Annotated in this window: 49 protein-coding genes and 1 riboswitch (2 of these 50 only partly in view); of the genes, 33 read left to right on the top strand and 16 right to left on the bottom strand. The window is 45.7% G+C overall.

Going from position 1 to position 57671, the window contains the following annotated elements:
* The 5 genes from mrcB to L5M51_RS04440 all read left to right on the top strand — a co-directional run.
* Positions 1–953 carry the final stretch of a penicillin-binding protein 1B gene (mrcB, locus tag L5M51_RS04460; RefSeq protein WP_168827694.1) on the top strand. Its footprint begins 1366 nt before the window's first position, so 953 of the gene's 2319 nt are visible here — the last part of the coding sequence; the start codon falls outside the window, past its left edge; the stop codon is at positions 951–953.
* Positions 954–1112: 159 nt separating this feature from the next.
* A complete protein-coding gene (locus L5M51_RS04455; RefSeq protein WP_006084190.1) occupies positions 1113–1391 on the top strand; it encodes a peptidylprolyl isomerase in 279 nt (92 codons plus the stop codon).
* A 79-nt stretch (positions 1392–1470) separates the two neighbouring features.
* Entirely contained in the window at positions 1471–1866 is a 396-nt protein-coding gene (locus tag L5M51_RS04450) for a DUF2391 family protein (protein WP_105250257.1), read from the top strand.
* A 159-nt stretch (positions 1867–2025) separates the two neighbouring features.
* Positions 2026–2256: a hypothetical protein gene (locus L5M51_RS04445; protein ID WP_113939132.1), complete on the top strand. Its 231-nt coding sequence runs from the start codon at positions 2026–2028 to the stop codon at positions 2254–2256.
* 424 nt (positions 2257–2680) lie between these two features.
* Positions 2681–3382 carry a DUF3581 domain-containing protein gene (locus tag L5M51_RS04440; RefSeq protein WP_263171770.1) on the top strand — a complete coding sequence of 234 codons (702 nt, stop codon included), beginning with the start codon at positions 2681–2683 and terminating at the stop codon, positions 3380–3382.
* 83 nt (positions 3383–3465) lie between these two features.
* On the opposite strand, the gene L5M51_RS22790 is transcribed toward L5M51_RS04440, so the two are convergent.
* The 4 genes from L5M51_RS22790 to dsrO form a co-directional block, all read right to left on the bottom strand.
* On the bottom strand, positions 3466–4770 hold the full coding sequence (locus tag L5M51_RS22790) for a PAS domain-containing methyl-accepting chemotaxis protein (RefSeq protein ID WP_317629923.1): 1305 nt from the start codon (positions 4768–4770) through the stop codon (positions 3466–3468).
* A 302-nt stretch (positions 4771–5072) separates the two neighbouring features.
* Complete coding sequence (locus L5M51_RS04425; RefSeq protein ID WP_263171768.1) at positions 5073–8180, bottom strand: tetrathionate reductase subunit A; 3108 nt, start codon at positions 8178–8180, stop codon at positions 5073–5075.
* Positions 8181–8215: 35 nt separating this feature from the next.
* Positions 8216–9298, bottom strand: coding sequence for an NrfD/PsrC family molybdoenzyme membrane anchor subunit (gene nrfD / locus L5M51_RS04420; RefSeq protein ID WP_263171766.1), 1083 nt, complete (start codon positions 9296–9298; stop codon positions 8216–8218).
* Positions 9288–10070: a sulfate reduction electron transfer complex DsrMKJOP subunit DsrO gene (dsrO, locus tag L5M51_RS04415; protein WP_011790755.1), complete on the bottom strand. Its 783-nt coding sequence runs from the start codon at positions 10068–10070 to the stop codon at positions 9288–9290. The genes nrfD and dsrO overlap by 11 nt, the downstream gene beginning before the upstream one ends.
* 281 nt (positions 10071–10351) lie before the next feature.
* Here dsrO and L5M51_RS04410 point away from each other — a divergent pair, with 281 nt between their 5' ends.
* The 7 genes from L5M51_RS04410 to L5M51_RS04380 all read left to right on the top strand — a co-directional run bounded on the left by L5M51_RS04410 (position 10352) and on the right by L5M51_RS04380 (position 21457).
* On the top strand, positions 10352–12364 hold the full coding sequence (locus tag L5M51_RS04410) for a sensor histidine kinase (RefSeq protein WP_263171764.1): 2013 nt from the start codon (positions 10352–10354) through the stop codon (positions 12362–12364).
* Positions 12364–12975: a response regulator transcription factor gene (locus L5M51_RS04405; protein ID WP_263171763.1), complete on the top strand. Its 612-nt coding sequence runs from the start codon at positions 12364–12366 to the stop codon at positions 12973–12975. Before L5M51_RS04410 ends, L5M51_RS04405 begins: the two co-directional genes overlap by 1 nt.
* Before the next feature lie 369 nt (positions 12976–13344).
* The gene (locus L5M51_RS04400; RefSeq protein ID WP_263171761.1) at positions 13345–17019 is read left to right on the top strand and encodes an ATP-binding protein; all 3675 of its coding nucleotides are present in this window, start codon (positions 13345–13347) and stop codon (positions 17017–17019) included.
* Positions 17019–17672 carry a hypothetical protein gene (locus L5M51_RS04395; protein ID WP_011790751.1) on the top strand — a complete coding sequence of 218 codons (654 nt, stop codon included), beginning with the start codon at positions 17019–17021 and terminating at the stop codon, positions 17670–17672. Before L5M51_RS04400 ends, L5M51_RS04395 begins: the two co-directional genes overlap by 1 nt.
* A 48-nt stretch (positions 17673–17720) precedes the next feature.
* The gene (locus tag L5M51_RS04390; protein WP_131525493.1) at positions 17721–18941 is read left to right on the top strand and encodes a phosphoenolpyruvate carboxylase; all 1221 of its coding nucleotides are present in this window, start codon (positions 17721–17723) and stop codon (positions 18939–18941) included.
* Complete coding sequence (locus L5M51_RS04385) at positions 18929–19801, top strand: hypothetical protein (protein ID WP_263171760.1); 873 nt, start codon at positions 18929–18931, stop codon at positions 19799–19801. Before L5M51_RS04390 ends, L5M51_RS04385 begins: the two co-directional genes overlap by 13 nt.
* Before the next feature lie 411 nt (positions 19802–20212).
* Positions 20213–21457, top strand: a complete 1245-nt coding sequence (locus tag L5M51_RS04380; protein ID WP_263145575.1) for a dicarboxylate/amino acid:cation symporter — start codon at positions 20213–20215, stop codon at positions 21455–21457.
* Between the two features lie 180 nt (positions 21458–21637).
* Here the strand turns inward: L5M51_RS04380 and L5M51_RS04375 are convergent, their stop codons facing one another.
* A complete protein-coding gene (locus L5M51_RS04375; protein ID WP_105250244.1) occupies positions 21638–22129 on the bottom strand; it encodes a TIGR00645 family protein in 492 nt (163 codons plus the stop codon).
* A gap of 396 nt (positions 22130–22525) precedes the next feature.
* Between L5M51_RS04375 and L5M51_RS04370 the strand changes: the two genes are divergently transcribed.
* The 3 genes from L5M51_RS04370 to L5M51_RS04360 all read left to right on the top strand — a co-directional run bounded on the left by L5M51_RS04370 (position 22526) and on the right by L5M51_RS04360 (position 26193).
* Entirely contained in the window at positions 22526–23095 is a 570-nt protein-coding gene (locus L5M51_RS04370) for a DUF7010 family protein (protein ID WP_263171759.1), read from the top strand.
* Positions 23096–23312: 217 nt separating this feature from the next.
* Positions 23313–23660 (top strand): BON domain-containing protein, encoded by a 348-nt coding sequence (locus tag L5M51_RS04365; protein WP_105250242.1) that lies wholly within the window; start codon positions 23313–23315, stop codon positions 23658–23660.
* Between the two features lie 922 nt (positions 23661–24582).
* Positions 24583–26193: a hypothetical protein gene (locus L5M51_RS04360; RefSeq protein ID WP_263171758.1), complete on the top strand. Its 1611-nt coding sequence runs from the start codon at positions 24583–24585 to the stop codon at positions 26191–26193.
* Positions 26194–26698: 505 nt separating this feature from the next.
* Here the strand turns inward: L5M51_RS04360 and L5M51_RS04355 are convergent.
* Positions 26699–27691: a class 1 fructose-bisphosphatase gene (locus tag L5M51_RS04355; RefSeq protein ID WP_263171757.1), complete on the bottom strand. Its 993-nt coding sequence runs from the start codon at positions 27689–27691 to the stop codon at positions 26699–26701.
* 266 nt (positions 27692–27957) lie between these two features.
* On the opposite strand from L5M51_RS04355, the gene L5M51_RS04350 reads away from it, so the two are divergent.
* The gene (locus tag L5M51_RS04350) at positions 27958–30270 is read left to right on the top strand and encodes a S9 family peptidase (protein ID WP_263171756.1); all 2313 of its coding nucleotides are present in this window, start codon (positions 27958–27960) and stop codon (positions 30268–30270) included.
* A gap of 87 nt (positions 30271–30357) precedes the next feature.
* Here the strand turns inward: L5M51_RS04350 and arcA are convergent, their stop codons facing one another.
* Positions 30358–31074 carry a two-component system response regulator ArcA gene (gene arcA / locus L5M51_RS04345; RefSeq protein ID WP_006080127.1) on the bottom strand — a complete coding sequence of 239 codons (717 nt, stop codon included), beginning with the start codon at positions 31072–31074 and terminating at the stop codon, positions 30358–30360.
* A 587-nt stretch (positions 31075–31661) separates the two neighbouring features.
* On the opposite strand from arcA, the gene L5M51_RS04340 reads away from it, so the two are divergent.
* The 3 genes from L5M51_RS04340 (at position 31662) to L5M51_RS04330 (ending at position 35000) form a co-directional block, all read left to right on the top strand.
* Positions 31662–32096 (top strand): DUF3293 domain-containing protein, encoded by a 435-nt coding sequence (locus L5M51_RS04340; RefSeq protein ID WP_263171755.1) that lies wholly within the window; start codon positions 31662–31664, stop codon positions 32094–32096.
* A gap of 100 nt (positions 32097–32196) precedes the next feature.
* Positions 32197–32371: riboswitch (Lysine riboswitch) on the top strand.
* A 150-nt stretch (positions 32372–32521) separates the two neighbouring features.
* The gene (lysC, locus tag L5M51_RS04335) at positions 32522–33877 is read left to right on the top strand and encodes a lysine-sensitive aspartokinase 3 (RefSeq protein WP_263171753.1); all 1356 of its coding nucleotides are present in this window, start codon (positions 32522–32524) and stop codon (positions 33875–33877) included.
* 1 nt (position 33878) lies between these two features.
* The gene (locus L5M51_RS04330; RefSeq protein ID WP_263171752.1) at positions 33879–35000 is read left to right on the top strand and encodes a succinylglutamate desuccinylase/aspartoacylase family protein; all 1122 of its coding nucleotides are present in this window, start codon (positions 33879–33881) and stop codon (positions 34998–35000) included.
* Between the two features lie 102 nt (positions 35001–35102).
* On the opposite strand, the gene L5M51_RS04325 is transcribed toward L5M51_RS04330, so the two are convergent.
* Entirely contained in the window at positions 35103–36068 is a 966-nt protein-coding gene (locus tag L5M51_RS04325) for a zinc transporter ZntB (protein WP_131525184.1), read from the bottom strand.
* Positions 36069–36264: 196 nt separating this feature from the next.
* Between L5M51_RS04325 and L5M51_RS04320 the strand changes: the two genes are divergently transcribed.
* Positions 36265–36639 (top strand): YacL family protein, encoded by a 375-nt coding sequence (locus L5M51_RS04320; protein WP_263139714.1) that lies wholly within the window; start codon positions 36265–36267, stop codon positions 36637–36639.
* A 91-nt stretch (positions 36640–36730) separates the two neighbouring features.
* Here L5M51_RS04320 and L5M51_RS04315 read toward each other — a convergent pair whose 3' ends face one another.
* Both L5M51_RS04315 and narQ read right to left on the bottom strand, forming a co-directional pair.
* Complete coding sequence (locus L5M51_RS04315; RefSeq protein WP_105250232.1) at positions 36731–37360, bottom strand: response regulator; 630 nt, start codon at positions 37358–37360, stop codon at positions 36731–36733.
* Entirely contained in the window at positions 37353–39188 is a 1836-nt protein-coding gene (narQ, locus tag L5M51_RS04310; protein WP_263139712.1) for a nitrate/nitrite two-component system sensor histidine kinase NarQ, read from the bottom strand. Before narQ ends, L5M51_RS04315 begins: the two co-directional genes overlap by 8 nt.
* Positions 39189–39413: 225 nt before the next feature.
* Between narQ and nrfA the strand changes: the two genes are divergently transcribed.
* The gene (gene nrfA, locus L5M51_RS04305) at positions 39414–40817 is read left to right on the top strand and encodes an ammonia-forming nitrite reductase cytochrome c552 subunit (RefSeq protein ID WP_263145600.1); all 1404 of its coding nucleotides are present in this window, start codon (positions 39414–39416) and stop codon (positions 40815–40817) included.
* Positions 40818–40974: 157 nt separating this feature from the next.
* Here the strand turns inward: nrfA and L5M51_RS04300 are convergent, their stop codons facing one another.
* On the bottom strand, positions 40975–41517 hold the full coding sequence (locus tag L5M51_RS04300) for a hydrolase (protein ID WP_263171751.1): 543 nt from the start codon (positions 41515–41517) through the stop codon (positions 40975–40977).
* Between the two features lie 344 nt (positions 41518–41861).
* Here L5M51_RS04300 and L5M51_RS04295 point away from each other — a divergent pair, with 344 nt between their 5' ends.
* The 5 genes from L5M51_RS04295 to aroG all read left to right on the top strand — a co-directional run bounded on the left by L5M51_RS04295 (position 41862) and on the right by aroG (position 46705).
* Positions 41862–42200 carry a P-II family nitrogen regulator gene (locus L5M51_RS04295; protein ID WP_028761800.1) on the top strand — a complete coding sequence of 113 codons (339 nt, stop codon included), beginning with the start codon at positions 41862–41864 and terminating at the stop codon, positions 42198–42200.
* A 10-nt stretch (positions 42201–42210) separates the two neighbouring features.
* Complete coding sequence (locus L5M51_RS04290) at positions 42211–43461, top strand: ammonium transporter (protein WP_028761801.1); 1251 nt, start codon at positions 42211–42213, stop codon at positions 43459–43461.
* 178 nt (positions 43462–43639) lie between these two features.
* Complete coding sequence (locus tag L5M51_RS04285; RefSeq protein WP_168824642.1) at positions 43640–43978, top strand: hypothetical protein; 339 nt, start codon at positions 43640–43642, stop codon at positions 43976–43978.
* A gap of 127 nt (positions 43979–44105) precedes the next feature.
* Positions 44106–45299: a tetratricopeptide repeat protein gene (locus L5M51_RS04280; RefSeq protein WP_212599672.1), complete on the top strand. Its 1194-nt coding sequence runs from the start codon at positions 44106–44108 to the stop codon at positions 45297–45299.
* Positions 45300–45649: 350 nt separating this feature from the next.
* Positions 45650–46705 (top strand): 3-deoxy-7-phosphoheptulonate synthase AroG, encoded by a 1056-nt coding sequence (gene aroG, locus L5M51_RS04275; RefSeq protein WP_131525191.1) that lies wholly within the window; start codon positions 45650–45652, stop codon positions 46703–46705.
* Positions 46706–46808: 103 nt separating this feature from the next.
* Here the strand turns inward: aroG and L5M51_RS04270 are convergent, their stop codons facing one another.
* Positions 46809–46985 (bottom strand): hypothetical protein, encoded by a 177-nt coding sequence (locus tag L5M51_RS04270; protein ID WP_105250227.1) that lies wholly within the window; start codon positions 46983–46985, stop codon positions 46809–46811.
* A 472-nt stretch (positions 46986–47457) separates the two neighbouring features.
* Between L5M51_RS04270 and L5M51_RS04265 the strand changes: the two genes are divergently transcribed.
* Together L5M51_RS04265 and L5M51_RS04260 are read left to right on the top strand one after the other, a co-directional pair.
* The gene (locus tag L5M51_RS04265; RefSeq protein WP_263145607.1) at positions 47458–49254 is read left to right on the top strand and encodes an ABCB family ABC transporter ATP-binding protein/permease; all 1797 of its coding nucleotides are present in this window, start codon (positions 47458–47460) and stop codon (positions 49252–49254) included.
* 79 nt (positions 49255–49333) lie between these two features.
* Positions 49334–49591: a hypothetical protein gene (locus L5M51_RS04260; protein WP_105250225.1), complete on the top strand. Its 258-nt coding sequence runs from the start codon at positions 49334–49336 to the stop codon at positions 49589–49591.
* Between the two features lie 108 nt (positions 49592–49699).
* Here the strand turns inward: L5M51_RS04260 and L5M51_RS04255 are convergent, their stop codons facing one another.
* From L5M51_RS04255 to L5M51_RS04245, 3 genes are all read right to left on the bottom strand, one after another.
* Entirely contained in the window at positions 49700–49909 is a 210-nt protein-coding gene (locus tag L5M51_RS04255) for a hypothetical protein (protein WP_105250224.1), read from the bottom strand.
* Positions 49910–50060: 151 nt separating this feature from the next.
* Positions 50061–51551, bottom strand: coding sequence for an FMN-binding glutamate synthase family protein (locus L5M51_RS04250; protein ID WP_105250223.1), 1491 nt, complete (start codon positions 51549–51551; stop codon positions 50061–50063).
* Between the two features lie 11 nt (positions 51552–51562).
* Positions 51563–52180 carry a SixA phosphatase family protein gene (locus L5M51_RS04245; protein WP_028761805.1) on the bottom strand — a complete coding sequence of 206 codons (618 nt, stop codon included), beginning with the start codon at positions 52178–52180 and terminating at the stop codon, positions 51563–51565.
* Between the two features lie 226 nt (positions 52181–52406).
* Between L5M51_RS04245 and L5M51_RS04240 the strand changes: the two genes are divergently transcribed.
* From L5M51_RS04240 to L5M51_RS04230, 3 genes are all read left to right on the top strand, one after another.
* Positions 52407–53021, top strand: coding sequence for a DUF5610 domain-containing protein (locus L5M51_RS04240; RefSeq protein WP_263145610.1), 615 nt, complete (start codon positions 52407–52409; stop codon positions 53019–53021).
* Positions 53022–53157: 136 nt separating this feature from the next.
* On the top strand, positions 53158–53907 hold the full coding sequence (locus L5M51_RS04235) for a ferredoxin--NADP reductase (RefSeq protein WP_263145611.1): 750 nt from the start codon (positions 53158–53160) through the stop codon (positions 53905–53907).
* Positions 53908–53999: 92 nt separating this feature from the next.
* Positions 54000–54596: a glutathione S-transferase N-terminal domain-containing protein gene (locus tag L5M51_RS04230; RefSeq protein WP_131525196.1), complete on the top strand. Its 597-nt coding sequence runs from the start codon at positions 54000–54002 to the stop codon at positions 54594–54596.
* Positions 54597–54610: 14 nt separating this feature from the next.
* Here L5M51_RS04230 and L5M51_RS04225 read toward each other — a convergent pair whose 3' ends face one another.
* Positions 54611–55012, bottom strand: coding sequence for a hypothetical protein (locus L5M51_RS04225; RefSeq protein ID WP_263171750.1), 402 nt, complete (start codon positions 55010–55012; stop codon positions 54611–54613).
* A gap of 220 nt (positions 55013–55232) precedes the next feature.
* Here L5M51_RS04225 and L5M51_RS04220 point away from each other — a divergent pair, with 220 nt between their 5' ends.
* Both L5M51_RS04220 and L5M51_RS04215 read left to right on the top strand, forming a co-directional pair.
* Positions 55233–56240, top strand: a complete 1008-nt coding sequence (locus L5M51_RS04220) for a Fe(3+) ABC transporter substrate-binding protein (protein WP_113939101.1) — start codon at positions 55233–55235, stop codon at positions 56238–56240.
* A 76-nt stretch (positions 56241–56316) separates the two neighbouring features.
* Positions 56317–57671 carry the 5' portion of an ABC transporter permease gene (locus tag L5M51_RS04215; protein WP_131525199.1) on the top strand. Its footprint extends 277 nt past the window's final position, so only the first 1355 of its 1632 coding nucleotides appear in the window; it begins with the start codon at positions 56317–56319; its stop codon lies beyond the right edge, outside the window.

Here is a 57671-nt window from a genome sequence, read left to right as displayed (position 1 = left end):
AAACCCCGGGATTTGATGGCTTTAACCGCGCGGTTGAAATTCGTCGTCCTATTGGCTCGTTAATTAAGCCTTTTGTGTATGCTACGGCTCTGGCACCTAATAGCCAATTTACCTTAGCGACACCTCTTAAAGATCAACCTATTACCTTAAAAAGCGAGCAAGGTAAGACATGGTCACCACAAAACTTTGATAAGAAGTTCAGTGGTCAGGTGCCTTTGTTAACGGCATTGAAAAAGTCGATGAACGTACCGACGGTAAACCTTGGGATTGCTGTGGGTGTGGATGCGGTTGCAACAACATTGGCTAAATCGGGTTGGCAGGAGCCGTTAAACGAGTATCCCTCCATGTTACTCGGCGCCGTCAATGGCTCGCCATTAATGGTAGCGCAAGTGTACCAAACCTTAGCTGATAGCGGTGTTTATCGTAAGTTAACCACAGTGACCGCTGTGCTAGATTCTGATAAGAACCCATTACCAGTGACGCGATTGCCTAAAGAGCAAGCTATAGCACCTGAGACAGATTTCTTAATTCAATTTGCTATGCAGCAAGTAGTGAATACGGGAACGGCGACGCGTTTAGGTAATGCTTTCCCTGGCGTTGGACTGGCGGGTAAGACTGGCACCAGTAACGACAGTCGCGACTCTTGGTTTGCGGGCTTTGATGAGCGTAACGTCGCCGCCATTTGGGTTGGTCGTGACGATAACGGCAAAACCAGTTTGTATGGTAGCAGTGGCGCCATGGCCGTGTATCTTGCCTTCTTAAAGGAACGTCCACCTATTAGTCTGCGCTCAATCCCTGTGAACGGCGTAGTGAAGGGCTTTTTTGACCGAGATACAGGTGTGGCTAAGGAATCCACTTGCAGCAATGTTGATGCGCTTCCGGCATTAGCTGCGACCTATCGTCCTGTGAATAACTGCGGCGACCCTTTGCAGTGGTGGCAGAAAATTTTCTAGGTTAATAGGGTCAATAATGGGCCAATAACGCACTTATGCGTTGGATCTAAAACCTTTTAGTCAGTAGAACCTGCGCCGATGGAAGTGGTGTGATTGAGGACAAACTCGGGGCGCCAATCTTCCCTTTGCACGGGACGTTAATCCAAAGTGAGAAATGACATGTTTAAAACCGCTGCCGCTGTGCATATTTTAGTTAAACACAAAGAACAGGCTGAGGATATTGTTAAGCAGCTGAATAATGGTGCTAATTTTGCTGTGCTCGCTAAGCGTTTTTCCTCTTGCCCCTCGGCCAAAAAAGGTGGCGATTTAGGCGAGTTCAAAAAAGGCCAAATGGTGCCACAGTTCGATAAGGTTGCATTTTCAGGTGAATTACTGGTGCCACATATAGTGAAAACCAAGTTTGGCTGGCATGTGGTTAAAGTGCTGTATCGCACTTAATACCCCAGTAATAAGCGCATCTTCACCGAACGTTATTTTCGACTAATCAAATAGATTGGAAGATTAGGGAGCGATCAGCATGAAATTTAGTTTTAACACCGAAGATGCGAGTCAAGTTTGCGTAGGGGCTTTTGCCCTTGCGGTTCCCGTTGCATTTTCTGAGGAAGCGTGGCATCTCGGTGAGACTTTACCTTTATTGAATATCGGTATGCTTTTTAGTTTATCGCTGCTCTTTCTTGGGGTATTCACCTATCACAGCGTGTTCCAACAGAATATTGCTTCCCGCGTTCCTGTGTTTATTTTTCGTATCGTGGTGGCGTATTTGCTCACAGCCCTCGTGGTTTTCCTCGTGCTGCTTTGCCTCGATAAAGTGCCATTTTTTGAGGACCCACTAACCTCTATAAAACGGATCATAGTGATCACTATGCCAGCCTCTATGGGCGCTATTGTTGTGGATAGTTTTGATAAGGAATGACACTTTTTCGCTAAATCTCATGACTTTTGTCACTGGTTGATTGCGTTTGTCTTGCGCATACTTATTTCCATGTTCTGACTTTGACATTGATTAAGCGTCATAAGCAGATCTAAATGTTGAGCTTGATAACGATAACGCCAATAGATAAAGGAAATGACTATGAACACTGGTGCCCTCGCTTTACTTATCCCAATACTCGCAATTGTTGGTGGATATGTGGTCGCTATAATGAAAATCCGCAACAAACAAGGTGTGTCGACGCGTGAGCAAGTGGCCGAAAACCAAGCTTTTCAGACCGAGTTAGCCATCCTTCGTCAGCGTATCGAAGTGCTAGAGCAGTTAGCCACTGACGATGGTTTTCAGTTAAAGCGTGAATTTAAAAAGGTCTAACGATTTATTCCTTGGCTTATCGGTGGCTAGGCAATACTTACGTTTTAGATGTTATTTGTTCTGACAAGGTATTGCTCGCCAAACGATAAATGATGTTGAGTTATTTTAAATGAATCACGAGTGATGAAAACGGCCTTATTTAGCTAACATTTCTGCGGCATTATCGGCTGTTATATGTCGCGTCATCACGCCATAAAGGCTCTATCTTGCATAAAATTCCGCCTAATATCTGCAGAATAAACCTGAAACGTCAACAGATCCTGATACCCCTGTCATTTGTTTGGCTTTACAAATGTGGGCAGGGTGTTACTTTGTACGCCTTACGTGGGTCAAGTCATCGGGTGAGTTAAATACCTAATTTAAGGTAGACTCGTGATAATTTTGTTATCCATCCCTGTATTGAGTTATTACAAATAGAGTTTATATGTTTCTAGCGCCTTATTTTTCTAAGCAAAATCAAGCTATTTCCGTTTCAGCACAACAAGCCAGTGACTTCGCGAAGAAAATTGCGCAGGACTTTAATCCTATCCACGATGTGGGGGCAAAACGCTTTTGTGTACCGGGAGATTTACTGTTTGCCCTAGTATTGACTCAATATGGTTTGAGCCAGAGCATGAAGTTTAGCTTTGCGGGTATGGTGGGTGATAGCGTCGAACTACAATTCCCTGAACAAGTGAGCGAGAGTTTTTCGATTCGCGATAGTCGTGAAAAAACCTATCTTAATGTTAGCCGTCATGGCGATGTGAGTTGTTGCGATGCGCAGACCGAATCCTTTATTCGTCAATATGTTGCTTTCTCTGGGCATAACTCTATCGATATTCTGATCCCTTTGATGAAACAACATCAAGTGATGATCAACCCAGAACGGCCTTTAGTGATTTACGAAAGTATGTCGTTTGACTTAACCACCCTCGATTTTGTACAAGTGGCCTTATCACTCGTTGGTCAAGATTTAAAAATCGACGGTAAACGTGGCGATGTGACATTGCACTTTGAATTACACAGTGGCGACACTTTAGTTGGCACAGGTATCAAAACCTTAGTGATGAGTGGATTACGTGCTTACGATGAGGTTCTTGTACAGCAAATGCGCGCCACTTATGAAGGTCGTAAAACTGATTATTGATTGACGTAAAAGCAATAGGTTGGCGTTTTGTCTTTTAGATAAAGCGCCATGCAATCCCTGATAGCGCGATTAAATGTTAGCAATTAATTGTTATTGACTGATAGCTGCGACACGATTGCTGAGACGTTTTCCGCGCCGCTACGTATTTCTCCCATCACCAATGTTACCTCCGCTAGCTGTTGTTTTCCTTCCAGTGCAATACCTTCAACTTCGTTCATCATGCTAGTTGCACTTGTGGTGAGTTGTGTATTTTTAGTGACGACGGTGGCAATCTCACTGGTTGATTTACTGGTTCTGGAAGCAAGCTGCCTTACTTCATCGGCGACAACGGCAAAACCTCGGCCTTGTTCCCCCGCTCGTGCGGCCTCAATTGCGGCATTTAATGCCAGTAAATTAGTTTGATCGGCAATCGAGCTAATGGTCGCGACTATCGCTTGAATACTTTGAGATTGTTCATTGAGTTGAGTTATCGCCAAGGTCGCTTTATGGGTTTGCTCGGCAATAGCATTAGAGGTATTTACGGTCGCATTGAGTAAATGTACACCTTGTTCTGCTTGCTCGACGGTACGTTGTGACGTGGTCAGTGCAATATTGGCGGCTTCACGTACAGCGTGGCTTTGCTCGATCCGCTTGCTGATATCGCTCGCAAATTTAATCACTTTAACCACTTTACCTTGCTCATCCATAATAGGATTGTATGCCGCTTCTAACCAAATCGAATCGCCATAAGCATTTTTACGTTCAAAGAGACCGCTGCTATATCGACCTTGCTTTAGATCGTCCCAAAAGTGTGGATTTTGTCGATAAAACTCATCAAAACAGAAAATACGATGGTGTTTACCAATAATCTGCTCTTTGCTAAAGCCCATTGTCTTTAAGAAGTTAGTATTGGCTTTCAAAATCGTGCCATCGGTAGTGAATTCAATAATGGCTTGCGAGCGATTCAAGGCATTAAAAATGGCCGCTTGGTCGTCAAGTTGGTGCTTATCTTGGGTGATATCAGCGGCTGTTTTCATTATTTTAACGACTTTACCTGCCTGTTTGATGGGGAAGTAAGTGGCTCTAAGCCAGATCTCTTGGCCATTTTTATTCACTCGTGCAAAATTGCCTTCCTGTGGATGACCTGCTTTTAGATTGCTCCAAAATTGCTGGTAGGTAGCAGAATTACCATAAGCCGCTGAGCAAAATAGTTTGTGATGTTGGCCTACGACTTCATTAAGTGAATAACCTACCGTTTTTAAAAACAACGTATTAGCATCGAGAATTATCCCATCAGGCGTAAATTCTACTGTGGCAATACTGTGCTTAATCGAGTCGATGATCGACTCCGCCTCTTGGCGTTTACTTTCGCTCACTTCTAGGCTTTTACGTAATGAAGAGTTGAACACTGAGATACTCCTGATGAGTCTAACTGACTCAAAAACTGCAGTTCTTTATTGAAAGCTCGATATTTCGAGCTAGATATACTGATAAATATAGCTGTGATTTTAATATGTGGTTTATTTCTATGAAACGCGTGATCGGGATCTATATACCTAAATTGAGTAAAAAAGATCACTATTCCTCGGTTTATTCACGAATAGGCATAGCTAGAAACATTAATGAGGCAATTAGGCTTAATCAGATTGAATTAAGGCCATAGAAAAAGCTGCCAAAGGGCAGCTTCTTAAGTGTCATCTATGCTCGGCGGTTAGCTTAGTTTTTCAATCTTAGCTGGCAGCCCTTGTCTGGTCGAAGCGCCACTTGCCCAATCCACCAGCGGGTAGCGGCCGTGGCGACTCGGATCAAACAGATTCAAGTCGTTCATATTGATGCCGACTCGGATCAGCGGATTGGCGGCGATTTTAAGATTGTCGATCACTACGTCCCGCGCGCCGAGTTCCTTATGGCCATAACCGTGTTCGATAGCGATGCAGTCAGGGTGCACTCCGGCAACACATTCCACTAAGGCAATCACGCTGCCGTTGGGCGTGCTGATCTTGACCGTGTCACCTGTGCTGATCCCAAGTCGACTGGCGGTCTTCTCGTTCAGTCGTACTGGATTATTAGGGTGCACTTGGCGCAAACGATCCGAGCCAATACTCATAGAGCTCATGGTGTGGGATTTGTAACTACTGATCAGCAAAGGCCATTGTGATTTATTAAACACCTTATCGAGCGGTGTGCCATTGGCTAAGGCGGGTTGATATAAGCGCGGACAGCCACTCATAAATTCCCCTGTGAGACTGTTACGGCGACTGCCCACTTCGGGATTCCACAGCATCATAGGTTTTGGCCAAACCTTGGTTGGATTCCCCACTTCATCCCGTGCACCGCTCATATTCTCAAAGCGGCCGCCGCGGGCAAATAAGTAGCTGACTTTTTTGACTTCATCTGGCTTGAGTCTGGCGTTGAGCTCACTTTGGATACGACTCACACCGCTAAGATACATGTCCTCAGCGTTGATATCGGCGACGGCTTTACCCAAATAGGCCACGTTAGCGGCGCCGTAAAGTGAGTAATCCGCTGCGCGCGTTAACGGATGTAAGCTGCCATCGGCGGCTTTAACGGCATTTTCGCCAAAGCCGGGTAGTTGCAGTTTTATCGCCACTTGGCTCAAGAAAGACTCCATGCACACCACATCGCCACTGGCCATTTTTGTGACCCTTGGTTCGACAATCGGCCAGCGACCTGTTGTTTCCTTTGTCAGAGTCCCATGCCACGAAGGGCTCCAACCCCATGACTCGTAAGTTAATGTGTCGGGCACGATATAATCCGATAGCGCCGAGGTTTCGTTAATAAAGCTGTCGATACTGATAAACAGTGGCAGCACTTTGGGATCTTTCAGTTGTTCACCAATGGCTTCACCTAGGCCCGCTTGACCATAAATCGGATTGCCCATGTGGTTTATCCATGCTTTGAGTCGATAGGGATAACCGTGCACCGCCGCCGTTAAATGTTCGCCAAGCAAGGGCGATGAAATCGGAAACCAAGGCTCCTTTGCAGGATAAGGCGATTCGCCCGCTTCGACTTTACGGCGATACTCTGAGGTTTTCTCGTAGGGGAATTTAGATCGCGATAGGAATACGCCCTTAGGCTCGACTATGCCGTCAAACTCCTGCAGATTATACCTTGGGCCTTTACCAAAGGCGGGAAAGGAACCGCCGGAAGCTAATGCGCCACCTTTTAAATTAATATTACCTATCATGGCGTTGAGCATCATGATTGCCCACGCGCTATAAAAACCATTAGCGCTCATTGTACCGCCGTGGGAGATCACCGCAGCCTTAGTGCCATGGCTGGTAAATTTATCCGCGAGGGCGATAATTTGCGCCTCGCTGATATCGCACTCCTTGGCATAGTGTGCCATCTCGAAGCTCTGCGCCGCTTCACTTAACAGTTGGAAACTAGATTTAACCGCAATCGCCCCCTTAGGTGTGTCGACGCTTTGGTCAACGTTGAGCTTAGCTTTCTGGCTTTGGCTCGCCAAAACTATCTTGCCACTCGCGGCATCGACAACCAACTGCGAGTCTTGCTCGCCGTAGGCTTTGCCGTCGAAAGGTAAGCCAAGATCGCTGGCAAAGAGATATTGGCCATATCTTGGATGGGTCGATTCGCTGACGATCAAGAAGCCTGCGTTACTAAAACCACGGTAACCTGATGCTTTTGCGGCATCGACATTGGGCGCACTCAAAAACGCGGCGGCGTAGCGCTGGTTATCAATAATCCAGCGCAACATGCCCATAGCGAGTGCCGAGTCGGTGGCGGGGCGGATCGGCAGCCAAGTATTGTTACCCGCGCAAGGTTGATTCGAGGTATTGGGCAGCATGGGCGACACCACCACATAACTAAAATTGGTGTTATTCACCCGCGCGTTAGCTAATTGTCTTGCTTGGCGTTTAAAGGGATTGCCCGATTGCTGCGGTGAAGTGCCGATAAAGAGTAAAAATTCGCTATGGTCCCAATCGGGTTTCAAGTGGGCGTATTTTTTCAAATCATCCAATAAAGCGCCTGCTCCGGCGCGGTAGGTAAATCCACAGTAAGCACCGTGGTTGGCAAAGTTTCGGGTGCCAAAGCTGTTGAAGGTGAAGCGTTTGATAATGGCATCGCGGCCTTCATCTGATGCGTTTGAGACCAGTAACTGATTAGCTTTAGGGCCGTATTCTGGATTATTGGTATCGAGTGGCGTGGTGATATCACGAATCGCTCTTAAGCCTTCGACTTGGCCCTCACCAAATAAATCACCGCCTTCGACGACTTCATTCAGCAATTGCTCAAAGCTAATGCTCTGCCATTGGCCGCTGCCGCGCTTACCCACGCGTTTAAGACATTGGGTAACGCGATGTGGGCTATCTAATTGTTCTAGCATGGCATTACCGCGGGCGCAGGCGGTGGAACGTCCTTGTAGCCCCTGTTCTTGAAAGGCGCTAAGCCCAACAAAGGCGGTTTTTATTGGCGTATCGAAATCGATATGTTCCCGCGATGACAACGGATGATAAGGATTACCGCTGATACGGATGATTTTATCGGTTTTTTGATCGATACGAGCGCGCACGCCGCATTTGGTCCAGCAACCTAAGCACATAGTATTGGCGATGCGTTGATCGTCATTGCTGATTAACTGACCTGACTGTAAATCGACTTTGTATTCAGGTGCTAAGGAATTGCCATGCAGCGGATCTTGGGTTGGTTTTCCTGAGGTACCATTGACGACACCTTTACCTATTTGCGCTAATGTATGGCTATAACCCGCAGCAAATAATCCCACACCACCCGTTACAGCGGCCCCTTTGATAAAACGACGTTTACTCTTATCCATGATGGACTCCTTAATTCTGTAAACTAATTGGGTGCTCAGCGAGCAAGTTTTGCCGCAGGCGTGTGGCGAATAAGTTCTGAGACCAGCGCCATTAATGCTAACCAGAGGCCGAAAGTCCCAGCTATGCCTAATAGCCCTTCGGGTCCCCAAGGCAGTTGATAGAGATAAGTCCCCGCGCCGTATTTAGGATCGGTTTGCGCTTGAATTAACACTATCCAGCGAAATCCCCACGCAAGGTGAATGGCCGTGAGGCTGACGATTAGCATTGCAATATTGGGTAAGTGACGAATGGCGAGCATCAGTGCTAGCACGGCGAGTGTGACCAGTACCCAAATTGCAGCAAGTTGCCAGCTTGGGCTGGTTTCAAGCAATAATGCGGCTTCGGGGGCCGAGCCCTTATCGAATAACGCCCAGCCGATAAGGCATAGGGCGAATAGACCAAAACTCGCTCTTACCCAGAGTAATAGGCTGTCTTGGGTGCGCTGTTGGTAGCCCTTTAATAGTCGATTCAGTATCACCAAAGTGCCGCAGGCGGCGAGCAGTGCGCTCATTGCCATCAAAGGTGGCAGCCAATAGGTATGCCATAGTGGCCGCGCCTCAATGGCCATGGTTTCCATGCCAGTGTAGAGGGCGATACTGCAGGCACTCAGGGCCGTGATCAGTGCGATCGGCTTGATGAATTTGTCACTGTTCCAATCACCGAATCTCAATAATTGGCTTATTTTATTCACCCAATCTGAGTCTTGATTCGTGGTGTGCTTAGGCAGATATTGACGCAGTAGCAGCCAAGCAAACACTGCGCTGGTGCCCGAGAATACGGGCAGTAAAAAGGCGCCATACCACATCCAAGAATCAGGGCGAACTTGCGCATAAAAATGCCAAGCCCGCAGCGGTTGGTGTAAATCGGCGAGTAAGGCGATAGGGGCGACTATGCCTGCGGTTAACATTAAACAGGCGCAGAGCTTCAGCAATCTGTCATCGGGTTTGGGTTGGCTAAACAAATGTATTGTCGCTACCCATACGCTGGCGTAGGCGAGCCCCATCATAAAAAAGTATTGTACTGCCCAAGGTAGCCAAGTAATGGCGATATCTGGGGTAAAGATTTCTTTAATGACCATGGTGGATCTCCTCGCCAGTATCGGTAAGTAAGGTTCTAACGGGGGCTTGGCCGCTAATCTTGTCCTCAAAAGCGCTGCTCATGCCGATGTAGAACACCCGTGGCGCAGTGTTGGCCGTCGGTTTGAGCACCTTGATATCGGTTTTGTTGGCGGCGAGCAGTTGGCTTATCTGGCTGTTGGGATTATTCAGATCGCCAATCACACGGGCTTCTCCTACGCAGGTTTCGACACAGGCAGGCAGTAATCCTGCATCTAACCTATGGGCGCAGAAGGTACATTTGTCGGCGGTATTGGTGTCGTGGTTGATAAAGCGCGCATCATAGGGGCAGGCTTGCACGCAATAGCCACAACCAACACACCATTCATTGTTGACGACCACTATGCCGTCCTTGCGCTGGAAGGTCGCGCCCGTAGGACAAACGGGGATGCAGGGCGGGTTTTCGCAGTGATTACAAAGTCTTGGTAGCATTAAAAACGCAGGCGGAGTGGTATCTTCCTGCTGCGAGACTTCATACTGCTGCACTGTGGTGCGAAATTGCCCGAGGGGCGGTTGATTCTCGATAGTGCAAGCGACGGTACAGGCTTGGCAGCCCACACAGCGGCGTAGATCGATCACCATACCGTAACGTTTACCCACTTGGCCTTCGCTGGCACTGTGCATTTGAGGGCTGCGCTTATCATCCTGTGCATACACTTGCACGACAGGTATGAGTGCGGCGCCAACACTGACGCTGGCCATTTTGCCGAGAAACTGACGTTTACTCTTGTCCATACAGATTTCCTTCACTACTTGCAGATGGCGAATAAACTGGCTCATAGACCTAGAGTTAAGGTTTATGGCGAGGTTTACAGGCATTCTGTAAAAGGGGAGGCGGCATAACTATAGTGGTTTTCCACATATCGGGTGTGGACTTGATCTAGCGCAACAAATATCCGTTAGAATAGCCTTCAAAATGCTAGGTTTTTATTTTTTATTACTTGAGTTTGGCCTTTTCTTAGCTTGAGTTGGACTTGATTTTAGTGTGAGTGACTGGGGATAAAGGATTGCACTTCATGTTATTGAGGATGATGAAAACTGTGTTTCGCTTAGCTGTATCGGTCAAGTGGTCGTTATCGATTCTAAGCACTCCACATTTCGTGGCAATACCGAGGAAAAAGCCAAGGAACGCAGTGTTATTCCTATGCTTGCTGGCTTCGGTTAAGGTGTTTGCTGCGGAGCCACTGAATCAAAGCGTACATTCGGGATTAACTGACCCTGAGGTTGTCGCTCAAGTTGCTATCGAAGAGCCCAGTTATCAAGTGGTCGATGTTGGCGTGTTAGCAATCCGCGGTTATAAGGCAACCATCAACCGCTGGCAACCTTTGATGGGGTGGCTCCAAACCCAAATTCCCAACAGTTACTTTAGGTTACATCCTCTCACCCTCGATGAGCTAGCTAAGGGCGTTGAAACCCAAGGGCTCGATTTTGTGATCACTAACCCAGGGCAATCCGTGTTGCTGGCGCGGCAATATTCCCTCACTTGGTTGGCGACCCTGCGCAGTCCGTTAAATAATGGCGCGGCAATGCAAGTGGGCTCGGCGCTGGTGGTGCGCGCCGATTCACCCTATCACACCTTAAGTGATCTTAAGGGACGTCGCCTCGGGATCGTATCGAAAAATGCCTTTGGTGGTTACTTGACCTTAGTGTACGAAGCGCAGCTAAAGGGCATAGATTTGCCTCGCTTTGTGGGTGAGATCATTCCGCTGGGGTTCCCGCTAGATAATTTGATTTATCAGTTAGATAACCGAAAAAATTCCACAGAGCGACATCAACAGTTAGATGCTGCGGTCGTGCCCGTGTGTCAGCTTGAGCAGATGCAAACGGAAGGTCTTATTAACATCGCCCATTATCGAGTGCTCGATAATCAAGCGCCTGCGGGATTTAATTGCCAAGTCTCGACTCACCTTTATCCCAACTGGTCTATGGCAAAGACCAATCGCGCCTCCCAGTCTCTGGCTAAAAGTGTGACTCAAGCTTTGCTGGCGCTGCCCGAAGATCATCTCGCTGCTAAGTCTGCTGATTCTGCGGGCTGGACCACGGCCGTGAGTCAGCTTGCGATCGATCAACTGCTTAAAGATCTCGATATGCATCCTTTGCAGGCACCATGGTGGCAAAGGGCGTGGCAGTGGATCAAGCTACATCAACAATGGGCTTGGCTTGTGTTAGGGATTTTGGTTTTACTCAATGTGTATCATTTTTGGCTTGAATACCGCTTTAGTCGCCGCGGCCGTGAGTTGATTAACACTCAGCGCCAGCTCAATGAAAACCGCGCGTTACTGGAACATGCCCAGCGTATTGCAATCGCGGGTGAGCTTGGCGCGAGTCTCTCCCATGAACTCAATCAACCTTTGGCGGCGATTGGCCATTATTGTCATGGCGCCGAAGTGCGATTACAGCGGGGGACGAGCCCTGAGGAGTTGCAATCTGTATTGGCGCTGATCCAGCAGGAAGTCACGCGCGCCGACAATATTATCAGTCGCTTACGTAATTTATTGAAGAAGCGACCTGTGTCGAAACAGCCTTTGTATCTGCATGAGTTGGTCAATGATACTGTGCCACTGCTTGCCTATGAGTTTGAACAACATCAGATAAACCTTGCCGTCAATGTGAATGGTGAACCCTATTTACAGTCCCTCGATGAAGTTGGCATGCAGCAGTTGTTGCTTAACTTGCTGAAAAACGCCTTTGACGCCTGCGTTCAGCGGTTAGAGCTTGAATCCAGTGGCACCGAACAGAGCATCACGCAAAAGCCATACACGCCCACGATCGATATCGATCTTCGCTATCAAGAATGTACGCTCTTGCTGACAGTCACAGATAATGGCACAGGGTTAACCGAAGAGACCAGTCTGCTGATGCAAGCATTTTATTCCACTAAATCAGAGGGGTTAGGTTTAGGCTTAGTGATTTGCCGTGATATTGCCGAGAGCCATGGTGGTACGTTTTGCCTAGAAAGTGCTATGGGTGGCGGTTGCCAAGCGCAGGTGGCTATACCGCGTAAACCTGAACCCAATGGAGCACAATAATGAGTCTTGCCTTACCTGTGTATTTAATCGATGACGATGACTCAGTGCGTTGTTCTTTGCGTTTTATGCTTGAAAGTTATGGCCTTAAGATCACCGACTTTGATAGCGCCGAAGCCTTTTTTACCGCCGTAGACTTAACACTACCGGGTTGTGCGCTAGTCGATGTGCGAATGCCGGGTTTGAGTGGCCCACAGTTGCATCTTGAATTAGTGGCAAAAAATAGTCCGCTAGCGGTGATTTATCTCACTGGCCATGGCGATGTGCCTATGGCGGTAGATGCGCTTAAATTAGGTGCGGTGGATTTTTTCCAAAAGCCCGCCGATGGCGCTAAGTTAGCCGAAGCGGTCGTCAAAGCGTTGGAACATACCAAGGCGCATCATCAAGACAATCAGTATCTTGAGACTTATCAAGCGCTCACGCCAAGGGAGCGGGAAATACTCAACCTGATTGCCCAAGGCCAGAAGAACCAAGAGATCGCCGATAGTCTCTGTATTGCCATGCGCACGGTTGAGATCCACCGCGCAAATTTGATGAAAGGCATGCAAGTGGGATCGCTGGCGGAAATGATGCTGATCTACAGTCGGATTGCCGAACGCCTGCGTCTCGAATAAATCCGCTGGAATTTACCTTTTATCGCGCTAATTGCCGCTTTGTTAGCCGCCTATTTTGGCTAAGTTGTCGTATCATTGGCCGTTTGATTTGAGCCTAGCTATAGGGTTATGTTTTTGCTGAGCAATGGGCTGAGATGTGAGCCAAGGCATTAGTGCATCGCCGCTTAATTGCCAATACACTGTGATTGCCTTATTTTAGGGGCACTATTTTTAGGCCACGATTTTTAACATCACTTTTTAGTCACTTTTTTAAAGTGTTTATTTACAGTGACGATTTTAACGTCAGTGGCCCTCTTGGATTGTTTTCTCTTATTGTGTAGAAAGCTTCTGCAGCTTAGATAAGACTCTCCTGTTTGCATAAGGAATGAAATGGCAAGCTTGATTCGTATTGTGCTGATTGATACGCACCTTCCGGGCGTGGTGGAACTCGCCCTCAATGGTCATACCAACATTTGTGGTACTAACGCCTCGGGTAAAACGACATTACAACGTCTAGTCCCTGTTTTTTATGGCGAATACCCAAGCCGCGTGGTGCCTTCGACCCGCGACAGTTTCGAGCGTTGGTATTTGCCACACGATTCAAGCTACATCATTTACGAATATCAAAAGGCCGATGGCTTACTGTACCAAGCCGTGCTGGCCTCGGCGGGTGATGGTAAGGGCGTTAACTATCGCTTTATCGCCAAAGGTTTTGAGCTAAGCGATTATATTAAATCGCAAAATGGCGACACTATTCTGTGCCACACCATGGCGGAATTAGGCCGTGATTTAAAACGTGCCGGCATAGCGACCACTAATTTGCTTAATACCCGTGAATATCGCGCTATTATTCAAAACGATCGCACCCTATTAAGCACGGGCAGCAACCGCAGCGAACTACGCGGTTATGCACGCCAATTTGCCCTGTGTGAGGGCGAGCATTCCCTGCGCCACATCGAAAAACTCGCTAAAGCGGTGCACTCCAAAGAAGGCAAGATGGAGACGGTCAAATCCATGATCGCCGCCATTTTAGAGGAGGATGGGGTTAATCCGCCCAGCTCACGTTTGAATCCGCAGCGCGTCGAAGCGTGGATCCGTGAGAGCCAACTTATCCAAGGCTTTGAAGTTATTCGTCCTGAGTTTGAAAAACTCGAACAAGAATTTAACCAACTGCTTAGCGCCGAACTGCGTTTATCGAGTCTGTCTCGCGGTTATCGCAACGATGAAACCTTAGAAGCCGATCGTCAAGATATTCAGCAAACCTTATCTAAAGAACTGAATTTAAATCTAAGATTGCTCGATGATGAATGGAAAGAGCAGCGCGATGAGCTCAATCTCGATTTATCGGCAGCTAAGGGTGATGTGGCAAAGTGCGAGTATGAGCTTGATGCCATTGAAGATCAGCATGCTGCCTTTTTAGATGCGAACATAGAGCAAGCCAAGGCCGATCTTGAGATGCTGCCGAACTGGCGCACCGATGTTGAAAACCTAAGTGAACGCCATAAGCTGCAAACCGAGAAGCACCAAGACATTGAGGCGGCGTACAATGCCCGTCGCAGTAAGATTGGCGAGCAGTTAAACCGCGAGCTTGAAGGTTTGCATGCCGACCAAGACAAGCAGCGTGAAGCCCGCGATAAACAACGTGAAGTGGCGCGCACCGATATCGACGCCCTAGAGCTGCAATGGCGCAACCAAATGGATGCGGGCAAGGCTAGCTTTAGCGAGCAGGAATACCAATTCAAACTCACTGCCGCCGAGCTTAAATTGCGTGTTGATGGCGTGACTTACACCGAAGAAGAAAAGCTGAGTCTCGCGATTTTCGACGAGCGTATTCACCGCGCCGACGAAGAACAAGAAAGCTGTAATGCCAAGGTTGAGCGCTTAAGCAGCGATGAACGCAAGCTCAGAGCCAAACGTGACCAAGCCAACGAAGCCTTGCGTATCGCCACCTTAAGGGTGAATGAGCGTCAAACTGCGCTGGATGAACTGCACCACATGCTGTTCCCGCAATCCCACACCCTATTGGAGTTTCTGCGTAAAGAATCCCAAGGCTGGGAGCAAAGTTTAGGGAAAGTGATCGCGCCTGAACTACTGCATCGCACTGATTTACATCCAAGCTTAGTGACTGAATCGAGCGAAGCTTTCTTTGGCGTGCATTTAGATCTTAAAGCGATCGATGTGCCTGAATATGCCGCCTCCGAACAAGAGCTGCGTATTCGGTTAAGCAAAGCCGAAGAAGCCCACACTAGTGCCCAAGAAATGCAGGCCGAGGCCGAATCTCAGCTGGTGGCCATTAATGGCGAGTTGGATAATCTCAGCCGTGAACTGACTTTTGCTCGCACGGCGTACAAAAATAGCCGTGACGATCTGCGTCGCCTATTTGATGAAAAGCGCAGCGAGCAAGAGAAAATCAACAAAGCATTGAGCGAGCGCAAAGCCCATGCGGGACAAAGACTGACTCAACTCGATGGTGAGCTAAAACAACTTAAACATCAGCACGAACTCTGGCTCGAAGATCAAAAAGAGCAAGCGCTCGAAGCGCGCATGGAAAAGAATGCCTATTGGCAGGAAGTCATCGGCGCGCTCGACAACCAACTCGGCCAAATTAAAGCGACTATTGAAGGACGCCGCGAAAGCGCCAAAATCGAGCAGAAAGCCTGCGAGACTTGGTACAAAAACGAGCTTAAATCCCGTGGTGTGGATGAGGATAATATCCTCAAACTCAAGCAACAAATTCGTGAGTTAGAAACCAAAATCAGCCGCGCCGAACAGCGTCGCAGCGACGTACTGCGCTTTGACGATTGGTATCAACACACTTGGCTTGCGCGCAAACCTAAACTGCAAACTCAGCTTAGCGATGTGAAGCGTGCGGTATCGGAAATCGATCAACAGCTTAAGGCGAAAACTCAGGATGTTAAGGCCCGTCGTCAACAACTTGAAACCGAGCGTAAAGCGTCCGATGCGGCGCAGGTTGAAGCTTCTGAAAACTTAACGAAGTTACGTGCCGTAATGCGTAAACTCGCCGAGCTTAAGTTACCGACCAATAACGAAGAAGCCCAAGGCAGCCTAGGCGAGCGTCTGCGCCAAGGTGAAGATTTGCTGCTAAAACGCGATTACCTGATGGGTTCGGTGAAGCAATATGTAGAGCATTTCGACTCAGTGATCGCCAGCAAGTCAGGTTCGGGCCTTGCCGAAACCTGGGAGCGTGCCCGCGAAGAATCGAGCTTTATCAACGATAAAGGTATTCGCCTGCTGGATTACCGTAAGTTAGTGCCACAGCTTGAGCAATTGCTGAACGTAATAGTGCCGCAATCGATTACCGCGCTGCGTGAGCAAGGACGGATTTTCGGCGTCGACTTAACCGCTTTCTACGATGTGTTAGCCGATATCGACCGCCGCATTGCCTCCCAAAGTGCGCGTATTACCCGCGAAGTGGGCGAAGAGTTATTCCTCGATGGCGTGTCTGAATCGGCGGTACGTATTCGTTCGCGCATCAGCGAGTTAGAGTTCTGGCCTGAGCTTGAACAGTTCGTCAAAGCCTTTAAATATTGGAAAGCCGATGGCTTTAATGGCTTGCCCGATGAGGATTACACCAACAGCATGCGCCGCGCTTTAGACATTATCGGTCGCGCCGCATTAACGGGGGGCATCTCTAAGTTGCTGGAAATCGAGCTGCGCCTCAAAGAAGGTAACAGCGATTTGATTATCCGCACCGACAGACAGCTTAACGAATCCTCAAGTCACGGTATGGCGTATCTGATTTTGTGTAAGTTCTTGTTGGCATTCACGCGCTTGCTGCGTGGACGCGCCGATGTGACCATTCACTGGCCAATTGATGAGTTGGGCACTTTGCACCATACCAACGTGAAGAAGATTTTTGACGCCTGCGAAAATAACAATATTTGTGTGCTGGGCGCCTTCCCGAACCCTGAGTCTGAGGTGCTGAACTTGTTCGCCAACCGTTACATTATCAACAAACAAACTAAGAAGTTGCAGGTGGTAAAACCTAAGGTCAATCCAATTGCAGACATGTTGAATAAGCGTTTGTCGAAGGAGGCCATCTAATGAGTGATGCAACCCAAACCGTATTAGTTGGCACTGGCGCTTTGATTGAGCTGTTACTCAAGGGCGAGTTTATTTGCCGCACCACCAATGAAGAAGGCTGGCGCGCCCTTAAAAATAGCAGCACCCGCGAGCGGGTTGAAGCCTACTTAAACCAGATCAACCGTACCGTGGCGTCTGCCGCCGAAGGTGATGTGTTCTTCTGCGGTTACTTACAGTTAGGCGATGCCGAACGTAAAGTGATTTCATCGCAGTTTAAAGATATCTGTCAGGCATTGATCCCGCTGGTGGAATGGTTGGTATTAGTGCAAGAAGCCAGTGGCCAAGATGCGCCGCTGAGCGAAGGTGCGCCCGTGCGTTTAACCGAGCTGCAAAGCCGTATCGAAGACACGCCTGCGTTCCGTGAACAGTTAGCCAAGCTCAGCCAATATCGTTTATTTGGCTCGACCAGCACTAACAGCGATGCGCAAATCAAATTAGTCTTCAAACGCTTAGTCGAACTCGGCTATTTAGTACGACCCAATGCGGAGAAGCAAATCTATATCGCCACGGGTAAGCTGGATTATCTGTATGAAGTCATTCGTTTTATCGATGAAACCGAAGGTTTAAGCCTAGAAGCGCAGGCGGAAACAGCGACCCAGCGGGACTTAATCTAATGTTGGCACTGTTAAACCTAGGTAAAAGCTGCGACCAAGGAGGCCATGATGAGCAGTAACTTACATCAGGCGGGTGTGAAACTGCTCAAGCAGTTAGGTCGCCATGCTGACATCATTATGGACACCTATTTAGCGGGCTCTCTTAACGAGGATGCCCACGATCCAAGCGTGGTTGAAAAGCTTAAACAGGCCGGTATTTTGTGGCGGCCAGAGCCAGATCAGGAGCTGCGGCTAAAGCGTTCTGTTCGCGCCTTACTCGAAGAAGGCTTAAGCGACGAGCGCAATCGCCAAATCGACTCTAACGTCGGTTCGGCTTTAGCAACCATTAAAACCTTGGCCGACCATTACAAAGAGGCGCGTCATAGCTCAGATTACAGCGCCGCCGAGGCCTATTTGTCGGATTTAAGCGAACATGTTTATAGTTTCGCCGACAGTCTGCGTTATTCGATCCGTGTGCTCTGGGGCCGCATTAATAACGAGTTTGGTTACGTCGGTACGATCAACGCTAAGATCCGCGAAAACGAATTAGCCCAAAGCCAAGTGTCTGAATTACTTAATGGCTTAGAGATGTTCCAGTTTAGTGAGCTAGGCGAAATCGCTGGCGATATTCGTGAACTGCGCAAGCTCTTAGTGACGACTTTGCAGGAAACCATGAGCGACTGCGCCCAGGAACTGAGCGTAGTGCAGGGGCGTTTACTCGAACTCTTAGGTCGCTTTAGGCAAATCCGTGGCCGTACCCGTTTGCTCAAGGGCTGGTTGCTCTACACTGATTTGCATCCGGATTATCGTCCTGCGGACCATGTGTCCCACAAGGAAATCCCGAGTCTATTCAATCGCGCCGAAATCTTGCTCGCACCTGCTGCGGTAGATGTGCACAACGCCAGTCAAGAACTGGAGTTGATGGGCATAGTTGCGCACATTAAAGCTATTAGTCGTCATCCCGTGATTGCGGCGGTGCGTGAGCATGATGTGTCCGTTTCTATCACCCAAAGTGAAGACTTCGATGTGCCGGATAATCCACTCAAACAAGCGGTGGATGAGTATTTCGTCGATGTAATTGAGTCTGGCCTGCGCCAATCTGCGCTGGAATATCTGGCGGATAAAGCGCTGCCTTGGGACGCCGAAAGCTGGATTTATCAAGTGATTGGTGGCTACGAAGGTCTGCCCGATGAACACAAAGCTTATTTTGAGCTTGAGCCATTGGGTGAACCGCATCCCATCTATAGCGGCAACTTTATTATTCGCGATGTGGAATTGTGGCTCGCCTAGGCCAGCAACAATTACAACTGTTGGAGAACGCTTTTATTAAGCGTTCTCCCAAGGTTAAGCTCACGGCTAACTGGCGTGCGATTCATCGCGAGTTAGAAGTGGGTGAGTTAGACGAGTCTGAAAAGTATCTGTGTTTTGCGCCCAAAGATTTCGAACTGCTAAGGCAAGGCGTGTTGGCGTTAATGGGGCTTGATTTAAGGCAGCTTGATTTTAATGTCGATCGCATGTCGATGTCCGTCAAAAGTCACGATGAAAAGCTCGCTAAGATCCGCCCTGAAGCCGAATACGTTTTGATGAAGTATCTGGGTTTCGAATCTTCACCAACTGGGATTTCAACACGCACATCACTGCGTATTCCTTTGGATGAAGCACAAAAGCATTGCCATGAACTCAATGTCGCAGCCATCCTAGTGATTGAAAACCTAGATGTATTTGATGTTATCCATCAAGCGCGTTTGCCACAGGATTTAACTAATGTGATGGTTATCTACCGAGGTAGCGGTCATCATTCTCCGATTGGCGTGCAGCATTTTTTGCGCTCAATGGTAGGGAAACTGCCGATTATAGCCTTTACCGACTTAGATCCAGCAGGGTTACAAATCGCCCATACCTTAACAGGCGTGACCCATTGCCTTGTGCCACAACTTGCGCTGACAGCACCTGCTGAGTTCTTGGCAATAGCACAAATTAATTCTACTGATGATTTCGACAAGCAAGCGAAACAGGCTAAGTATTTGCAAAATGCCGAGTTAAAGCATTGGCAAAAATTAGCCGTTTGGCTAAATCAACACCGTATTAGTATCAAACAGCAACACCTGCTGGCTCACGGACTTGAACTAGTGTTAGTGCCATATATTTAGTTGTCATCCCTTTCATCTCTCTACTTTACTGTAATTAACTGGTTTTAAATCCTGTTATAAATTTAAATTCAGTTATTAAGTCTGAGTTTTATCTGGCTGTTGTTTCTTATATGTTTAATTTGATGTTATTTGATGTTATTTGATGTTTATTTTGTTTGTTTATACTGGTTTAAATATATTTTGTGAGTGCTCAAATATTGTTCTGATAAATTTTTTATGATTTAAAATCAGTTTATTACTATTTTTCTGTGATGGTGTTAACTTAATTCAAGATGAAAAAATGAAATTTATTCATTGAATTAACGGCTAGCATGTTTCACTATCCCCGCCTGAGCCAAAAATGGATTGGCAATTGTGCTCATCATGGAAGATGAATAACAAATAAATGACCTTTCTGGGGAAATCACAAGCATGATGAAATCACTTTCGACGCGGATCTTTATTGGTCTGTTTGCCGGCCTTATTTTCGGCACAATAGTGCAATACTTCTTAAACGATATCGGTTTTTTCTCGGGTAATTTAGTCGAGCTTGCCGGTGGCGTTGGTACTATGTTCGTCAATATGATCATGATGCTGGTTGTGCCACTCGTGTTCGTGAGTATCGTTTGTGGTGTCTGTGAGCTGCAAGATCTCAAAAGCTTTGGTCGTTTGGGCGGTAAGACCTTCGGTTTTTATATCATCAATACCGTAGTCGCAATCGCGACCGCATTATTAGTGGCACTGTTACTCGAACCCGGTAAAGGCGTGGATATGAGTAGCACGGATGGCGTAGCGATTACAGCAACTGAATTGCCAAGCCTGATGGCGCTGGTGATCGACATAGTCCCACGTAATCCTGTGACGGCTTTTATGTCGGGCAATATGCTACAAGTGATCTTTATGGCCTTGTTACTTGGCGGTGTGATTAAGTCCCTAGGGGAGCATGTTGCAGGTGCTGTGCAAGGTTTTCAAACAGCCAATAGAATCATGATGAAACTGATTTCTGTGGTGATGAGTCTTGCGCCCTATGGTGTATTTGCCTTGATGTTTAAACTCGGCGCGACCTTAGATGCAGGTGTGTTTATGAGTGTGGTTGAGTATATGGTGCTGATCCTCGCGCTGTTGCTACTGTGGATTTTTGTGGTTTATCCTATGGCAGTGGGAATATTTACCCCAATCTCAGCCAAAACCTTCCGCGAGAAGACCCAAGAGCAAGTGCTGTTTTCACTCTCGACCGCAAGCTCAAATGCGACTATTCCCGTGACCATGCGTACTTTAACGGACAAGTTAGGCGTGAACCGCGCTGTTGCTGGTTTTGGCGTACCGCTGGGGGCGACCATGAACATGGGCGGTGTGGCGATTTATATCACTATTGCGATTTTCTTTGTCGCCAACGCCTTTGGCATGCCCATTACCACTGAGCAATTGCCTTCGCTGTTATTTAGTGTCTTCCTATTATCTGTCGGTGCGGGTGGTGTGCCCGGTGGCGGCATGGTGATGATAGGTGTGTTAATCCATCAAATGGGATTACCGATAGAAGCCTTTGCCATAGTGGCGGCCTTAGATCGGATTATTGATATGGTGCTGACATCCTGTAACGTGGTTGGTGATACTGCGGTATTGACTATAGTGGATCAAACCGAGAAAGTGCATCAGCTTGAGTCAGCGAAGAGTTAATGTGCCATTAAGTCGTATTCTATAAAAACAAAAGCCACTGAAAACAGTGGCTTTTTTTATATTCACTATGCTGGTATTGATACGTTGATACGTTGATACGTTGATACGTTGATACGTTGATACGTTGATACGTTGATACGTTGATACGTTGATAGGTTAGCATCAACTATGTTAGCACCATTACTTAGTGCGAGTAATTTTATCCAGATAGCCCATGGCAAAGGCTGATAATACAAAGGTGATGTGTATTAACAGATACCACATGATTTTGTCGTTATCGATATTCTTCACATCCATAAAGATTTTCAGTAGGTGAATAGACGAAATCGCCACAATCGACGCCGCCACTTTGTTTTTCAGTGAGCCAGAATCTAATTTACCCAGCCAACTTAGCTTCTCACTGTCTTCGCCCACATCCAGCTGCGAGACGAAATTCTCATAGCCAGAAAACATCACCATCACAATCAGGCCGCCCACGAGGGTGATATCAATCAAGGACAGGGTCACCAGCACTAAATCCACTTCAGTCATCTCAAAAATGATCGGCAGAATATGGAAGATCTCTTGGAAGAATTTAATGCCTAAGCCCAATAAAACAAAGCTGAGTCCCAAATAAATTGGCGCCATAATCCAGCGCGATGCATACATTAATTTTTCAAATATTTGTTCCATAATCCATTAAACCCTTTATCTAAAATGCGGTAAAAAATCGAGTCACTAATGACTAAAACAGTAACATAATGCACTTTATGCGCGCTATTACCCAATCACAAGGGCGTGAGTTATATGCTGTTATTGTGCTTTTTTTGTAACCTCTGTGGTTATTTAACCCCTATTTGGGTGTTAGTGGCGCTACATCGTTTAATTTGCTCTGCCTTTGATATGTCTGATCGTCGCTTTTTTCAACCTAATACCAAGCAAATTCAGCTATGGATGATCATTTTTCTCGGCATTTTAGGGCTTTGATGAAGGAAGTGACATTTGTCATCCTAGATTGCTGACAACTCACACTGCTGTAATGGACATTTTATGCAGATACTTAAGTCATCTAAACAAGGAGGCTTAATCATGCAACATAAATCACTGGACCAACAATTAATCGAATATCGTCAACAACGTGCTTTAGCTATGCCCTTATCTGGCATGATTGTGTGGAGCCTACTGTTTGTATTGAGCTTTGTATTACCTCCTTCGCAGTTGGTGATGGCGGTCTTTATCGGTACTGGTTCTATTATCTACCTTGCCATGGGTATTTCGCGGCTGACAGGCGAGAATATCTCGTTTAAGAAAAGCGCTGAGCGTAATTGGTTTGAGACTGTGTTTCTCGCTGCGATGGGGATGAGTTTTTTAACCTTTAGCATCAGTATTCCCTTTTTTATGGAAAATTATCTGGCTTTGCCTTTCGCCCTTGCGGTGCAAACAGGTTTAATGTGGTTAGCCCACGGTGTTTTAGCAGCGCAAAAGGTGGCCATAGTGCATGCGATAGTGCGCACCTTAGCCTGTGTGGCAGCTTTCATGCTCTGGCCCGAGCTGAGCTTTCAAATTCAGCCTCTAATCGTGGTGTTTTGTTATGGTTTTTCAATTCCCGTGATGCAGCGCCGCTGGAAGATTCAGCAAAATCTTTGTGCTAGCAATTAGTGGGTTATCTTTGGGTTATTGTGTAGATTTTGGCTTTGCGGCCTAATGGCCGAGGTGAATCAAAGTCGTGGGGCTTCAGCCCTGACGCTTAATCAAGAGTCTAACAAGTGATCTCGCCCTAGATCGATTTGTATGTCTGCCAGCGCACAGAGCTCAAACTGGCGTTATTGCATTATGGTTATTACCCTGCACTTTTTGCAGTGTGAAGGAGCTTATAATGCAAACCATGAAACTTACGTTCGTTACCGCTGGTGTTGTACTCGTTGGTAGTTTGCTGCTTAACGGTTGTGATAGTGGCAATGTGAATACTCAAACAGGTACACCAGACTTAACTGTAACAACCGAGGATGGTACTGGTGATGATATTAAAATTGCCACAGCAGTTAATACTGCGTTGATCGCTGATCAGCAGCTACAAAATTTAGATATTCAGATAGAAACCCGCAAGGGCGATGTCACCATTTCCGGCAATGTAAATAGCCAAGCTCAGAAAGACCAAGCTGAACGGGTGACGGCAGCAACCTCTGGTGTGCACTCGGTAAATAATCGGTTGGAAGTAAAATAGCAATGTCAGTAAAGCCGCCTGTTTGATGTATTCAATTGACAGACGACAAACAGGAGCGGCAGCTCTTATCTGGCTTTAATTCACCGCTTATGCCACAAAATACCAATCCCCGCCAACCATGCTGCGGGGCGTTGGCTTCTTGATTTATAAAATGTGTGAGTCCAGCTATGGTCACTCACGCTGGCCTTGCGGCTGTGGTGGCAGATTTGTGCTTTGGAGTTTGTACCCGTCGTGACTTTCTTTGCGCCACATTTCGCACTTGCTACGTAGCTTTTGGCTTTGTGGCCTTACGGCCTAGGTGAATTAAAGTCGTGGGGCTTCACCCCTGACGTTTAATCAAGAGTCGACCAAGGAGGACTGCTCGTCCTCGTCCTTGTCTTTTTAATTGTTAATTCTACTGATGTAGAACCTTCGATTTTTAGTTCACGTCCATATTGTAGTTGCAGATTTATACGGCCTTACGGCCGAGGTGAATCAAAGTCGTGGGGCTTCACCCCACACCCGACCAAGGAGGACTGCTCGTCCTATCCTCCTTGGATGCTCCATGACGCCCCTTGCGAAGTTACATGCATTAGATACTAGCTTCGTGCTTATTCGAAAATAGCTAACGCTTCCGATGGGGCGTCCCTTCCCCCCGAAAGCTACGCAGACGTCCTGTCTGCGTCACGCGATTCTCTTCAACGCCCTTCAGCAACTTCGCAGGGGGAGGTGAACTTCAGTAACTAGTGTGTGGGTTGTAAACCTGGAAAGAGTTGTGCTGTCTCATTTTTCATTTGTTGTCACATCTGAAGACTTAATGCTAAGTTAGTGTCATACAATAATAATTTATTCGAAATGTATATTAATCTAGCCAAAACATATGCTAGGTGATAATTAGAGTTTCGGGCCATAACCTGTTATACGATTTATTTATGGTGGTAATGTGGAAAATTTTGAAGAAAATGTAGTTGCGTTTCTCAAACATAAAGAGAAAAAAGTTCTGGTTATCAAAGGAAAATGGGGAGTAGGGAAAACTTTTAAATGGAATGAGATCGTCAACAAGCATTTCAGTTCACTTGGTTTTTCTAACTATTCTTATGTTTCTCTCTTTGGTCTAGATGGGTTAAAAGAACTGCAGTCTGGTGTATTCTACAATGCTCATGCAATAAGCTCTGATAGCAAGTCAGCTACCATTAAGTCTAATTTAAAGAAAATTGGAAACATAGCAAAAAGTATCCCTCAAATATCAAAGTATGCAAATGCAATTTCTGTTATTGAAAACTCACTTGTAGATTATTACCTGATTTGCATCGATGATTTAGAAAGAAAGTCTAAAAAGTTCTCAATGTCCACTTTACTTGGCTATGTATCAAACTTAAGTGAGTCAAGTCATTGTAAAATTGTATTAATATTTAATGATGACACTTTAAATGATGAAGATAAAAAAGAAATCGATCTATATCGAGAAAAAGTTATAGATTTAGAGTTAAAGTATTCACCTAATCCTGCTAACAATATTGATGTTGAGTTTAGAAACCACATATGTAGAGATTTGATTTGCGACATATTCAAGTCTGAAGGCCTAAATAATATTAGAATAATTAAGCACATAAAATGGAATGTTGATGCTTTGATGAATTTCATAGCTTCTTCAGAAGAAGCCGTCAGACATGACCTACTTACCACGATTGTGATACTTACGTATGTTCATCATGAGCCAAGTATCAGTATTCGAGCTAATGAAATTGAACGCGTATTTAGTTTCTCGTTAAAAAATGAGGACGTTGATAAAAATCTTCAAAGGCGTATTTCTTCACTTGGGTATATTTATTATGCAGATCATGAGGCTGAAATCATCAAATATATCGAGGATGGTTGGATGGATGAGGCTTTATTTATTGAAAATATATCGCGTCTTAACAAAAGACAAATTGATAGAAATGTTTCATCAAGATTAACGGAAGTCTGGGGTTTCTATAATAACAACTTCCTTTCCACTAGCAATGATGTGATTAGAGGCTTAGAAGGATTCCTTTCAGAACATTTGAACTCAATCTCTGTTAGGGAACTACATCCTATACTAGATACGTTGATGGAACTAAAAGAAGACTTTGATAAAAGTTATTGGATTGATAAATTTGTTACTTTAAACCTAGATAGTGATAGTCCTGATTTATTAATGCAGCTGAAAAAAATTACAACTAATGCAGAACTCATTGAAATAATTTCTAGTAAAGAGAAAGTCATTTTTCAACATCATTCAATCTACGCCGTTTTATCTAAAATAGTTAAGAACCGTAGCTGGAATCCTGAAGACGAAGAGTATTTAGGTAATCATAGTATCGATGAAATATACGAGTTTTTAGTTGGTGACAACAATTGTGATCTTATGCAAGTGGTTCGCGAAAGTATGGGTATTTTTAGACCTACTGAGGGCGACAATCCAAAAGATATCTTTGGACGAAACCTGCATCAAGCATTAATTAGAGTATCTGCAAGGAGCAAGCTCGATCGTTACAGAATTATACATTTCTTTGGTATCGAGTTTGACTGAACAAAGATAGAGCAAAGATAGAACATGCATAACTCTTTCAGGATTAACAGCCGACACCTAGATTTCAGAAGTTCATCTTTCCCTGCGAAGTTGCAGAAGGGCATTGAAGACTCTTTATTAAAGGCAAAAGAGCAAATAGGCTTCATTTTTATGCCTTGATTACTTTCCAATAACTCTAGTGTCTGAGGAATACACCATCCCCTCGGAGTTGCCGCAGGGCGAATAGACAAATTGCGTGAGTCTCGGCATGGATGCCGAGCTAGCTTTCGCAGGTGCAGGGACGCATCCTTCGGAAGCGATAGCAGATTTGGCAATGAGCACAAGGGGCTTTCAACTCAGTTGGGGACGTCATGGAGCATCCAAGGAGGATAGGACGAGCAGTCCTCCTTGGTCGGGTGTGGGGTGAAGCCCTACGACTTTCTCGGCAGCAAGGCCGTATAAATAACAAAAAAGCCACTGTGGTCAGTGGCTTTTATCATAAAAATCAGAAGCTAAGCGATTCTGCTTACTCTATATTTGGTTCTTCGCTGTAATCAATACCGTGGTAGCTCAGGCAAGCGTCGACTTCGTTGCTGCTGCCTAGGATGACGGCAACACGTTGGTGAATTTGTGTTGGTTGAATATCCAAAATGGTTTCATAACCGGTAGAAGCCTTACCGCCAGCTTGTTCGACTAAGAAGGCCATTGGGTTGGCTTCGTACATCAAGCGCAGTTTGTACGGTTTTTTAGGATCTTTATTGTCGGTTGGGTAAGTGAAAATACCACCGCGAGATAGCACGCGGTGTACATCGCCAACCATGGCCGCAATCCAGCGCATGTTGAATGATTTTTCGCGTGGGCCAATTTTACCGAGCAGTAAATCGGCAATATAGGTCTGCATTGGCGCTTCCCAAAAACGCTGGTTCGACATGTTAATGGCAAACTCTTGGGTATCTGGGCTAATGCTCATGGCGGCGTTAGTCAGTAAAAACTCATTGGTTTCTGGGTGCAAAGTAAAGAGTTGCACACCTTGGCCAGTGGTTAATGCCAGCATGGTCGATGGACCATAAAGGACATAACCTGCGGCTAATTGCGCACGGCCAGATTGTAAAAAGCTAGTTTCAGTCAGCTCGCCAGCAGGCGCGGGCAGGACGGAGAAAATGGTGCCGACTAACGAGTTGATATCGATATTAGATGAGCCATCTAGCGGATCGAAACACACCAGGTATTGACCATTTTGGCTGACTTCAACCACATGATCTTCTTCTTCCGACGCCAAACCGCGCACTGTACCGTCAGCTTTTAATGCATCTTTGAGCATGTCGTTGGTGATGATATCCAGTTTTTTCTGGGTTTCACCTTGGACGTTTTCTTGCTCAGTCGCGCCTAACACGCCCGCAAGTGCACCGTGGCGAACGGCATGGCTAATGGCTTTTGAGGTGTCGGCTAAGGTTAAAATTAGGTGGGAGAGGGAGTCGTTCACTGCCTGTGAGGTCAGGTGCTGGGCCAGAGTCTGCATGTTATGTCCTTTAGAGGTTCAACAATGAGGTCAATTTCGTTATTTGCCGCGAATGATAACTCAGTTAGTCGACAATTTCAGCGATGTTGCTGATGCTTTTAGCGAATATTGGGGCTTTTTGGGATTATTTGGATTGAGCTTGGCGCAAGGGCCTAATTTGTATCGGCATATTGCATGCTCTTTCTATTTATAGGCGGCCTCTGGCACAATGTCGGCTTGTTTTTAATCGCTGACATCTTAGGCGATTATGCTCCCAAGGAATAATAATGATTAAAAATAGGTTAACTTGGTTCCCTGCGTGCTCACTTAAGGTGCGCGCCGTTCCCCTACTGATAGCGAGCCAAATGGCCATGATTTCGACAGCTATGTTTTCAATTACCCCAGCTTATGCAATGGAAGGCGGCAAACTTCCACTGACGATTGAGCGAATGAATGCCTCGCCCGCATTAGCGGGCACCAGTCCTCGTGGTTTGAAATTGTCACCCGATGGTCAGCGTGTCACTTATCTTGCGGGCCGTAAAGACAATCAAAATTTTTATGATCTCTGGCAGATGGATGTAAAGACGGGCAAATCTAGCCTATTGCTCAATGCCGATAAGTTGGCAAGCAATGAATTATCCGATGAAGAAAAGGCCCGCCGCGAACGCCAACGTATTTATGGCGAAGGCATTATGGAGTACTTCTGGGCCGATGATAGCCAAGCGCTATTAATTCCGGCTGCTGGTAATCTGTATTACTTTTCTCTTACCGATAGTAGCGTGACTCAATTGCCGATTGGCGAAGGGTTTGCTACAGATGCACGCTTATCGCCCAAGGGGCATTTTGTGTCTTTCGTGCGGGATCAAAACTTGTATGTGTTAGATCTGGCGACGAAAAAACTCCAAGCTATGACGAGCGATGGCGGCGGTGCGATTAAAAATGCCATGGCCGAGTTTGTCGCTCAGGAGGAAATGGATCGCATGACAGGTTATTGGTGGGCGCCCGATGAATCGGCCATCGCCTTTACCCGTATTGATGAGTCCGGTGTCGAGCAAGTAACCCGTAACGAAATCTATGCTGATGGTATTAAACTTACTGAGCAGCGCTATCCCTATGCCGGCAAAAACAACGTCGATATCGCCCTCGGTGTGGTCACGTTAAAAGATAAGGCTATCAATTGGGTGACCCTGCGCGAAGAGAACAGCGAAGACAAGAGCAAAGATATTTACCTGCCGCGGGTCGATTGGCTGCCCGATAGCAAACATTTGTCGTTCCAGTGGCAGAGTCGCGATCAACATAAGCTAGATTTGCAACTGGTGGCGTTAGATTCACTGACTAAGCCAAAAACCTTAGTGAAAGAACGCAGTAACGCTTGGGTGAACCTCAATAACGATCTGCACTTTTTAAAACAACAATCGGCTTTTATTTGGGCATCTGAGCGTGACGGTTTTAATCATCTGTATCTTTTTGACTTAAAAGGCAAACTTAAAACCCAATTGACTCAGGGCGAGTGGGTTGTCGATGCGTTGGAATACATAGATGAAACCGCTGGTTGGGTATATTTCACTGGCCGCAAAGATATGCCAATCGAGAAACAACTTTATCGCGTGCCTTTAGCGGGTGGCAAGGTTGAGCGGGTAAGCAAGCAAGCGGGTATGCACGATCCTGTGTTTGCCGACAATCAAAGTGTGTATCTGGATTATTTCAATAGCTTATCTCAGCCACCGCAGGTAAGTTTACACGGTGACAAGGGCCAACAACTGGCTTGGGTTGAGCAAAATGCGGTCAAGCAAGGCCATCCTTTATATGACTATGCGGGTCTGTGGCAAATCCCTGAATTTGGTGAACTGAAAGCCGAAGATGGCCAAGTGTTGCAAACCCGTTTATTCAAACCTGTGCCGTTTGATGCGAGCAATAAATACCCTGTCGTCGTGCGGGTTTACGGTGGGCCGCACGCACAGTTAGTGACCAACAGTTGGAGCGAGCAGGACTACTTTACCCAGTATCTGGTTCAACAAGGCTATGTGGTGTTCCAGTTGGATAACCGCGGCAGCGCCCACAGGGGCACAAAGTTTGAGCAAGTGATTTACCGTCACTTGGGCGAAGCTGAAGTCAAGGATCAAAAAGTGGGAGTGGACTATTTACGCAGTCTGCCATTTGTCGATGCCGATAATGTGGCAATTTACGGCCACAGTTACGGCGGTTACATGGCCTTGATGAGTTTATTTAAGGCGCCGGATTACTTTAAAGCCGCGATTTCGGGTGCACCTGTAACCGACTGGCGCTTATATGACACCCATTATACTGAGCGTTACTTAGCCCATCCTGAGGGGAATGAAAAAGGTTATGAAGCCAGCAGTGTGTTCCCTTATGTGAAAAACTATCAAGCGGGTTTGTTGATGTATCACGGCATGGCCGATGATAACGTCTTGTTTGAAAACAGCACTCGGGTTTATAAGGCGTTGCAGGATGAGGGCAAACTGTTCCAGATGATCGATTATCCTGGATCTAAACATTCGATGCGTGGCGAGAAAGTGCGTAATCACTTATATCGCTCACTGGCAGATTTCCTCGATAGGCAGTTGAAAAACGCCAAATAGTAGGCATAAAAAAACCAGATCCTAGGATCTGGTTTTTTTGAATCGATTCTTATCAAACCAATTAATGCGGATGTTGCTTAGCGGGCATTAGCCTTCTAAGTTACCGCAAAAACGATAGCCTTCACCGTGAATAGTCGCGATGATTTCTGGCGTATCTGGTAAGCTTTCGAAATGCTTACGGATACGACGGATAGTCACGTCTACAGTACGATCGTGTGGCTTAAGTTCACGGCCAGTCATTTTCATCAGTAGATCGGCACGAGTCAAAATTTTGCCTGGGTTTTCAACAAAGTGCAGCATAGCGCGGAACTCGCTACGTGGCAGTTTGTAAGATTCACCCTGTGGGCTCACTAATGAACGGCTGTTGATCTCTAAGCTCCAATCATTGAAGCGGTAGTATTCTACTGAGCTCTTTTCTTCGACTTCAGCGCCAGCGCTGTTGACACGAGTCAGAAGGTTACGAGCACGAATCGTTAATTCACGTGGGTTGAACGGCTTGGTAATATAATCGTCCGCGCCAATTTCAAGTCCAAGAATTTTGTCGACTTCGTTGTCACGACCTGTCAGGAAGATAAGACCGATGTTGTTGATTTCACGTAGTTCACGTGCCAACAATAGACCATTCTTACCTGGCAAGTTAATGTCCATAACGACCAAGTTAATTTTGTTTTCCTGCATAGCCTTATGCATTTCTGCGCCATCATTGGCCTCAGTTACCACATACCCTTCTGCCTCGAAAATACTTCTCAGCGTGTTACGGGTAACGGCTTCATCTTCAACGATCAGAATGTGCGGATTTTGCATATTATTTACCTAAATTTTAATCAGTTTATACTAACCAATAAGAGCAACTTACTTCGGGCTCTTATATTCATAAAAGCGTTGATACTTCCTTGAACTGCTTTGTGCTCAAAAGGAAAATCTTTACGGTGACATCTATATCTGGATGTAGATTAAGTGCACGTTTAAGTGTAATACGAGAAAACGTAATCAGTACCAACTTCGATAAGCAATAGTTAGAATAAGTTCCTTAACTATTGTTTTTTTAAATGTTTAAAAGACAAATCAAATGTAGAACAGATTTTAAACAGATGCCCGGTCAGTTCACGTTACTTTAAGCGATATATGTAACAAACTGTATTGAACGATAAGCATCTTGCTCAATCTGTTTCAACTCACCAGTACGTACATTGTACTCGTTTTAGTCATTTGTTAACAAATGAAATGTTAACAAATTTTAGGTGAGCAGGGGTTTTTACCATGATATTTACTTTAGCTATTGATTAGTATAACTAATGTATTTCTTATTCCTGTGAGCCAGTTCACGCCTCTTTGGATTTTACAATCACTCTGCTACACTAGCTTGGGTTCATTTTTCGACTAGACTACCAATGGACAATACGACTCAAAATTTGTGGCAATGTTACCAAGCGCCGTTGTTTTTGCTGACTCAAGCATTATCCTGTGATTTTTCCTTTGCTGTTATTACCGCTCATAATCCCGCTTCAAAGCTTCTCTCTCCTAGCCAAAACCGTTTACTCGATCGCCAACTTCTCCGTGAAATTGAATTACTCGGTAGCCCTTATCGTGCTTTAGTGGGCGCAGCACCGAATTTATCCCACATGGAAAAAAGTTGGGCCGTGTTTATCGATAGAACGATGGCATTGCAATTGGGTAAGAAATTTAATCAATATGCGATTTATGTTGTCGAACAAGGGGATGTGAGCTTAGTGCCTTGCACCTTGGATGGACATGATGAAGTGTGTTTAGGCAAATTTAGAGATTATGTGCAGCTGGTATACGAGCTACCCGATTTGAACACTTAGTTGTTTTCAAAAGATTTTATTTAAATTGTTCATTTGTTATGAAATTAGCATTGACTTCATTAGGGGTTTATTGCTACTTTTTTCGTCCCTTTCCTAGGAAAGGAACAGAAGAGGAGCGTTAACTAGGTAGTCGGTCAGAGGAGCACAAACTCCAGCGATGACTGATGAGGGAGATTAGCGCCGAGGCATAGATATGGTTGCTGCATGTTTATGTCGGTCGCTCAGGCTGAATCCTGACGATTGTCACCTGTAATTGGTGGAGAGCTTCTGGTGACGATTGCTGTTTCCCTTCTTTTGGGGTGCGTTATCATTGAGCACCAGGCTCTTCGAACGAAGTTAGTTCGGAGTGTGATCATGTTAGTTAATCAATATTTTATTCAATCTGCGTTTATTTCTTGCCCTACGTGTTTCACGGAGGTGCGCTAATGTCCTTCGTTGTCGCAAAATTTGGTGGCACCTCAGTCGCCGACTATAACGCTATGAATCGCTGTGCCGACATAGTGTTAGCTAATCCTGATTGCCGTTTAGTCGTGGTCAGCGCTTCGAGCGGCGTGACTAATTTGCTAGTGGAATTGACCCAAGAATCGATCAACGACGATGGACGATTACAGCGATTAAAACAAATTGCCCAAATTCAATATGCGATTTTAGATAAGCTCGGTCGTCCTAACGATGTGGCCGCCGCATTAGATAAATTATTGAGTCGCATGTCGGTATTGAGTGAAGCGCTCGCATCACAACGCAGCAAAGCGACTATGGATGAGTTGTTGTCCCTCGGTGAGCAATGTTCTTCGGCGTTGTTTTCGGCGGTGATCCGCGAGAAAGGTGTTAACTCCAGTGCCTTCGATGTGCGCCGAGTGTTACGTACTGACAGCCACTTTGGCCGCGCGGAACCTCAGGTTGAGCAGATTGCGACTTTAGCTCGTGATTATCTACAGCCACTGTTAGCGGAACAAGTGATTGTCACGCAAGGCTTTATCGGTGCCGATGAAGCGGGACAAACAACAACGTTAGGTCGTGGTGGTAGTGACTATTCTGCTGCACTGTTAGCTGAAGCGTTACGCGCCTCAGCAGTCGAGATTTGGACCGATGTTGCGGGGATTTATACAACCGATCCGCGTCTTGCGCCCAATGCCTTTCCGATTGCCGAGATCAGTTTCAATGAGGCTGCCGAGATGGCGACCTTTGGTGCCAAGGTATTGCACCCAGCGACTATTCTTCCTGCCGTTCGTCAGCAAATTCAAGTGTTTGTGGGTTCAAGTAAAGAGCCTGAAAAGGGCGGGACTTGGATCCGTCATCAAGTGGAAGATGCGCCCGTATTCCGCGCTGTGGCTTTGCGCCGCGATCAAACCCTGTTAAATCTTCACAGCTTGCAAATGCTGCATGCGCAGGGCTTTTTAGCGGAAACCTTTGCGACATTAGCGCGACATAAGATCAGTGTGGATTTGATTACCACATCAGAAGTGAATGTGTCTCTAACCCTCGATAAAACTGGTTCAGATTCGAGTGGTCAAGGTCTGTTGAGTGAGGCATTGCTGCAAGAATTATCACAGCATTGTCGTGTGCGCGTCGAAGATGGACTGGCCTTGGTGGCGATTATCGGTAATCGCATCGCGACGACGCCTGGTATTTGTCGTCGTGTGTTTGAAGTGTTAGAACCACACAATGTTCGGATGATTTGCCAAGGCGCCAGCCCACATAACCTGTGTGTGTTAGTGGCCGAAGCGGAAGCGGCGCAAGTGGTTAAATCGCTGCATCAAAATCTGTTCGAAGGCGTTTAGTATGTTGCCGACAACATCGTCTCTGCAAATCGGGGAGCTTGCCGCAGGGCAAGCGCTCACCTTGCCTATCTACCATTTCAAACCGAGTGACGATAAGGCGAATGGCCCCAAAGTGTATATTCAGGCCAATGTCCACGGTGCTGAAGTTCAAGGTAATGCGGTGATTTATCAGTTGATGAAGCAGCTTGAACACTGTGACATCCGCGGCGAAATCACTTTAGTGCCATTGGCCAATCCACTCGGGATCAACCAAAAAAGTGGTGAGTTTACCCTTGGCCGATTTGATCCTATTACGGGCGCGAACTGGAATCGTGAGTATTTGAATCATGCAATCGATTTGCCGACTTGGTATGGGGAACATGCCAAGCTGAGTGATAGCGAGCTGATCCAAGCCTATCGCAGTACTTTGGTTGAAGCTTGTCAGCAAAAATTGCGTTATGAATGGGGCATCACCACGGGTCATAGACTTGCGGTTAACCTGCAGATTATGACCCATGGCGCGGATATAGTGCTCGATCTGCACACAGGTCCTAAGTCTTGTAAGCACTTGTATTGTCCTGAATATGACTTAGCTGCTGCGCAGTTTTTGTCGATCCCTTATACGCTCATTATCCCCAATGCCTTTGGTGGCGCCATGGATGAGGCGGCGTTTTGTCCTTGGTGGCAATTGAGTGATTTTGCAAAATCTCAAGGGCGCGATTTAGGGGTTACAGTGTCAGCGTTAACCTTGGAATTGGCGAGCCAAGAGCGCGTCTGTCTTGAGGATGCACGGGTTGATGCACAAGGGATTTTGGCATATTTAAGCCACCGAGGCGTAATAGCTGAAACCGTTGCGCCCGCTAAAATGCAGCGCTTTGGTTGTTACCTTAAGGACTATAAAAAGTATCACGCGCCAAGTGCTGGATTAGTGGAATACCTCGCGCCTGTGGGTGAACCTCTGGCAGCGGGACAGCCCTTAGTGAATTTACTGCGTATGGATTTATACGGTACAGCGGATGAGCTAAAGACGGTCAGTTTACCGCAGGACTGCGTGCCGATTTTGCACTTTGCTTCGGCGTCTGTGCACCAAGGAACAGAGCTTTATAAAGTCATGACTCATGTGTTTGAGTTGCCAACGACATAATCGCCCGCTTAGAGCATAAGCATTAGCTCATAACATTCAGCTTATAAGAATGAACGAAAACAACGCCAATCCTAATTGATTGGCTTTGTTGTGTTAAGGTGGCTATAACCACTTAAATCGATAAAACAGCGCCATTTGCAGGGCGACGAGTGAGATTAATATGCCGCAGAAGGTGGCGAAGGCCCAAGTGTTGTCCGCGCCCGGTATCCCGCCAATATTGACCCCAAGTAAGCCTGTTAAAAAGCCCAACGGTAAGAAGATTGCTGACACTAAGGATAAGAAATATAAGCGTTTGTTGAGTTGCTCCGATTGCTGACTGAGTAATTCTTCTTGAGTTACATTAGCCCTATCGCGCAGGGCATCGAGATCTTCAATGGTGCGGATAAGTTTATCGTTTGTTTCCCTCAGCTTGAGTCGCTCAGTATCTTTAAATAGGCTGAATTGCTCGGAAATCATTTTCGAGAATGCTTCGCGCTGTGGGGCTAAATAGCGGCGAATGGCTACAGTTTGACGGCGCAGTTCGGCGATATCGGTACGTAAATCTTTAACATTGCCTGAGACGACGAGTTCTTCTAAATCAGAGAGCTGTTCTTCCAATTTATCAATAAACTCGACTTTACGATTGGTCAGTCGCTCGCAGATTGCGACGATAAAGTCCCCTGTAGTTGTAGGCCCATTTCCCTCAAGGATCAGCTCGGCGACATCTTTGACCGACTGTAACTCGCGATCGCAGGTGGAAATGATCCGCTGTTTATCGGCATAAATACGCACGGCCACCATGTCTTCGGGAGCTGAATTGGGGTTGAGGTTAACGCCGCGTAATGCGAGTAATATACCTTCACCTGTAATCACAGCGCGGGGGCGAGTGTCTTGGGCGAGTAGGGCATCACTTTCGACCTTAGGCAGACCGCTATTGAGTATCCAGTGGCGTGCCTTTTTATTGCGATAGCGAAGGTGTAACCAGAGTAGGCCATCCTGAGGATCCCATTTTTCGATCTGTTCTAGGCTCAAGGTGGAACCCGCTTGGGCGCCGCTGAGCACTAAACTGTAGATAAACCCTTCGTGCATATCGCATTCCATTTAACTTTCAAAATCATCCAAACAAACTAACTGATTTTGTCATGAAAATGAAGTCAGTACTTATGCTTAACGACATGAGAAAAACGTAAATTGACATAAATTTGATGTGCTGAGGGATGCAAGCAACTTAGCCAAGGATAGGTTAAAATTAGCATTAGTAGGCTTAGATCAAAGAGACAATAAAATGGAATACGAATTTCGGCGTAACAGTTTAACTGGCACTTTTTTGGCTAGCTTTAGCATGGATCATGAAGTGCTTGGGCAATGGTTTACGGAAGAATTAGGGACTGAGTTAGCTAAAATTCAGCAAGTGTTGGGTGTGATAAAAGAAATTCAAGCCGATAAACGAGGTTCATGGCGTCTTGTTGGTAATGATTTTACCTTAGAGTTAGAGCGTGAACAGGCCCGAGTCTTTGCCAATGCCTTAGGCTTTGAGCAAGAATATGAATTGGAAGAGGCTATGTCACTCTATGATGCTGAGTCAGAAGCTTATTGTGGCCTAGAGGATTTTGAGCTGGCGCTATTGAGTTGGCAGCAATTTATTGAGAAAGGTTTGTAATCATTTATTTAATCTCTATTTGATAAAAACATAAAGGCAATCATGGGATTGCCTTTATTGTTTTCGCGATACCAAGCTCATTTTCGTATCTTTAATTATTAAGGTAGCGCACCGCCATTTCGGTTCTCGATTTAGCATTGGCTTTACGCAGTAGGTTTTTCACGTGCACTTTAACTGTGCCTTCACTAATGTGTAAATGCTCTGAAATCATGCGATTACTTAAGCCTTCCGCCAGTTGCTGTAGAATTTGCAGCTCCCTTGGGGTTAGGCTCGAAATCCATTCTTGTTCATCGGTCGCATCTTTAAGTTCGTAAAGGTATTCTTCGACTTCATCGCTGATCACCCTGTGGCCAAGCATGGCATTTTTGAGTTTTTCGAGCAGCAAATCTGGCTCAGTATCTTTGAGCAAATAGCCGTCGGCTCCAGCACGAAGTAAACGGATAACATCCTGTTTTGCATCGGAAACGGTGAGAATTACTATGCGTGAGGTAACACCCTCTTGGCGCATGGCGTTGAGGGTATCTAGGCCTGTCATGCCTTTCATATTCAGATCGAGTAATATGATGTCGGGTTCATCGGTGACCACTGCGGTTAATGCGTCTAAACCACTACCGGCTTCGCCAAATAGGCTGAAGTCAGGATCTGAAGCGATGAGCTGGCAGATGCCTTTGCGCAAGAGGGGATGGTCATCGACCACCAGTACGGAATAAGGTTTACCCATTTGAAGGCTCCTGTTGAGATGGGAAAATAAGCGTCACTCTAGTGCCACTTGACCCTTTGCTGTGGTGCACAAGGTTTAATGGGCTGTTAGGTTTGAGTGCGTCGTCTTGTGCATTGCATCCTTGCTCAGTCGTGGTTGTCATAGCAGGTTTAAATTTCTTTAAATCATTGTCGCTGAACACGACTTTACCTGAAAGCTTACTGGCTCGTTCATGCATTATACCTATGCCAAAATGTTGATCTCGTTCTTTTAAATGTCCAATACCTATGCCGTTATCACAAACATCAATATTGACCATACCCTCGTCATCCTTATAGCAATGGATGTTAATGAGGCTGGCCTCAGCGTGTTTGATGGCGTTTAACGTCGCTTCTCGCGTGATCTGCAGTATGTGGATGTGTTGCTTTGCCTCTAGCCATTGTGGCGCAAGTTTATAGTCTAAGGTTATCTTTATATTCGTCTTTGTCCTGAGTTGCTCAAGCATAGCCTCTAAAGCACTTTTTAGATCGGGTTCTTTAATTGTGAGCCTAAAGGTGGATAGTAACTCCCTGAGCTGCACGTAGGCAGTGCTTACACCTTCGTTGATTTCGGTTAGCTGCGCCTCAACGATTGGACTGCGGCAACTGCAATCTAAGTTTTTGCGTAATAAGCTAATTTGGATTTTTAGGAAAGATAGCACTTGACCTAAAGAGTCGTGCAGCTCTCGGGCAATTACGCCACGTTCCTCCATTAGCGCCAGTTGCTGTCTTTGCTCTGTGGCATTGTGGATCACGATTGAGCGGGTCAACATAATAGCGAAATTGTTAAACAAGGCGATATTGGGTGTTTGAGCGGCAATTAACTCTAAATAGCCTAAATTAGCCTGCTCAAATTGCAGTGGAAAACGGGTGCTCTCTTGAGTCATATCTGGCCAGCCGCCATCGGCCTCAATCACTTCAAGCTCTTGCTCGGGATACTGGATAATGAGTCTTAGGTAGTCGAGTGATTCATAGCCTTTTAACTGATTCAGTGCCGCCTTGAGCGCCTTATAATCGAGTTTATTCGCGTTTAATGTCAGTAGGTTATCATATAAGAATGCCAGCTCGTTGTTGGCCCTTGTCAGCGCTAAGGTTTTTTCTGCTACCTGCGATTCTAGGTTGCCATAAAGCGTCGCGAGTTCCTTAGCCGTTTTTTGTAGGGCATGGGTCAGCGCTGTGAGTTCAATATATTCGGTCTCGGGCATTTCAATTTCAAAATTACCTTTAGAAATGGTATTCGCCGACTCCATCAGTTTTTGCAGTGGGATCACCACTTTCTTCTTTGTAAAACGCACGGCCACAAAAGCGATAATGAGCATGACGCCTAAGCCTAATATTTGGCTGGCGGCAAGGAGCCTGAGTTTAAAGGCGGCGTAGTGCTCCATCTCAAGCACCAGTAAATCTATGGTATCAACAAAGTCCTTCAGTGAGGCGACATAATCGCGGGAGTTTTCTTGTTCTATGTAGTGTTTCATCACCAGCCATTTATCGATGACAAGCTGATATTGAGCGGCAATTTCTGGCGGACTAAACCAACTTTCCGAGGGCTTTAACGTGTCGGAATAGAGCGTATTTTCGAATTCGGTGATTTTATCCTGCGCAGCATCACTGCCTGAGTTGGCGTAAAACATTAACCGATAGCTTTGCATCCTCAGCGACCCTGAGGCATTAATCGCCTTGGCGTCGCCTAAGCTGTAGGACAAATTGATGATAGCAAAAGTCGATAAACTACTAGAGAGCAGAATAAGTACTAACATTAATCCTAAGATTTTTGAGGTTAGACTACCTCGTTTCATTAATCCGCTGTTCATTTTGATGGCCGCTGTTATGGCACTTTGCAGTGGTTTTTACATTAGAAAATAATGTAATACATTAACAAAAGTATAGAAATGTGAACAACAACACCTTTACATTTTGATCTAGCGCAAACTTCAACCTAGATACCCCCTAAGAGGTATATTTTTAGCAGGGTTAAATCACTAAGTTTGACCATGGAGATGTCGTGATTTACAACAATAATGCAACACGGAGATGAGATGATGAAGAAGATGACAGGTAAGTCCTTTGCACTGAGTGCACTGGTTGCCGCCAGCTTCATGGCAGCGGGCGCAATGGCGAGTGATAAAACAGAGCCTCGCAACGAAGTTTATAAAGATAAATTTAAGAATCAATATAATAGCTGGCATGATACCGCAAAGAGTGAAGAACTTGTCGATGCGATTGGGCAGGATCCTAATATGGTGATCTTGTGGGCTGGCTATGCATTCGCAAAAGATTACAACGCTCCTCGCGGCCATATGTATGCCGTGACCGACGTGCGTAATACCCTACGTACTGGTGCGCCGAAAAATGCGGAAGATGGTCCATTGCCTATGGCATGTTGGAGCTGTAAGAGCCCTGATGTACCTCGCTTAATTGAAGAGCAAGGTGAAGATGGCTACTTCAAAGGTAAATGGGCTAAGGGTGGCCCTGAAGTCACTAACACCATTGGCTGTGGTGATTGTCATGAAAAAGGCTCACCAAAACTGCGGATCTCTCGTCCTTATGTAGACCGTGCAATGGATGCTATCGGTACGCCATTTGATAAAGCTTCGAAGAAAGACAAGCAATCTATGGTGTGCGGTCAGTGCCACGTTGAATACTATTTTGAGAAAAAAGAAGACAAAAAAGGTTTCGTCAAATTCCCTTGGGATATGGGCATAACTGTTGACCAGATGGAAGTTTACTACGACGGTATCGAGTTCTCCGATTGGACTCATGCGCTGTCTAAAACACCTATGTTAAAAGCGCAACATCCAGAGTATGAAACTTGGAAACTGGGTATTCATGGTAAAAATAATGTCAGTTGTGTTGACTGCCATATGCCAAAAGTGACAAGCCCTGAAGGTAAGAAATTTACCGATCATAAAGTGGGTAATCCATTTGACCGTTTCGAAGAAACCTGTGCAACTTGCCATAGCCAAACGAAAGAATTCTTAGTTGGCGTCACTAATGAACGTAAAGCTAAAGTTAAAGAAATGAAACTGAAAGCGGAAGAGCAATTAGTGAAAGCGCACTTCGAAGCTGCTAAAGCGTGGGAATTGGGTGCAACTGAAGCTGAAATGAAGCCTATCTTGACCGATATCCGTCATGCTCAATGGCGCTGGGATTTAGCGATTGCTTCCCATGGTGTTGCTGCTCATGCTCCTGAAGAAGCCCTACGTGTTTTAGGTACTTCAGTGAATAAAGCTGCTGATGCTCGTGTGAAGTTAGCGCAATTACTCGGTAAAAAAGGCATCACAGATCCTGTTGCGATTCCTGATATCTCTACTAAAGCTAAAGCACAAGCAGCCTTAGGTATGGACATGAAAAAGATGAATGCTGAGAAAGAAGCATTTAAGAAAGACATGTTACCTAAGTGGGATGAAGAAGCGAAAAAACGCGAAGCCACTTATAAGTAGGTTTTTTTAATCAATCGTGGTTGAGTTTTCGATATGAGCTAACCCCTCATGCAAACAAAAGCCCTCGCTGACTCAGCGGGGGCTTTTTTATGGAAAAAATATCGAGTAATGTCAGGCGTTGATCATGCTGGCCGAGTGAATACCACGGGCTAAATCGCTATTTGATCAGTTTTAATAACGCCCTAAATTGCTCGCCTTGGGCTTGATGTTGTAATTCAAATAATAGCGATTCCACGTTAGTTAATAGGGCGCCCCTGGCCGTCATCATTTGGATCCCAAGTTGTTTATTCTCAGCACTGCGTGACGATACGCAATCGGCGACTAAATGCACCGAATATTGCTGTTCGATAAGGTCACAACAGGTTTGGTAAACACACACATGGGTTTCAATACCCGCGACTATGACGTGTTTGCGATTCGTCTTAGTTAATGCCTTTGCAAACGCGTCACAGTGCCAGCCGCTAAAATGCTGCTTAGCAATGGGTGAGCTGGTTTTCGCAAGTAAGGTTTGCAGCTCAGTGCTAGTTGCTCCGAGTTTATCGGGTAGTTGTTCTAACCACAGTATTGGAATTTCAAATAATTGTGCGCCTTGGATTAAGGTCTGTAGTTGTTGATGCAGCTTGTCACTGTTATCCATGATTTGTGCAAGTTTTCCTTGCACATCGACAATAACGAGAACACATTCTTCTGGTTTTAACATCGGGCCTTCCTTCTGCGCTTGATGATTGTCTTAGTGATGATCTTCGCTTTTGTCTAAGAGCTTGTGTTGTGATGCTCAGATTTCATCTCGATTTACGCTTCCCCCAGTAGACCCTAATTTAACCTTGTTACCAATAGGCCTAAGGTCGAATAGCTGTCGCACTTAAACTGCTCACTAAAAGAGTGCATCGCACCAGTTAGTGCTCGATTATGGTGCATTTTTAACCTTAAAAAATAGTGTTAAACAATTTAAACCAATAATAATCAATAGATTAAATTGTTGGCCTAATGATTGAATTACCTTTGATACAAGTTAATAACAATCGCGTTTTTTTGGAGGTCAGGATGAAACTAGTCAGCGCTATCATCAAGCCGTTTAAGTTGGATGATGTCCGTGAAGCTATCGCCGGAATTGGTATTGAGGGCATGACGGTGACCGAAGTGAAAGGTTTTGGCCGTCAGAAAGGGCATACAGAGTTGTATCGCGGCGCCGAGTATCAGGTGGATTTTTTGCCAAAAGTAAAACTAGAAATTGCCACTAAGGCTGAAAATCTCGACATGTTGATTGAGGCCATTACCACTGCGGCCCATACGGGGAAAATTGGTGACGGTAAGATCTTCGTCGTTGATTTAGAACATGCTATCCGTATCCGTACGGGTGAACTTGATACTGAAGCGCTATAAGGGGCTGACAATGGAAGAATTAACGAAATTAGGCGGCACAGTCACTGAACTACGCTTTGCACTCGATACCTTTTACTTTTTGATTTCTGGCGCTTTAGTCATGTGGATGGCGGCGGGATTCGCTATGTTAGAAGCGGGTTTAGTTCGCTCTAAAAATACCACTGAAATTTTAACTAAGAACGTTGTGCTGTACGCGATTGCCTGTGTGATGTATCTGTTGGTTGGCTATAACATCATGTATGTGGATAACACTGAAGGTGGCTGGTTACCGTCAATTGGCACCTTAATTGGTTCGCAATCAGCAGATGCGAGCCATGCATTAGAATCTGACTTCTTCTTCCAAGTTGTATTTGTGGCAACGGCGATGTCAATTGTCTCTGGTGCTGTGGCGGAACGGATGAAGTTGTGGGCTTTCTTGTTCTTTTCTGTGGTGATGACAGCGGTTATCTATCCAGTAGAAGGTTATTGGACTTGGGGCCAAGGTTTTATCGCTAAACTGGGCTTTGTAGACTTTGCTGGTAGCGGTATTGTGCATATGACGGGGGCGACCGCGGCGATTGCTGGCGTGATATTGCTCGGTGCGCGTAAGGGTAAATACGGGCCTAATGGCCAAGTGAATCCTATTCCAGGCTCTAACTTGCCAATGGCAACCTTAGGTATGTTTATTCTGTGGATGGGCTGGTTTGGCTTTAACGGCGGATCGCAATTAATGGTGTCGGATGCGGCGAATGCAAGCTCAGTGGCGAAAGTGTTTGTGAATACCAATACCGCAGCGGCTTTTGGTGCCATCTCAGCTCTTATCGTGTGTAAGATGATTTGGGGTAAAGCGGATTTGACCATGATCCTTAACGGTATTTTGGCTGGATTAGTGGCGATTACGGCAGATCCTCTCTCGCCTTCATTGTTAATGGCGGGTGTGATTGGTTTAGTGGCGGGCGGTGTGGTGGTGTTCTCGATTGTGGGCTTAGATCGCATTAAGATTGACGATCCCGTCGGTGCGATTTCAGTACACGGTGTGGCTGGTTTCCTCGGCTTAATGTGTGTGCCATTATCCAATGCCAATGCAACTATTACCGGACAGTTGACGGGGGCAGCGATCATTTTCACTTGGGTATTCTGCTCATCATTTGCTGTCTGGTATGTGATTAAGATAACCATGGGGATCCGTGTTACTGAGGAAGAAGAATACAACGGTATGGATGCTTCTGACTGCGGTATTGATGCCTATCCTGAGTTTGTTACGGTCAAAAATGCGGGCTGATTAAACTTGCACATTAATGCGTGATTCACCTTGATGCTTAGCTTGGATCGAGGGATAGTGAAGCAGAGCCTAGGCTCTGCTTTTTTATGGGTAATCACTGTGATTGAAGTTTTAGCACAGGGTCATAAGCTTAATTACTGAGCAATTCTGTTTTCTTGCATAAATTAAGGAGTGTTCTATGAGCTTGAATATAAAAACAATAGGTCAATTTTCGCGACTAAGTCTTATCGTCATTTCTGGCTGGATATCGGTTTCTGCCTTTGCAGGAGAAGTGATCGTTAATCGCTCAAGTGAGCCTGTCGATGCCTTTGCCGTGCGTGATCAAGTGCTCAAGGATTTTGAATGGCAGGAGTCACTTCGTCGCCAGCAGCAAATCCAAATTCTGCAGGCTTTACCCTCAGGTTGCGTTACGGTCATGAAACCCTATCGACATTTTACCTGTGGAGAGCATAACTATCGGCCGTATGATTATCAGCAGCGTGAGTTATACATAGAAGTTGACCGACCTTCGCAATAGTTAATTCGTTAAATTATTTGCAATTATTTTCAATCGATCGCGATTATTATTTTTTGTAACCATTTTATGTCGTCTTTTTCGCCATTTGTAATAAGCTCAAATAGGAGCTAATGGTGTGGGAGGACGTATGTCGAAACTATTCCGAGCCGTATACTTGAGTACGATCTTGAGCGTTGTATTCAGTCAATTGTTTGCTTGTAGCTCGACGACCATTGAGCCTAATCCGTCGGATCTTGAGTCGTTACTTGCCGATTCACTGTTTACCCCTGTGGCCGATATTCCTTCTGTTGCGGATATTTTTTATCTGCCACCCGAGGTCGTAACAGACGTAAAACGTCGCTATGGGATATACACTTTGTCACACAATAACAACATGTTAGCCAATGAATGGTTAGCTAGTTATATTAATGCGAGTCAAACCAATAGCGCTAACATTGATTTTCGATATCAAGATAATCTGACCCAAATTGCCCGTGAAACCTACGCCCAAAAGGCGGGTAATTGCATGTCTTTAGTGGTCATGACTTCTGCGTTAGCGGACATATTGAATGTGAGTGCTGAGTATCAAGATATTGCGATAGAACCCGTATGGGATAAGCAAGGTGATTTCTATTTAATCAATGGGCATGTGAATTTACGCTTACTTCCACCTGAAAACGCACATTCAGTTTATGTGTCATCTACCGCAGTTTTAGTGGACTTTATGCCAGAGCGAGCTCTACGGGGATACGGTAAAACCCAAGTGGATCGGCAGACCTTAATCAGCATGTTTTACAACAATATGGCGGCAGAGTCTTTGGTGAACGGTGATTTAGACAGGGCCTATGCCTTGATTAAAGTGGGTTTAAAAGTCGGCCAGTTTGTTCCTTCACTCAACACGCTCGCCATTATTTACCGGCATAAAGGTGATGAAAAGCGGGCCGAACAGGTTTATCGCTATGCACTCAAGTTTGATGCGAAAAATCTGACAACGCTTTATAACTTAGCCTTGATTTTAGGGGAGCAGGGGCGGCTTGATGAATGGGCCGAAATTAATAAAGTGCTTGAATTAGCGCGAATACGTAATCCCTATTATTACTATGACATGGGGCAGCAAGCCTATGATGAGCATCAATACGACGAGGCCTTGGCTTGGTATCAAAGGGCGTTGGCAAAAGCGGATTATCGTCATGAGTTCTTCTTCGGTTTATCTAAAACCTACTGGGCGCTGGGGGACGAAAAGCGTGCCAAACTGAATATGGATAAAGCCTTGGCTTTGAGCCGAGATGAGTCAGAGCGTCAACGCTATCAGAGCAAGTTACAAGTCATGTTACAGCATTAGCATTTGCCCGCTCTTTTCTATAGAGCGCTGGCCATCAATTAAGCTTATTACGGGTAAACATCTTTGCTTGCTAATATAGGGCACCTAAATACACTTGCAGTAAATATGTTTATTCCTTTTTATCCGCCATATTCGATTTTGTTCATCAAGGCCGTGAGTTAGCTGGCATATTTGAATTTTGATTTTTTTTAAATATATTAAAACAATAAGTTATATTTGATTTTTTGAAATGGAGACAACTTGGTTGCATTGGCGCTTGAGACTCGATAAATTGAACTCAGTATTGCAGTTGAGATCCCTTATCGCAGCGATAGAAATAGCCTAAACACCAGCGTTGGAGCAGTAAAATTATGTATTACCAAAATGATGACGTTCGCATTAAAGAAGTAAAAGAGTTACTTCCACCTATCGCGATTCTTGAACGATTTCCTGCTTCCGAAAAAGCCTCTGCGACTGTGTTTAATGCGCGTAATAGTATCCATAATATTCTGGCTAAGTCTGATGATCGTCTATTAGTGGTGATTGGGCCTTGTTCTATCCACGATCCCAAAGCTGCGTTGGAATATGGACAGCGTTTGGTCTCACTGCGTGAACGTTATAAAGATCAACTCGAAATTGTGATGCGAGTGTATTTTGAAAAACCAAGAACCACAGTGGGTTGGAAGGGGCTGATTAACGATCCTTACATGGATAACAGCTTTAAACTCAATGATGGTTTACGCACCGCCCGTAAATTATTAGTGGATTTGAACGACAGCGGTATGCCAACCGCGGGTGAGTTTCTTGACATGATCACCCCACAATATATGGCTGATTTAATGTGCTGGGGAGCCATTGGCGCCCGTACGACAGAATCTCAAGTACACAGAGAGTTAGCCTCGGGTCTTTCTTGTCCGGTCGGCTTTAAAAATGGTACTGATGGCACGATCAAAGTTGCTATTGATGCGATAGGTGCTGCCAATGCACCACACCATTTTTTATCTGTGACTAAGTTGGGCCATTCGGCGATCGTTTCGACTAAGGGCAATCCTGATTGCCACATTATTTTACGGGGTGGCCGCGAGCCCAATTATAGTGCGCCGCATGTCACTGAGATTAGCCAGCAATTGTTAAAAGCCAAGCTTGCCGACAACATCATGATCGACTTTAGCCATGCGAATAGTAGTAAAGAGTATCAACGTCAGTTAGTGGTTGCTGAAGATGTCGCTGGTCAAGTGGCGGCGGGAAATACTGCTATTTTTGGTGTTATGGTAGAAAGCCATTTAGTGGAAGGTCGTCAAGATCTTATTGAAGGTCAAGAGTTATGCTATGGGCAGAGTATTACCGATGCGTGTATTGGTTGGGATGATACCGAGCGTCTGTTAGCCATTTTGAACCAAAGCATTATCGAACGCCGTCAGGTTTAATTGTCTGCTCGAGCGAACATAAGCCGCAACTATACCTGAGTTAGCCGTTAACGATTGCGGGTTAAGTAAAAACAAAGGCGCTATCCCGGCGCCTTTGTTTTATCTATTTATTGCTTATTTCAACAATGTATTCATTTGCTTTGGCTAAGCTACCAAAGGCGGCAATAAGGTTGTTTCTACCTTTATCTTGTATCTCTGGATTGCCTGATTCGATCATCATCCACACCCAAGTTTGGATCAGTGGTAATGGCGGGTATTGAACTTTAGCGGAATCCAACATAAAGCTTCCTTTGATCTTAATTTAATTTGTTTGTCTTAATGTTCTCGCTAGAACTTGGGCGTATGAATCGCAAAATCTAGCGCGTAGAGGTTAACAAATTCTATTGATTTGTATAACCGCCTCCATGGCATTTTGGGCAAAACTGCAAAAATAATCAACAGCAGCAACTCTGTGCCAAGCCTTCTTCCATTGCACTCTTATCCTCCTACATACGGCTCTGAGGTTAAGTAAAACGGTACATGCCTGAACACAAATCAGTATAAATTCATTTATTGTGAATACGCCAGTGTAATGCGTAAGTATGATGTTTTGACTTTAAATGCAATCAAAATAGCAGCTGAGTATGTCGTGAATAAGTCTATTTGTCTGTCAGGAAAATCTGATTGATTTTATTCAGACTTTGCTAGTTTCGCTTAGCTTATGTTCGGTGTGAACTGTTACAATTGGCATAACTCATTCAAGGTTATGTCCTATGCGCCCAACGTTATATTTTGAAGGTCCAGTCGATAAATTAAACTGGCACGTCATGAAACTGCTTTGGCCTTACTTATTGGAATACAAAGGCCGTATTGCGCTGGCGATGTCATGCCTCATCATCGCTAAGCTGACCAGCGTGGCTCTACCTTTTATTCTGAAGCATTTGGTCGACACCTTAGATGCCGATAAAACCGCGCAAGCCCTCAGTGTGCCCGTAGGATTAGTGTTGGCCTATGGTGCGGTACGTTTACTAACGGCGATTACGGGGGAGATCCGCGATACCTTGTTTGGCCGCGTAACCGAGCGGGCGATCCGCCGTTTAGGCTTAGCAGTATTCGACCATTTACACCGACTGGACCTCGACTTTCATCTAGAGCGCAAAACCGGCGGCCTATCCCGCGATATTGAACGCGGCACCAGCGGCGTGAGTTTCCTCATGCGTTTTATGGTGTTCAACATAGTGCCAACCTTGCTCGAAATTGTCATGGTGATCGGCATTTTCTTCTATAACTATGGCATTGCGTTTGCGGCAATCACTTTTGTTGCTGTGCTGGCTTATATTATTTTTTCTGTGGTCGCGACCGAATGGCGTACTGAGTATGTACGTGATGCGGCCAAGGCTGACTCGTTATCGAATACCCGCGCCATCGACAGCTTGCTGAACTATGAAACGGTGAAGTATTTTAATAATGAAAAGTATGAGTCGCAGCGCTATGACCAAGCGCTTGAACAGTGGGAAGTCGCTAAGCGTAAGAATCGTTTATCTTTGTTTGCGCTCAATGGTGGACAAGCTGTGATTATCGCTTTGGCGATGACGGCTATGATGGCGCTGGCGGCATACAGAGTTACCTATGGCGATATGACCTTAGGTGATTTTGTGTTGATTAATGCGTTTATGATGCAGCTCTTTTTACCCCTTAACTTCTTAGGTTTTGTGTATCGCGAAATTCGCGGCGCGTTAGCCAATATTGAGCGCATGTTTAGCCTGCTCGATAAACATCCTATGATAGTCGACTTACCCCAAGCACTCGATTTTCAACCCACTAAGGGTGAGTTGATATTTGAAAATGTTAATTTTAGCTACGATGAGCGGCAAATTCTGCGGGACGTGAGCTTTAAGGTTGAAGCCGGTAAAAAGGTGGCTGTTGTAGGTGATAGTGGTGCAGGTAAATCGACCCTGATTAAACTGCTATTTCGATTTTACGATGTGGACCAAGGTGCAATTAAAATCGATGGACAAGATATCCGCCATCTCACCCAAGATGCGCTGCGGCGTGCCATTGCCATAGTGCCGCAGGATACTGTGCTGTTTAACGATTCATTAGTCGAAAACATACGTTATGGTCGCCCAGACGCGACTGATGAAGAGGTGCGTAATGCTATTAAATTAGCGCACTTAGAGCAATTTATTGCATCACTTGCCCTTGGTTGGGACACAAAGGTGGGTGAGCGCGGCTTAAAACTCTCTGGCGGAGAAAAACAGCGGGTCGCGATAGCAAGGGCCATTTTGAAGGGCTCGCCCGTGCTGGTGTTTGATGAGGCGACATCTTCACTCGATAGTCGCTCCGAGCAAGCTATTTTGTCGGCACTGCGGGAAGTCGCTAAGGGGCACACTAGCCTAGTGGTAGCTCATAGGCTATCGACCATAGTCGATGCCGATCAAATTGTGGTATTAAGCCAAGGAGAAATAGTTGAGCAAGGTAATCATCAGACTTTGCTGTTGGCAAATGGTCTCTATGCCAAATTATGGCGGATACAAAATGAGCAACAACATACTCATCTGAGCAGTTAATAGCGCAATACAGTTCAGTCTTTATTCAGCTTCGGCTCTCTATACTCAATGCCAACACATCAATCGGAAGAGATCTGGCATGGAAAATATTACACTGAGAGCTAATATTGAAGGCAAAGAAGAAAAAGTCGCCACTGATTGGTATGCCATCATGGCGACATTGAAAAAACGTGGTGTTGATTATGATTCATTGCAACGCATTCATGCTGAGTTGAACGCGGGTCTACTGGTGACCACTCGGCGACTTACCTTGGCGAAAGTCAATCCAGAAATGGTGCTGGCAGGTGTGATCCGCGATATGAACGCGCCGACAAGTGACTTTATGGGTATGCGTTAGGTGTGTTCGCTAGTGCTTTAGTACAGTTTAGGTGAGAACGTCCGAGAATAGAGGTGAGCCTCTATTCTTGATGCTCTAGAGAGACTCCAGAGATAAAATATGGCTGAATTAAGCTACGCCGTTCAGCTTCCCCGCTTTCCAACCTTCACATAAAAGATTCAATTTAGGTACTGACTCATCTATCAAAGTGAGTCGAATGATCTGCCCTTCGCGAAAACACACCAGTTCACCTTCGATCTCGGTCAGGCGATTACAGCTCTTACAGCTAGTGCTTACAGTTTTACTGGCGGGCAGTTGGCTTACGAAGCTAGATTTCAAAGTGTTTCCTTAAGTTCAATTGTGGGTAAGACATTTGAATAATGTCTCACGTCACGGATCTTACCTCTTTTGTGATACGCATTCAAATATACCTTATGTAAACCCTATATAGACGAAAGTTGTATTCGCCATTAACCGCGAGGGTTCGCGGCTACTTATCCATATGTGCATAGTATTTATCGAGTGAAATGGATAAACCGCTATCGAGTACAATTCGGACATGTGAGGGTTTGAGTTGTCTTGGTTCTGTCACTCCGCAAGAGTGCGCAATTAAGGCTAAGTCATGGTGTAAATTATGATTATAGTTAGCAACACGAGCCGATTTATCCCTAGGATCGAGTCCTTGTTGTAGCTTGGGATTGTGCGTTGTGATGCCCGTTGGGCAGGTATCTCTATTGCACTGTAAGGCTTGAATACAACCGAGGGCGAACATATTGCCACGGGCCGATGCGATGAAGTCGGCACCTAATGCCAAAGCCCAAGCGACTCTTGATGGCACTATGAGTTTACCCGAAGCGATGACTTTGATGCGTTTACGCAAGCCTCGTTGGATCAAGACATTAACTAGGATAGGTAAGCTTTCCTTCAGTGGTAATCCGACATAATCCATTAAAGGTTGTGGTGCAGCGCCTGTGCCGCCATCGGCACTGTCTAAGGTAAAGAAGTCGGGGGCAGAGTCTTCGCCACGACGTTCAATTTCATCACATAAATCTTCGAGCCACTGCACGTCACCGAGTACGGCCTTAATGCCCGTTGGTTTACCGGTAACTTCACGTACTCGTTCAACCATATCCAAAATATCGTTCACGGATTTGAATTCAATATGACCATTAGGGCTAATAGAGTCATAACCCTGAGGAATACCGCGAATATGGGCAATTTCAGCCGTGACTTTGATCCCAGGTAAAATGCCACCTTTGCCCGGTTTAGCTCCTTGACTCATTTTAATTTCGAACATTTTGACTTCGGGATGAATGGCTATCGACTTGAGCTTTTCATCGTCTAAATGTCCGTGCTCATTACGTACACCGTATTTGGCCGTTCCAATTTGAAAGACGATATCGCAGCCACCTTTTAGATGATAAGGGCTCAAGCCGCCTTCACCTGTGTTAAGCCAGCAACCCGCCTGCGCTGCACCGTGGGAAAGGGCGGTAATTGCTGGGCGCGATAGAGCCCCAAAGCTCATGGCTGAAATATGACAAATGGCTTGAGTCGTATAGGGTTGGCGGCAATTGGTGCCAATTGTCAGTGGATGAATGGGTGTGATCTCTTCATCTTGGGTTGGGAAGGCGGTATTCATAAACATAATGGTACCAGCATTATCTAAGGGGCGAGTTGAACCAAAGGCGATAGTTCTATCAACATTTTTAGCTGCGCGGTAAACCCAACTGCGTTCTGCACGGTTGAATGGCAGTTCTTCTCTGTCTTGGGCGAAAAAGTATTGTCTAAAGAACTCGCCTTGTTTCTCGAACAGATACCGAAAGCGACCAATTACAGGATAGTTATGTCTTACCGCTTGTTTGGTCTGCATTTTATCTGCGATATACATGTAAATAACCGCGAGTACTGCGAGTCCTATTACAATCAAAAACAGCCCTGAAAATAGATCGAGTCCCCACATAAACCAATTGAGTTCACTCATGTTATTTATCCTTATTCTTGTCCGTAACGGGTGGCGATCAAGCTCGCAGGTTGGTCATCATTAAGAGAGAGTAAAAACAGCTGGCTATAGTCATCTTCACTTATCGCTTGGATCTCAGGTCCACCAAGGGCTTTAATGATCAGTGGGACAGTGTTTGAATGCCCAACGATGAGTGTATTGCCCTTTACAGCATGCACTTGTTCGACAATGTGTTGAATATGTCCTTCGATAGGTTTGGCTGCTTCTACTATCGTCACAGGTAAATGGCGAGCCTCGGCGATGGGCGTGAGTGTTTGCTGGGTTCTTAGGTATTGAGTCGCAATAAGTTGCGACAGCGGCGTGCGGCTCAAGGCAGTGATCAGTGATGTTGCGCGCATTTCTCCCTTGGGTGATAACTGCGGGTTATTGGCTGGCGTGTCGGCTTTTTCGGCATGTCTGACTAAAATAATTAGTCTGCTCTCCGCATGAGCTTGGCTAATGGGAGTAAAGCCGAGGCAAGTGAATATGACGAGGCTTGTTAGCAGGCTAAAGCGTTTTATATTGATACCCAGATTATGCTTAAAATAGTGCTTAAGGATTAGTGTAAACTCGTGAAAGCGGAAATGACTCAAACTGCGGCCTGCTGCCATGGTGTAACATCCTTTTCTATTGGCTTATGTCTAAGCTCAGCGATAGTAATGATCTGCATTGCGGTGGGTTGGCGCTTTATGCACCTTATTAAAGAATGAACCCACTTAATTTATGTGGGCCTTATCATGGCCTTGTGGTCAGATGGTACTTCAATTCTAAAAATTACTAAAGCTGGTTAAATTTTGGTCGATAATTAAGTCGACCCGAATTGAATGGATAGTCATCATGGAAATCAATAAACCCCCTCAAGTGCAAAGTACTCCTTTGCCACAGAAAAAATATGCTGAAAACGCGGCGTCTAAGGGCACCGACGTGAGTGATTCGAAGGACGCGAAAGCCACAGAAGTAACCTCGAAGCAAACCGCGCAGCAAACGAGTAAGCAGCTGATGAATCAAGCGATTTTATCGGCACAGCAAGATGTGAATATCAAGTCAGGCGATCAGTCTATGGCCTTGCTTTATCGCGCAGCGATAGAGTCGATTAATAAAGAATTAGCGCCCACTATGGGCGAGAACGCGATTCAGACGGCTTACGATAATGGCGTAGATACTTCTCCAGAAGCGACTGCAGATCGTATCGTGAGTTTTGCGACGCAGTTTTTTAGCATTCACCAACAACAAAATTCGGGTATGAGTCTAAGTGATCAACTCGATAGCTTTATGGGGATTATTGGCGGTGCCATCGACAATGGCTTTAAAGAGGCTAAAGATATTCTGTCCGGCCTTAAAGTATTGCAGGGTGATATTGCCGATGGTGTCGATAAAACCTACAGCTTAGTGCAAGAGGGGCTGCAAGCCTTTAGAGATAGCTTTAACAAGAAGACTGATGAGACAGCATAGAGTCCGAGTTAATACCTCAGTATTTTCAGTTCTATATTCAGTGTTATAGTCATAAGCCCCTTATATAAGGGGTTTTTGTTGTGCAGAAAAAAGTCTATGCTGGAAGCCTATTTAACGTTTCGCTTGAGGGCAAGTTATGTGGATTAGGGGACAAGTGATAGAACGTATTGATTGGAGTGATAAGTTATTCTCATTGCGCATTGCTGCCGAGTTAGCTCCATTTATTCCTGGTCAGTTTATCAAGTTAAGTCAAATGCAAGATGATAAGCGTGTGGCTAGAGCCTACTCCTTAGTAAATTCTCCCGATAAACCCTATGCCGAGGTGCTCGCCGTTGCGGTAGAGGATGGCCTGTTATCGCCTCAATTACACAACCTTGCAATAGGCGATGAAATTGAAATTACCTCAACCGCGACCGGTTTTATGACCTTAGCTGAAATTCCTAAGGGTGAACTCCAAGGGAAGCATTTGTGGTTTTTAGCCACAGGAACAGCGGTAGGGCCATTTTTGTCTATGCTCGACACCGATGAACCTTGGGAGCGTTTTGAACAAGTCGTGCTTGTGTATGGCGTGCGCGAGGCACAGGATTTGGCATATCTTGATAAGCTGCATAATTTAGAACGCAAATACCCTGAACAATTTTCATTAGTCTTGAGTGTGACCCGTAAACCCTTTGCCGATGCTTTGCAGTGCCGCATTCCCGAGGGAATAGTCTCGGGTGAAATCGAAAAAAAGGCAGGATTAACCTTAAACGCAGCTGACTCTCAAGTTATGATCTGCGGCAATCCGGGTATGATTAATGGTGCGCAAGCCGCTTTACTCGATAAAGGGTTAGTGAAGAATTTACGCCGTGCTCCTGGGCAAATTACCGTTGAAAAATACTGGTAATCTCAATTTTACATAGAAGGCGAGAGTAAACTTGTTTCCGTTCTTGCCCCTAAAAAGCCATAGCATTTAATGCAAACAAAAGGAAATTTTTGATGAAGTTGTTAAGTTCTCAAGCTTCGCCCTATGCCCGTTGTGTAAGAGCCTTAATCCAGTATCTAGGGATTAACAATATTGAAGAGCAGTTAGTTAATCCCTTTGAAAACAGCGCAGAATTACTCGATGCTAACCCGTTAGGACAGATCCCGTGTCTTATTACCAACGATGGTGTAGCACTATTCGATAGTGAAGTGATCATGCGTTACCTAGATGCAGAGCTTGGCGATCGTAAGATGTTTGGGATCTCAAATAATAACTGGGTGCTGGAGTGTCAGTATTCTTTAGTCAAAGGCTTAATCGATAGCGCGGTGAAATTACGCCAAGAGCAAATGCGTGAAGAAGAAGGCGTGAGGTCAGTATTTTGGACTGCACGTTTTGAACAAGCACTGCTGCGCGGCCTTATGCAGATTGAGCTTCAAACTGTGATCACCCAAACCACGATTCAAGCACCGCAATTAGCCTTGATTTGCTTACTCGATTATGTGGATTTTAGACATCCAGAGCTAGATTGGCGTAAGGTTGCACCTGCGACAGCACTTTGGTTCAGTGAAATGCGTGATTTACCTGCATTTATTCAAACTCGTCCCCAATAATCCGCAGAGGATGCTCAACCGTCGGTTGCGCGTCTTCCTTTTGGCCTATCACGGCGATTTTGTTCACCAAAAGCGCCGAATAATTCACGAGTAACCCCATATTCTACTCTGCGATCATTGCCTAGTTGGCGCCTGTCTTCATGGTGTTGATAGCGGCATTGGCAGTTTGCCATAGTGCATTCTTCCATCGGAATTTCGGGCGCATCTTTCGATAAAAATCGTTTTCCAGAAAGCGCTTCAATCTGCTCACAGCAACTGCCGTTATTCACTATGCTCACACTGTGAAAACTGTGAGTTTTATTAATGCTGGGATCTGCAACTTGAGAAGAGTGTTTATGTCTTTTGGGACTAGTATTGAGTTTGAATAAGCCAAATAGCGCAATTGCGGCTACGCCTAGCAGCAAAACAGTTAACATAACGCCTCCTGAAAGCATTTTAATCAAATTAAGGTTCAGTTTAGTTTGATTTGAGATAATCTCAAATTTTCAGATTAATACCATTAAAAACATAAAGTTAATTAGCTGCTTGCTCTCAAGTTCCGTATCTATTACTCTTGCGAAACTGATAAGCATTATCATTAATGCGTTAGTGTTCAAATTTTGCTGAACACGTCATCACTTTGGGGAGAATTCGGTAATGAAATGGGTAACTTGCGCGGCTGTTTTTGGGTTAATGTCGGTTGGGCATTCAGCGAATGCAGATGATAAATTAACCGTTTATTCTTATCGTCAAGCTTTCTTGGTGGAGCCTATCCTGACGCGTTTCACCGAAGAAACTGGCATAGGTGTGAATTTGGTATTTGCTAAAGACGGTATTGCCGAGCGTCTCGTCCGTGAAGGCCGTTTATCCCCAGCGGATCTTGTGCTGACGTCTGATTTTTCACGTTTAGTTGAATTAGTGGATAAAGATCTAACCTCTCCAGTCAAAAATCCCCTGCTAGAGAGCAATATTCCTGCGCAGTATCGCGATCCCGATGGCCAGTGGTATGCCCTGACTATGCGGGTGCGAAATCTCTATACAGCCAAGGATCGTTTAGGCCAGCAGCAATTGACCTATGAAGAATTAGCCGATCCCAAATATAAAGGAAAGATTTGTACTCGCAGTGGTAAGCATCCATACAACATAGCGTTAGTCGCATCTATGATTGCTCATCACGGTGAAGCTGAGGCAAAAACTTGGTTACAAGGCGTGAAAACTAATTTAGCCCGCAAACCTCAGGGGAACGACAGGGGGCAAATTGCCGCAGTAAAAGAAGGTGTGTGTGAGATCGCCATTGGTAATAGCTACTATTACGGCAATATGTTGCAGGATCCTGAGCAAAAGGCGATCGCCGAAGCTGTGACGCTCAACTTCCCGAACCAAGCTGACCGCGGTGCCCATGTGAATGTGTCTGGCATGGTACTAACTCGCCATGCGCCTAATAAAGCCAATGCGATCAAATTGATGGAGTTCTTATCCGCCGATGTTGCTCAGAAGGCCTATGCCGATGTGAATATGGAATATCCAGTGAAAGCCGATGTGGCACCTTCATCTTTAGTGGCTTCATGGGGTAAGTTTAAGTCAGATCAATTGCCCATTTTTAAGTTGGCAGAATATCACCAAGCGGCGGTTAAGCTATTAGATGAAGTGCAGTTTGATCTCTAGCTCCAGTGCTAGCGACAAAATGCAGATTTAGGTTATCAGCGCCAGTGATTGGCGCTGTGACGTTTTAAGGATTGACATGATTTTAGGATTAGCCAGAAGCTGGTCGCTTGCTGGTTATGCCGTGGCCGCCTTGCTGGTATTGCCACTATTTGCGTTGATATTTCAAGCTTTTCAGCCTGACGAAGCCGTGTTTGGGCACTTGATGGCAACGGTTCTGCCGACATATATCATTAATAGTTTATTGCTGATTTTCTGGGTGAGTCTGGGGGCGTTATTACTCGCGTTACCTTGCGCTTGGTTGATGGCTCGTTGTGACTTTGTAGGCAGGCGATATTTGCAATGGGCGCTATTATTGCCCCTCGCTATGCCTGCGTATATTGTTGCCTACGTCTATACCGATTTACTCGATTATGCGGGGCCAGTGCAGCGCGGTCTTCGTTCGATATTTGGCTGGGACTCACCGCAGGATTATTTCTTCCCCGATATTCGTACTTTAGGCGGCGCGGCGTGTATGTTGTCGCTGGTATTGTTTCCCTATATTTATCTCTTGGCGCGTACCGCTTTTATGGAGCAATCCTTAAGTTTGGCCCATGCTTCGCGCATTATGGGCTGTTCACCGTGGCAAAGTTTTTGGCGTTTATCTTTGCCTATGGCAAGGCCTGCGCTCGCCGTTGGGGTGGCTTTAGTGGCGATGGAGACGGCCGCTGATTTTGCAACGGTTAACTATTTTGCAGTGCCTACCTTAACGACAGCCGTGTACGACACTTGGTTGGGTTATGGCAATTTGACCGCCGCCGCTAAGTTATCGGCGATTATCTTGCTGGTGGTATTTAGTCTGATTGGATTTGAGCGTTTTGCCCGTCGTAAACAGCAGTTATTCCAAAAACAATCACGTATACAAGTCACTGACTTGTATCGACTCTCGATGACTCAAACCTTGGTCGCACTCAGCTTTTGCGGCATGCTATTGCTATTAGCCTTTCTGTTACCTTTCGGGATTTTATTATCCTATGCCATTGGCTACTTTGAACAAAGCTGGGATAAGAGTTTTTGGCAATTGAGTCTTAACAGCCTCAGTCTTGCGCTGATCACCAGTTTACTCTGTTGCTTAATCGCCTTACTGCTTATGTTCGTTCGCCGGATAAGCCCAAGACAGAGTGATGCTTTGCCCTCACGGTTAGCTTCGACGGGCTACGCCTTACCAGGCACTGTGCTGGCTATTGGGGTATTAGTGCCTTTAACTATGTTAGATTTTGCGATTAACGATCTGGCGGATCTTGTCGGCATAGCAGGTCCTGGTCTTATCCTTACAGGCAGTGTGATGGCATTGATTTTTGCTTTTTGTGTGCGTTTCGTGGCAATTGCGATTGGCAGTGTTGAAAGCAGTTATAAACGCATCTCGCCATCGCTGGATATGGTGAGCCTGACCAT

This window comes from Shewanella sp. SM73 (genome assembly GCF_025653795.1).
Classification (GTDB): Bacteria; Pseudomonadota; Gammaproteobacteria; order Enterobacterales; family Shewanellaceae; genus Shewanella; species Shewanella oncorhynchi.
The sequence above is the reverse complement of the archived record's forward strand: the minus strand, read 5'-3'. Positions and strand labels throughout refer to the sequence as shown.

Excerpts from the sequence above, each read along its gene's own strand:
- L5M51_RS04235 (WP_263145611.1), top strand. The coding sequence starts at position 53,158 with ATGTGGATTAGGGGACAAGTGATAGAACGTATTGATTGGAGTGATAAG.
- narQ (WP_263139712.1), bottom strand. The coding sequence starts at position 39,188 with ATGAACAGCGGATTAATGAAACGAGGTAGTCTAACCTCAAAAATCTTA.
- L5M51_RS04260 (WP_105250225.1), top strand. The coding sequence starts at position 49,334 with ATGGAAAATATTACACTGAGAGCTAATATTGAAGGCAAAGAAGAAAAA.
- arcA (WP_006080127.1), bottom strand. The coding sequence starts at position 31,074 with ATGCAAAATCCGCACATTCTGATCGTTGAAGATGAAGCCGTTACCCGT.
- L5M51_RS04230 (WP_131525196.1), top strand. The coding sequence starts at position 54,000 with ATGAAGTTGTTAAGTTCTCAAGCTTCGCCCTATGCCCGTTGTGTAAGA.
- L5M51_RS04225 (WP_263171750.1), bottom strand. The coding sequence starts at position 55,012 with ATGTTAACTGTTTTGCTGCTAGGCGTAGCCGCAATTGCGCTATTTGGC.
- L5M51_RS04250 (WP_105250223.1), bottom strand. The coding sequence starts at position 51,551 with ATGAGTGAACTCAATTGGTTTATGTGGGGACTCGATCTATTTTCAGGG.
- L5M51_RS04280 (WP_212599672.1), top strand. The coding sequence starts at position 44,106 with ATGTCGAAACTATTCCGAGCCGTATACTTGAGTACGATCTTGAGCGTT.
- L5M51_RS04295 (WP_028761800.1), top strand. The coding sequence starts at position 41,862 with ATGAAACTAGTCAGCGCTATCATCAAGCCGTTTAAGTTGGATGATGTC.
- L5M51_RS04445 (WP_113939132.1), top strand. The coding sequence starts at position 2,026 with ATGAACACTGGTGCCCTCGCTTTACTTATCCCAATACTCGCAATTGTT.
- L5M51_RS04325 (WP_131525184.1), bottom strand. The coding sequence starts at position 36,068 with ATGCACGAAGGGTTTATCTACAGTTTAGTGCTCAGCGGCGCCCAAGCG.
- L5M51_RS04365 (WP_105250242.1), top strand. The coding sequence starts at position 23,313 with ATGCAAACCATGAAACTTACGTTCGTTACCGCTGGTGTTGTACTCGTT.
- aroG (WP_131525191.1), top strand. The coding sequence starts at position 45,650 with ATGTATTACCAAAATGATGACGTTCGCATTAAAGAAGTAAAAGAGTTA.
- L5M51_RS04400 (WP_263171761.1), top strand. The coding sequence starts at position 13,345 with ATGGCAAGCTTGATTCGTATTGTGCTGATTGATACGCACCTTCCGGGC.
- nrfA (WP_263145600.1), top strand. The coding sequence starts at position 39,414 with ATGATGAAGAAGATGACAGGTAAGTCCTTTGCACTGAGTGCACTGGTT.
- L5M51_RS04355 (WP_263171757.1), bottom strand. The coding sequence starts at position 27,691 with ATGCAGACTCTGGCCCAGCACCTGACCTCACAGGCAGTGAACGACTCC.
- L5M51_RS04375 (WP_105250244.1), bottom strand. The coding sequence starts at position 22,129 with ATGGAACAAATATTTGAAAAATTAATGTATGCATCGCGCTGGATTATG.
- L5M51_RS04285 (WP_168824642.1), top strand. The coding sequence starts at position 43,640 with ATGAGCTTGAATATAAAAACAATAGGTCAATTTTCGCGACTAAGTCTT.
- L5M51_RS04245 (WP_028761805.1), bottom strand. The coding sequence starts at position 52,180 with ATGGCAGCAGGCCGCAGTTTGAGTCATTTCCGCTTTCACGAGTTTACA.
- L5M51_RS04440 (WP_263171770.1), top strand. The coding sequence starts at position 2,681 with ATGTTTCTAGCGCCTTATTTTTCTAAGCAAAATCAAGCTATTTCCGTT.
- L5M51_RS04405 (WP_263171763.1), top strand. The coding sequence starts at position 12,364 with ATGAGTCTTGCCTTACCTGTGTATTTAATCGATGACGATGACTCAGTG.
- L5M51_RS04410 (WP_263171764.1), top strand. The coding sequence starts at position 10,352 with ATGTTATTGAGGATGATGAAAACTGTGTTTCGCTTAGCTGTATCGGTC.
- L5M51_RS04320 (WP_263139714.1), top strand. The coding sequence starts at position 36,265 with ATGGAATACGAATTTCGGCGTAACAGTTTAACTGGCACTTTTTTGGCT.
- nrfD (WP_263171766.1), bottom strand. The coding sequence starts at position 9,298 with ATGGTCATTAAAGAAATCTTTACCCCAGATATCGCCATTACTTGGCTA.
- L5M51_RS04300 (WP_263171751.1), bottom strand. The coding sequence starts at position 41,517 with ATGTTAAAACCAGAAGAATGTGTTCTCGTTATTGTCGATGTGCAAGGA.
- L5M51_RS04240 (WP_263145610.1), top strand. The coding sequence starts at position 52,407 with ATGGAAATCAATAAACCCCCTCAAGTGCAAAGTACTCCTTTGCCACAG.
- L5M51_RS04265 (WP_263145607.1), top strand. The coding sequence starts at position 47,458 with ATGCGCCCAACGTTATATTTTGAAGGTCCAGTCGATAAATTAAACTGG.
- L5M51_RS04455 (WP_006084190.1), top strand. The coding sequence starts at position 1,113 with ATGTTTAAAACCGCTGCCGCTGTGCATATTTTAGTTAAACACAAAGAA.
- L5M51_RS04270 (WP_105250227.1), bottom strand. The coding sequence starts at position 46,985 with ATGTTGGATTCCGCTAAAGTTCAATACCCGCCATTACCACTGATCCAA.
- L5M51_RS04340 (WP_263171755.1), top strand. The coding sequence starts at position 31,662 with ATGGACAATACGACTCAAAATTTGTGGCAATGTTACCAAGCGCCGTTG.
- L5M51_RS04370 (WP_263171759.1), top strand. The coding sequence starts at position 22,526 with ATGCAACATAAATCACTGGACCAACAATTAATCGAATATCGTCAACAA.
- L5M51_RS04315 (WP_105250232.1), bottom strand. The coding sequence starts at position 37,360 with ATGGGTAAACCTTATTCCGTACTGGTGGTCGATGACCATCCCCTCTTG.
- lysC (WP_263171753.1), top strand. The coding sequence starts at position 32,522 with ATGTCCTTCGTTGTCGCAAAATTTGGTGGCACCTCAGTCGCCGACTAT.
- L5M51_RS04450 (WP_105250257.1), top strand. The coding sequence starts at position 1,471 with ATGAAATTTAGTTTTAACACCGAAGATGCGAGTCAAGTTTGCGTAGGG.
- L5M51_RS04350 (WP_263171756.1), top strand. The coding sequence starts at position 27,958 with ATGATTAAAAATAGGTTAACTTGGTTCCCTGCGTGCTCACTTAAGGTG.
- L5M51_RS04290 (WP_028761801.1), top strand. The coding sequence starts at position 42,211 with ATGGAAGAATTAACGAAATTAGGCGGCACAGTCACTGAACTACGCTTT.
- L5M51_RS04390 (WP_131525493.1), top strand. The coding sequence starts at position 17,721 with ATGAGCAGTAACTTACATCAGGCGGGTGTGAAACTGCTCAAGCAGTTA.
- L5M51_RS04425 (WP_263171768.1), bottom strand. The coding sequence starts at position 8,180 with ATGGATAAGAGTAAACGTCGTTTTATCAAAGGGGCCGCTGTAACGGGT.
- L5M51_RS04395 (WP_011790751.1), top strand. The coding sequence starts at position 17,019 with ATGAGTGATGCAACCCAAACCGTATTAGTTGGCACTGGCGCTTTGATT.
- L5M51_RS04380 (WP_263145575.1), top strand. The coding sequence starts at position 20,213 with ATGATGAAATCACTTTCGACGCGGATCTTTATTGGTCTGTTTGCCGGC.
- L5M51_RS04330 (WP_263171752.1), top strand. The coding sequence starts at position 33,879 with ATGTTGCCGACAACATCGTCTCTGCAAATCGGGGAGCTTGCCGCAGGG.
- dsrO (WP_011790755.1), bottom strand. The coding sequence starts at position 10,070 with ATGGACAAGAGTAAACGTCAGTTTCTCGGCAAAATGGCCAGCGTCAGT.
- L5M51_RS04220 (WP_113939101.1), top strand. The coding sequence starts at position 55,233 with ATGAAATGGGTAACTTGCGCGGCTGTTTTTGGGTTAATGTCGGTTGGG.